Annotated in this window: 54 protein-coding genes, 1 tRNA gene and 2 pseudogenes (2 of these 57 only partly in view); 32 read left to right on the top strand and 25 right to left on the bottom strand. The window is 60.5% G+C overall.

Translation table 11 applies throughout. From position 1 onward, the window contains the following. Window positions 1–631: the 5' portion of an SDR family NAD(P)-dependent oxidoreductase gene (locus LOY54_RS09975; protein WP_195883611.1), read on the bottom strand. Its footprint begins 248 nt before the window's first position; the window shows 631 of its 879 coding nt (coding positions 1–631); the start codon lies at window positions 629–631; the stop codon falls past the left edge of the window. Window positions 632–642: 11 nt separating this feature from the next. Further along, window positions 643–2,379 carry an FAD-dependent oxidoreductase gene (locus LOY54_RS09970; RefSeq protein WP_258610270.1) on the bottom strand — a complete coding sequence of 579 codons (1,737 nt, stop codon included), beginning with the start codon at window positions 2,377–2,379 and terminating at the stop codon, window positions 643–645. A gap of 257 nt (window positions 2,380–2,636) precedes the next feature. Here LOY54_RS09970 and LOY54_RS09965 point away from each other — a divergent pair, with 257 nt between their 5' ends. From LOY54_RS09965 to LOY54_RS09955, 3 genes are all read left to right on the top strand, one after another. Further along, window positions 2,637–4,214, top strand: a complete 1,578-nt coding sequence (locus LOY54_RS09965; RefSeq protein WP_195883609.1) for a DUF1302 domain-containing protein — start codon at window positions 2,637–2,639, stop codon at window positions 4,212–4,214. A gap of 23 nt (window positions 4,215–4,237) precedes the next feature. After that, complete coding sequence (locus LOY54_RS09960) at window positions 4,238–5,617, top strand: DUF1329 domain-containing protein (protein ID WP_258610269.1); 1,380 nt, start codon at window positions 4,238–4,240, stop codon at window positions 5,615–5,617. 130 nt (window positions 5,618–5,747) lie between these two features. Next, window positions 5,748–6,092: a hypothetical protein gene (locus LOY54_RS09955; protein ID WP_045201647.1), complete on the top strand. Its 345-nt coding sequence runs from the start codon at window positions 5,748–5,750 to the stop codon at window positions 6,090–6,092. On the opposite strand, the gene LOY54_RS09950 is transcribed toward LOY54_RS09955, so the two are convergent. From LOY54_RS09950 to LOY54_RS09940, 3 genes are all read right to left on the bottom strand, one after another. Continuing rightward, window positions 6,089–6,421 carry a hypothetical protein gene (locus LOY54_RS09950; RefSeq protein WP_045201648.1) on the bottom strand — a complete coding sequence of 111 codons (333 nt, stop codon included), beginning with the start codon at window positions 6,419–6,421 and terminating at the stop codon, window positions 6,089–6,091. The two genes, LOY54_RS09955 and LOY54_RS09950, sit on opposite strands and share 4 nt — an antisense overlap. Before the next feature lie 80 nt (window positions 6,422–6,501). Continuing rightward, window positions 6,502–6,966, bottom strand: a complete 465-nt coding sequence (locus LOY54_RS09945) for a hypothetical protein (RefSeq protein ID WP_052676574.1) — start codon at window positions 6,964–6,966, stop codon at window positions 6,502–6,504. A 55-nt stretch (window positions 6,967–7,021) separates the two neighbouring features. Then, window positions 7,022–8,020 (bottom strand): hypothetical protein, encoded by a 999-nt coding sequence (locus LOY54_RS09940; protein ID WP_156160248.1) that lies wholly within the window; start codon window positions 8,018–8,020, stop codon window positions 7,022–7,024. A 307-nt stretch (window positions 8,021–8,327) separates the two neighbouring features. Here LOY54_RS09940 and LOY54_RS09935 point away from each other — a divergent pair. Further along, window positions 8,328–10,759, top strand: a pseudogene (locus LOY54_RS09935) (membrane-bound PQQ-dependent dehydrogenase, glucose/quinate/shikimate family). A 95-nt stretch (window positions 10,760–10,854) separates the two neighbouring features. Here the strand turns inward: LOY54_RS09935 and LOY54_RS09930 are convergent. Both LOY54_RS09930 and LOY54_RS09925 read right to left on the bottom strand, forming a co-directional pair. Further along, complete coding sequence (locus tag LOY54_RS09930; protein ID WP_258610268.1) at window positions 10,855–11,535, bottom strand: hypothetical protein; 681 nt, start codon at window positions 11,533–11,535, stop codon at window positions 10,855–10,857. 35 nt (window positions 11,536–11,570) lie between these two features. Next, entirely contained in the window at window positions 11,571–11,753 is a 183-nt protein-coding gene (locus tag LOY54_RS09925; RefSeq protein WP_045201655.1) for a hypothetical protein, read from the bottom strand. Window positions 11,754–11,873: 120 nt separating this feature from the next. Here LOY54_RS09925 and LOY54_RS09920 point away from each other — a divergent pair, with 120 nt between their 5' ends. The 4 genes from LOY54_RS09920 to LOY54_RS09905 all read left to right on the top strand — a co-directional run bounded on the left by LOY54_RS09920 (window position 11,874) and on the right by LOY54_RS09905 (window position 13,742). After that, window positions 11,874–12,530, top strand: a complete 657-nt coding sequence (locus LOY54_RS09920; protein ID WP_258610267.1) for a histidine phosphatase family protein — start codon at window positions 11,874–11,876, stop codon at window positions 12,528–12,530. Window positions 12,531–12,565: 35 nt separating this feature from the next. Continuing rightward, window positions 12,566–12,820: a helix-hairpin-helix domain-containing protein gene (locus LOY54_RS09915; protein ID WP_258610266.1), complete on the top strand. Its 255-nt coding sequence runs from the start codon at window positions 12,566–12,568 to the stop codon at window positions 12,818–12,820. A gap of 58 nt (window positions 12,821–12,878) precedes the next feature. Then, window positions 12,879–13,355 carry a GNAT family N-acetyltransferase gene (locus tag LOY54_RS09910; RefSeq protein ID WP_258610265.1) on the top strand — a complete coding sequence of 159 codons (477 nt, stop codon included), beginning with the start codon at window positions 12,879–12,881 and terminating at the stop codon, window positions 13,353–13,355. Between the two features lie 126 nt (window positions 13,356–13,481). Then, on the top strand, window positions 13,482–13,742 hold the full coding sequence (locus tag LOY54_RS09905) for a DUF6429 family protein (protein WP_045201663.1): 261 nt from the start codon (window positions 13,482–13,484) through the stop codon (window positions 13,740–13,742). A gap of 164 nt (window positions 13,743–13,906) precedes the next feature. On the opposite strand, the gene LOY54_RS09900 is transcribed toward LOY54_RS09905, so the two are convergent. Then, complete coding sequence (locus tag LOY54_RS09900; RefSeq protein ID WP_258610264.1) at window positions 13,907–14,296, bottom strand: SMI1/KNR4 family protein; 390 nt, start codon at window positions 14,294–14,296, stop codon at window positions 13,907–13,909. 194 nt (window positions 14,297–14,490) lie between these two features. On the opposite strand from LOY54_RS09900, the gene LOY54_RS09895 reads away from it, so the two are divergent. Continuing rightward, on the top strand, window positions 14,491–14,742 hold the full coding sequence (locus LOY54_RS09895; protein ID WP_258610263.1) for a hypothetical protein: 252 nt from the start codon (window positions 14,491–14,493) through the stop codon (window positions 14,740–14,742). A gap of 884 nt (window positions 14,743–15,626) precedes the next feature. Here the strand turns inward: LOY54_RS09895 and LOY54_RS09890 are convergent. Genes LOY54_RS09890 through yhhA form a run of 4 tightly spaced genes read right to left on the bottom strand, consistent with a single transcriptional unit; the run spans window position 15,627 to window position 20,147 of the window. Continuing rightward, window positions 15,627–16,817, bottom strand: a complete 1,191-nt coding sequence (locus LOY54_RS09890; protein ID WP_258610262.1) for a hypothetical protein — start codon at window positions 16,815–16,817, stop codon at window positions 15,627–15,629. Continuing rightward, window positions 16,814–17,827, bottom strand: a complete 1,014-nt coding sequence (locus LOY54_RS09885) for a hypothetical protein (RefSeq protein WP_258610261.1) — start codon at window positions 17,825–17,827, stop codon at window positions 16,814–16,816. Before LOY54_RS09885 ends, LOY54_RS09890 begins: the two co-directional genes overlap by 4 nt. After that, window positions 17,784–19,955, bottom strand: coding sequence for a cyclophane-forming radical SAM/SPASM peptide maturase YhhB (yhhB, locus tag LOY54_RS09880; protein ID WP_258610260.1), 2,172 nt, complete (start codon window positions 19,953–19,955; stop codon window positions 17,784–17,786). The genes LOY54_RS09885 and yhhB overlap by 44 nt, the downstream gene beginning before the upstream one ends. 9 nt (window positions 19,956–19,964) lie before the next feature. Continuing rightward, window positions 19,965–20,147: a YhhA family cyclophane-containing RiPP gene (gene yhhA, locus LOY54_RS09875; RefSeq protein WP_258610259.1), complete on the bottom strand. Its 183-nt coding sequence runs from the start codon at window positions 20,145–20,147 to the stop codon at window positions 19,965–19,967. A 273-nt stretch (window positions 20,148–20,420) separates the two neighbouring features. On the opposite strand from yhhA, the gene LOY54_RS09870 reads away from it, so the two are divergent. From LOY54_RS09870 to tnpC, 6 genes are all read left to right on the top strand, one after another. Beyond that, on the top strand, window positions 20,421–20,696 hold the full coding sequence (locus LOY54_RS09870) for a hypothetical protein (protein ID WP_258610258.1): 276 nt from the start codon (window positions 20,421–20,423) through the stop codon (window positions 20,694–20,696). 283 nt (window positions 20,697–20,979) lie between these two features. Beyond that, window positions 20,980–21,255: a GrlR family regulatory protein gene (locus LOY54_RS09865; protein WP_258610257.1), complete on the top strand. Its 276-nt coding sequence runs from the start codon at window positions 20,980–20,982 to the stop codon at window positions 21,253–21,255. A 59-nt stretch (window positions 21,256–21,314) separates the two neighbouring features. After that, window positions 21,315–22,477 (top strand): IS3 family transposase gene (locus LOY54_RS09860; RefSeq protein ID WP_258606965.1). Its coding sequence is split into 2 segments (ribosomal slippage): window positions 21,315–21,567 and window positions 21,567–22,477, totalling 1,164 coding nucleotides; the frame shifts between segments, so codons are not numbered across the junction. Window positions 22,478–22,698: 221 nt separating this feature from the next. Continuing rightward, complete coding sequence (tnpA, locus tag LOY54_RS09855; RefSeq protein WP_258608021.1) at window positions 22,699–23,019, top strand: IS66-like element accessory protein TnpA; 321 nt, start codon at window positions 22,699–22,701, stop codon at window positions 23,017–23,019. Further along, the gene (tnpB, locus tag LOY54_RS09850; protein ID WP_232893846.1) at window positions 23,016–23,351 is read left to right on the top strand and encodes an IS66 family insertion sequence element accessory protein TnpB; all 336 of its coding nucleotides are present in this window, start codon (window positions 23,016–23,018) and stop codon (window positions 23,349–23,351) included. Before tnpA ends, tnpB begins: the two co-directional genes overlap by 4 nt. 63 nt (window positions 23,352–23,414) lie before the next feature. Beyond that, window positions 23,415–24,950 carry an IS66 family transposase gene (tnpC, locus tag LOY54_RS09845; RefSeq protein ID WP_258608024.1) on the top strand — a complete coding sequence of 512 codons (1,536 nt, stop codon included), beginning with the start codon at window positions 23,415–23,417 and terminating at the stop codon, window positions 24,948–24,950. A gap of 668 nt (window positions 24,951–25,618) precedes the next feature. On the opposite strand, the gene qatC is transcribed toward tnpC, so the two are convergent. From qatC to LOY54_RS09825, 4 genes are all read right to left on the bottom strand, one after another. Further along, window positions 25,619–26,887, bottom strand: coding sequence for a Qat anti-phage system QueC-like protein QatC (gene qatC / locus LOY54_RS09840; protein ID WP_309475665.1), 1,269 nt, complete (start codon window positions 26,885–26,887; stop codon window positions 25,619–25,621). Further along, the gene (gene qatB / locus LOY54_RS09835; RefSeq protein WP_258610255.1) at window positions 26,884–27,489 is read right to left on the bottom strand and encodes a Qat anti-phage system associated protein QatB; all 606 of its coding nucleotides are present in this window, start codon (window positions 27,487–27,489) and stop codon (window positions 26,884–26,886) included. Before qatB ends, qatC begins: the two co-directional genes overlap by 4 nt. A 280-nt stretch (window positions 27,490–27,769) precedes the next feature. Continuing rightward, window positions 27,770–29,641 carry a P-loop NTPase fold protein gene (locus tag LOY54_RS09830; protein WP_258610254.1) on the bottom strand — a complete coding sequence of 624 codons (1,872 nt, stop codon included), beginning with the start codon at window positions 29,639–29,641 and terminating at the stop codon, window positions 27,770–27,772. 591 nt (window positions 29,642–30,232) lie between these two features. Next, a tRNA-Ser gene (locus LOY54_RS09825) sits at window positions 30,233–30,320 on the bottom strand. 121 nt (window positions 30,321–30,441) lie between these two features. Here LOY54_RS09825 and LOY54_RS09820 point away from each other — a divergent pair. From LOY54_RS09820 to LOY54_RS09785, 8 genes and pseudogenes are all read left to right on the top strand, one after another. Continuing rightward, a complete protein-coding gene (locus tag LOY54_RS09820) occupies window positions 30,442–31,113 on the top strand; it encodes a Bax inhibitor-1/YccA family protein (RefSeq protein ID WP_045201416.1) in 672 nt (223 codons plus the stop codon). Window positions 31,114–31,283: 170 nt separating this feature from the next. Then, on the top strand, window positions 31,284–32,663 hold the full coding sequence (locus tag LOY54_RS09815; RefSeq protein WP_045201415.1) for a nucleobase:cation symporter-2 family protein: 1,380 nt from the start codon (window positions 31,284–31,286) through the stop codon (window positions 32,661–32,663). Between the two features lie 94 nt (window positions 32,664–32,757). Continuing rightward, window positions 32,758–33,150, top strand: a complete 393-nt coding sequence (tusD, locus tag LOY54_RS09810) for a sulfurtransferase complex subunit TusD (RefSeq protein ID WP_258597239.1) — start codon at window positions 32,758–32,760, stop codon at window positions 33,148–33,150. Window position 33,151: 1 nt separating this feature from the next. Next, a complete protein-coding gene (tusC, locus tag LOY54_RS09805) occupies window positions 33,152–33,511 on the top strand; it encodes a sulfurtransferase complex subunit TusC (protein WP_258610253.1) in 360 nt (119 codons plus the stop codon). Then, window positions 33,511–33,810, top strand: a complete 300-nt coding sequence (gene tusB, locus LOY54_RS09800) for a sulfurtransferase complex subunit TusB (protein ID WP_258610252.1) — start codon at window positions 33,511–33,513, stop codon at window positions 33,808–33,810. Before tusC ends, tusB begins: the two co-directional genes overlap by 1 nt. Next, window positions 33,807–34,142 (top strand): TusE/DsrC/DsvC family sulfur relay protein, encoded by a 336-nt coding sequence (locus LOY54_RS09795; RefSeq protein WP_258610251.1) that lies wholly within the window; start codon window positions 33,807–33,809, stop codon window positions 34,140–34,142. Before tusB ends, LOY54_RS09795 begins: the two co-directional genes overlap by 4 nt. A gap of 14 nt (window positions 34,143–34,156) precedes the next feature. Continuing rightward, on the top strand, window positions 34,157–35,131 hold the full coding sequence (locus tag LOY54_RS09790; protein ID WP_258610707.1) for a glycosyl transferase family protein: 975 nt from the start codon (window positions 34,157–34,159) through the stop codon (window positions 35,129–35,131). Window positions 35,132–35,232: 101 nt separating this feature from the next. Further along, a pseudogene (locus LOY54_RS09785) lies at window positions 35,233–36,193 on the top strand (glutathione S-transferase family protein). Window positions 36,194–36,262: 69 nt separating this feature from the next. Here the strand turns inward: LOY54_RS09785 and cysG are convergent. The 6 genes from cysG to ftsK all read right to left on the bottom strand — a co-directional run bounded on the left by cysG (window position 36,263) and on the right by ftsK (window position 43,763). Further along, window positions 36,263–37,651: a siroheme synthase CysG gene (cysG, locus tag LOY54_RS09780; protein ID WP_093384891.1), complete on the bottom strand. Its 1,389-nt coding sequence runs from the start codon at window positions 37,649–37,651 to the stop codon at window positions 36,263–36,265. Next, the gene (serS, locus tag LOY54_RS09775; protein ID WP_045201407.1) at window positions 37,652–38,932 is read right to left on the bottom strand and encodes a serine--tRNA ligase; all 1,281 of its coding nucleotides are present in this window, start codon (window positions 38,930–38,932) and stop codon (window positions 37,652–37,654) included. Window positions 38,933–38,949: 17 nt separating this feature from the next. After that, window positions 38,950–39,324, bottom strand: coding sequence for a fluoride efflux transporter CrcB (gene crcB, locus LOY54_RS09770; protein WP_045201406.1), 375 nt, complete (start codon window positions 39,322–39,324; stop codon window positions 38,950–38,952). After that, window positions 39,321–40,646 carry a replication-associated recombination protein A gene (locus LOY54_RS09765; RefSeq protein ID WP_045201405.1) on the bottom strand — a complete coding sequence of 442 codons (1,326 nt, stop codon included), beginning with the start codon at window positions 40,644–40,646 and terminating at the stop codon, window positions 39,321–39,323. The genes crcB and LOY54_RS09765 overlap by 4 nt, the downstream gene beginning before the upstream one ends. 18 nt (window positions 40,647–40,664) lie before the next feature. Further along, window positions 40,665–41,288, bottom strand: a complete 624-nt coding sequence (lolA, locus tag LOY54_RS09760) for an outer membrane lipoprotein chaperone LolA (RefSeq protein ID WP_045201404.1) — start codon at window positions 41,286–41,288, stop codon at window positions 40,665–40,667. A 63-nt stretch (window positions 41,289–41,351) separates the two neighbouring features. Further along, complete coding sequence (gene ftsK, locus LOY54_RS09755) at window positions 41,352–43,763, bottom strand: DNA translocase FtsK (protein WP_045201403.1); 2,412 nt, start codon at window positions 43,761–43,763, stop codon at window positions 41,352–41,354. 325 nt (window positions 43,764–44,088) lie between these two features. Here ftsK and aat point away from each other — a divergent pair, with 325 nt between their 5' ends. The 3 genes from aat (at window position 44,089) to infA (ending at window position 45,857) form a co-directional block, all read left to right on the top strand. Then, entirely contained in the window at window positions 44,089–44,769 is a 681-nt protein-coding gene (gene aat, locus LOY54_RS09750) for a leucyl/phenylalanyl-tRNA--protein transferase (protein WP_258610250.1), read from the top strand. Window positions 44,770–44,826: 57 nt separating this feature from the next. Beyond that, complete coding sequence (locus tag LOY54_RS09745) at window positions 44,827–45,534, top strand: arginyltransferase (RefSeq protein ID WP_045201401.1); 708 nt, start codon at window positions 44,827–44,829, stop codon at window positions 45,532–45,534. Between the two features lie 104 nt (window positions 45,535–45,638). Continuing rightward, the gene (gene infA, locus LOY54_RS09740) at window positions 45,639–45,857 is read left to right on the top strand and encodes a translation initiation factor IF-1 (protein ID WP_002553999.1); all 219 of its coding nucleotides are present in this window, start codon (window positions 45,639–45,641) and stop codon (window positions 45,855–45,857) included. Window positions 45,858–45,943: 86 nt separating this feature from the next. On the opposite strand, the gene clpA is transcribed toward infA, so the two are convergent. Both clpA and clpS read right to left on the bottom strand, forming a co-directional pair. Next, window positions 45,944–48,214, bottom strand: a complete 2,271-nt coding sequence (gene clpA, locus LOY54_RS09735) for an ATP-dependent Clp protease ATP-binding subunit ClpA (RefSeq protein ID WP_045201400.1) — start codon at window positions 48,212–48,214, stop codon at window positions 45,944–45,946. A 30-nt stretch (window positions 48,215–48,244) separates the two neighbouring features. Then, entirely contained in the window at window positions 48,245–48,607 is a 363-nt protein-coding gene (clpS, locus tag LOY54_RS09730) for an ATP-dependent Clp protease adapter ClpS (RefSeq protein ID WP_009400967.1), read from the bottom strand. 225 nt (window positions 48,608–48,832) lie between these two features. On the opposite strand from clpS, the gene cspD reads away from it, so the two are divergent. Beyond that, entirely contained in the window at window positions 48,833–49,087 is a 255-nt protein-coding gene (cspD, locus tag LOY54_RS09725; protein ID WP_093384904.1) for a cold shock domain-containing protein CspD, read from the top strand. Between the two features lie 63 nt (window positions 49,088–49,150). Here the strand turns inward: cspD and icd are convergent, their stop codons facing one another. Beyond that, complete coding sequence (gene icd, locus LOY54_RS09720) at window positions 49,151–50,407, bottom strand: NADP-dependent isocitrate dehydrogenase (RefSeq protein WP_045201398.1); 1,257 nt, start codon at window positions 50,405–50,407, stop codon at window positions 49,151–49,153. Window positions 50,408–50,821: 414 nt separating this feature from the next. Here icd and LOY54_RS09715 point away from each other — a divergent pair, with 414 nt between their 5' ends. The 5 genes from LOY54_RS09715 to purB all read left to right on the top strand — a co-directional run. Next, window positions 50,822–53,047, top strand: a complete 2,226-nt coding sequence (locus LOY54_RS09715) for an NADP-dependent isocitrate dehydrogenase (RefSeq protein WP_258610249.1) — start codon at window positions 50,822–50,824, stop codon at window positions 53,045–53,047. A 147-nt stretch (window positions 53,048–53,194) separates the two neighbouring features. Then, window positions 53,195–53,629, top strand: a complete 435-nt coding sequence (locus tag LOY54_RS09710) for an NUDIX hydrolase (protein WP_082075505.1) — start codon at window positions 53,195–53,197, stop codon at window positions 53,627–53,629. 70 nt (window positions 53,630–53,699) lie between these two features. Next, the gene (gene mnmA / locus LOY54_RS09705; RefSeq protein WP_045201396.1) at window positions 53,700–54,824 is read left to right on the top strand and encodes a tRNA 2-thiouridine(34) synthase MnmA; all 1,125 of its coding nucleotides are present in this window, start codon (window positions 53,700–53,702) and stop codon (window positions 54,822–54,824) included. Next, a complete protein-coding gene (gene hflD, locus LOY54_RS09700) occupies window positions 54,821–55,441 on the top strand; it encodes a high frequency lysogenization protein HflD (RefSeq protein ID WP_045201395.1) in 621 nt (206 codons plus the stop codon). Before mnmA ends, hflD begins: the two co-directional genes overlap by 4 nt. 179 nt (window positions 55,442–55,620) lie before the next feature. Next, window positions 55,621–56,791: the 5' portion of an adenylosuccinate lyase gene (gene purB, locus LOY54_RS09695; protein ID WP_010226761.1), read on the top strand. 200 nt of this gene lie beyond the right edge of the window; the window shows 1,171 of its 1,371 coding nt (coding positions 1–1,171); the start codon lies at window positions 55,621–55,623; its stop codon lies off the right edge, out of view.

Genomic DNA, 56,791 nt, shown 5'->3' with positions numbered 1-56,791 from the left:
TCCGCGTGCGCTCGGTCAGTTGCGGGCCTAACCATAGCGACACGGCGGCGACGCCCTGGCCTTCGAAATCGATGGCCATGTCGGCGGCCAGCTTGTCGCAGCCGGCCTTCTGCGCGCCATAAGCCGGCCCATGCATGTAGCAGCCAGCGCCAAACGATGAGGTGAAACACACCAGCCCCTGGCGGCTGCGCAGCAACAGCGGCGCGCCATGGTAGCTGGCGACATAGGCTGAACGCAGGCCGACGTCGAGGATACCCGCCAGCGCCAGCGGTTTGCTCCAGAACGGCCCCGGTTCGATCAACTGGTCATGGATGAACGCCGCGTTGTTGACCAGCAGATCCAGGTGCCCGCATTCGCGCTCGACCCGGGCGAACAGCGCCTGCACCTGGGCATCGTCGGCGTGATCGCAGGTCACCGCGATGCCTTGCCCGCCCACCGCGCTGATCGCCTCGGCGGTGGCCTGCAGGTCGCCGTCCAGGGCATGCCCGTACAAATGTGAACCGCCCTGCCCGCGGGCCCGGCCAGTAACGTAAACGGTCATGCCGGCCGCGCCGAGGGCCAGGGCGATACCCTGGCCGACACCGCGGCTGGCGCCGGTGACCACGGCAACCTGCCTGTGTTGTGTACTCATGGGGTGCATCCTCAAGAAACCAGCGCCGCCTGGGCCTGGTGATTACTGGCTAACGCGCCGATATGGTTGGCGGCCAGGTAGCCGAAGGTCATGGCCGGGCCGAGGGTCGACCCCGCCCCCGGATAGGTACGGCCCATCATCGATGCGGCGCTGTTGCCAATGGCATACAGGCCGAGGATCGGTTGGCCGTCCTCGTGCAGCACCCGCGCATGCACATCGGTGAGCAAGCCGCCCTTGGTGCCGATATCACCGGCATCGACCCGCACCGCATAGAACGGTGCCTGCAGCAACGGCGCCAGGCACGGGTTGGGCTGCACACCGGGGTCGCCGTAATAGCGGTCGAACAACGACTCGCCCTTGGCAAAATCCTCGTCGCGACCCAGGCTGGCCATGGCATTGAAGCGCTGCACGGTACGCGCCAGGCCTGCGCCATCGACCCCGATGCTGGTCGCCAGGGCTTCAAGACTGTTGGCCTTGTGGAAGTAGTCGCGCAGGTGCCGGGGCAACTGCCAGTCGCGCTGGGCATAGCCCGGCAACAGCGCGCCACAGGGGTATTTACGCCGGAAGCTGGCGTCGAAGACCATCCAGCACGGCACGCTGCTGGCGCCTTCGCGGTTGTTGGCATACATGGCGTAGACGATGTCGGTGTACGGCGCTGCTTCGTTGACGAAGCGCTGGCCCGCGGCATTGACCAGCACGCAGCCGGGCAAGGTGCGTTCGACAAACAGCGCGCGCTGCTTCTCTTCGCCCTGCACATGGGTGGTCGGCGCCCACCAGCTGTGTTCCATCAGCGCGGTGCGCGCGCCCACGGCCTGGCCGGCGCGAATGCCGTCGCCGGTGTTGTGCGGCGGCGTCGCGCTCCAGCGCGCTTGCGAGGGCTGCGGGTGATACTGGTCGCGCATCGCCTGGTTACGCTCGAAGCCACCGGCGGCGATGATCACCCCGTGACGCGCCTTGATCCTCACCAGCTTGCCGTCGCGACGCACCTGGGCGCCGCCGATGCGCCCGTCGACGATCAGCAGCTGCTCCAGCGCGCAGTCGAGCCACAGCGGCACCTCACGGTCGAGCAACGAGCAGCGCAAGGCGCCGACCAGGGCGTTGCCCAGGGTCAGGAAGCGATCCCGGCGCGACAGCTTGCGGCCCGTGCGGTCGCGCCAGTAGCGCCACATCACCCGCAGGGTCAGGCGCAGCCAACCCTTGCCGCGACACAGCAGCACCTGGGCTTCTTTCATGGTCATGGCCATGCGACCCATCATCAGCGTGCCCGGTGACGGCGCGCGCATCTTCAGGAACTCGTCGCCCAGTTGCGCCGCGTCGAACGGCAAGGGGTCCATGGAGCGGTAGCCAGGCTTGCCGCCCGGTACTTCGGGGTAGTAGTCGGCATAGTGCGGCTGCGCCTCGAAGCGCACCCGCGAGTGTTGTTCGAGGTATTCGAGCATGCGCCGGCCCTGCTCGACGTAGGTTTCGATGCGCCCGTCGTCGATCTCGCCCTGGGTGACCGTCTTGAGGTAGGCGACGGCCTCCTCGGCCGAGTCGTGCCCGCCCAGGGCACTGATGCGCGGGTTGTTGGGGATCCACACACCACCGCCGGACACCGCCGAGGTACCGCCGTATTCGCTACTTTTTTCGATCACCAGGGCCTTGAGCCCCAGGTCATGGGCGCGCAGGGCGGCGGTCATGCCGCCGGCCCCCGAACCGATCACCAGCACGTCGCAACAGTGGTCCCAGTCGATCCCGGCTTCGTTCATGTGCTCACCTTGTAAAGGGCAATGGACAACAGGCCGCGCCGGCAGTCGGCCGGGGGCATTGGTCATTGATTGTTCGATGCCCGGCGCGGGCCAACATCGTCCGATGGGACTAGCGCCAGCGTCCGGCGCACTTGGCGGCATCGCTTAGTCCGCTTGGACGATGTTGCGCCGCCAAGGGGATTCCATAGTCGCCTCCAGCTTCACCTCCCACCTTGAATACAGCGGTCGGGCAGGTCTGACCGCGGCATGAGGACGACATGATAAAAACAACAATCGCCCCACCTTCACTCAATACCTGCGTGCGCCTGGGGATGCTGATGCTGGCCGGCGGCCTGGGCACCCCGGCCAGCGCCCTGACCTTTCAGGCCAACGATGACCTGAGCATCGACTGGGACACCACCCTCACCTACAGCCTGGCCTGGCGTACCGAGGGCCGCGACCACAAGCTGGTGGCCAACGCCGACGGCAACGATGGCGACAACGCCTTCGACCGCGGCAGCCTGATCAACAACCGCGTTGGCTTTCTCACCGAGGCCAACCTTAAGTGGCAGGACAACTACGGCCTGTTCGTGCGCGCTGCCGGCTTCTACGACAACGTCTACGACCAGGGCAACGACAACAACAGCGGTGCCTCCAACTGCCTGGCCAGCGGCAACTGCCGGCGCGCCGACCGCTTCTCCCAGGACACCATCGACCAGCACCGCGATGACCTGCGCCTGCTCGACGCCTATGCCTACGGCAGCTGGGACGTTAGCGGCCACAACCTCAACCTGCGGGTCGGCGATCAGGTGGTGAGCTGGGGTGAAAGCCTGTTCTACCCGGGCATCTCTGCGGCCCAGAGCCCGGTCGATGCGACCAAGGCCACCACCCCCGGGGTCGAGGTCAAGGAAGTGCTGCTGCCGGTCGGCCAGGTGTTCGGCCAGTTCAGCCTGACCGAGGCCCTGGAGCTGCAAGCCTACTACCAGTACAAGTGGGAGAAGACCGACCTGTTCGGGGTCGGCAGCTATTTTTCCAGCACCGACCTGATCGACCGCGGCGGTTTCAGCGACGCCTCAGGCTTCGTTACCCGCCTCAAGGACGACGAGCCCAGTGACAGCGGCCAGTACGGCGTGGCCCTGCGCTACACCGCCGAGTCGCTGAACAACACCGAGTTCGGCCTCTACTACTCGCGCTACCACGACAAGAACCCGTCGCTGGACTTCCAGACCGACCTGGGCCACTACCGCGTGCGCTACTTCGACAACATCGACCAGTACGGCGCAAGCTTCGGTACCGTGCTCGGCGACACCAGCATCGCCGGTGAGGTCAGCTACCGCGACGGCGCGCCGGTGATGGTCGACAACGGTTTCTCAAGCCCGGTGCGGGCGCAGACCCTGCAGGCCCAAGTGTCGATGATCCACGTGGTCGGCCCGACCGCCTTTGCCGACAACACCACCCTGGTCGGCGAGCTGGTCTACAACACCGTGCTCGACAACGACGCCTCGACCCCGCTGACCCTGGCCCCCGGCCTGACCCTGCCGGGCACCGACAGCCTGGTGCTGGACCGCGACGCCTGGGGCTACACGGTACAGGCGACCTTCGACTACAACGACGTGTTCAGCGGCTGGGACATGTCGGTACCGGTCACCTACAGCAGCGCCGCCCAGCACGACAGCGCCCTGACCGGCTCGATCAATGCCGGGCAAGGCGATGAGCGCGCAAGCATCGGCACCACCTGGCGCTACCTCGGCAACTTCACCGTCGAAGCGCTCTACAACGCCTACCTGGGTAACGCCAACAACTCGCCCCTGGCCGACCGCGACAACGTCGCCCTCAACTTCAAGTACCGCTTCTGAAGCCCCTGATGGAGGAGCACCGCATGTCTACTCTCACGCATCCCTGGTTGCGCACCACCCTGGCGGCCGCCCTGCTCGGCGCAAGCCTGGCCCACGCCAATGTCAGCAATAACGATGCCGCGCGCCTGGGCCAGGACCTGACCCCGGTCGGCGCCGAGCGCGCCGGCAACGCCGATGGCAGTATTCCGGCCTGGACCGGCAAATGGCGCGGGCTGCCGCCGCATCTGAAATTCGCCGGCCCAGGCACGCCCTACCCCGACCCATACGCCGACGAAAAACCGCTGTTCACCATCACCGCGCAGAACGTCGAGCAATACGCCGCCAACCTCACCGACGGCCAGAAGGCGCTGTTCAAGCGCTACCCCAACTCGTTCAAGATCCCGGTCTACCCCAGCCATCGGGACTTCAGGGTCGACCAGGCCAGCGAAGATGCGCTCAAGCGCAACGCACTGAACGCCACGCTCAGCGCCGACGGCAACGATGCCCTCAACGCCTTCGGCGCCTCGCCGTTCCCGATCCCGAAGAACGGCAACGAGCTGATCCTCAACCACAACATGCAGGCACGGGCGGTCACCGAAGAGGCCAACTACCAGCAGGTGGTGGTGTATGCCGACAACAACAAGGCCCTGGAGAAGGTCAACTACAAGATCTACTCGTTGTGGTCCGACCCCAAGCAGAGCGCGCAAAGCGTCAACGGCGTGTTCACCGACTTTTTGCTCACCACCCTTGAGCCGGTGCGCAAGAAAGGCGAGATCATCGTCGGCCACGAATTCATCAACGCCGCCGCCCAACCGCGCCATGCCTGGCAATACACCCCGGGCCAGCGCCGGGTACGCCGGGCGCCGACCGTGGGCTACGATTCGCCCACCGGTGCCGGCGGCTTTCGCGTCTACGATGAAGACCGCCTGTTCAACGGTGCCACCGACCGCTACGACTGGAGCATCGTCGGCAAGAAAGAAATCTACATCCCCTACAACAACTACAAGATCGACAGCCCCGAGGTGAACACCGCGCAGATCCTCTCTACCAGCGGCCATATCAACCCGGAGCTGATGCGCTATGAAAAACACCGGGTGTGGGTGCTGCAGGCAACCCTCAAGCCATCTGCCCGGCACATCTATGCCAAGCGCCTGATCTACATCGATGAAGACAGCTGGGCGGCTACCCTGGCCGACAACTTCGACGCCCGTGGCCAGCTGTGGCGCACCAACATGCAGACCTCGGTGTATGCCTATGAGATCCAGCGCTTCCACGCGCGCCTGGGGATCTATCACGACCTGATCGCCGGTTCCTACCTGGTCGATCGCCTGCTCGACGAGCAAAAGCCGGCCAAGCTCAACGCCAGCAACTTTGCCGCCGACGAGTTCACCCCCGGCAACCTGCGCAAGCTCGGTACCCGCTGAGCCCCAGGCACGCCGCCCTGCTCCCGAGCGCTGCGCTCGGGAGCAGGCGTTTTCGCCGCTGGCGAAGTACAATAGCCGCCGTACTGCCCGCGCCCCCCCGCGCGCGGCCCCGCCTTTGAACGATCAATGGATGATCCTGGTGAAACCCCTGAAGAACCGTTTTCTCGCCATCGCCATGCAGGTGGAGCTCAACCTCAGCATCTGGACCGGCGGCCTCTACATGATCTGGGTGCTGTTCGACCGTGATGCGACGCGATACTTCGAGACCTACGCAGTGTTTGCCATCGTCAGCCTCTGCCTGTTCTTCTTCACCGCGCTGTTCGTGCGCTGCCCGGAATGCAACACCTCCATGCACCACCTGTACAAGCCGGGTGAAGGGCTGTTGATGCACCGCGGCTTCCTGCCCCATGAGGTCTTCACCCAGAAGCTGATCGAGTGCCCCAAGTGCAACCAGGTGGTGAAATTTCGCGATTAGCGCAGGCTGATAACGATTTTGCGCGCAAGCATGCCCACCAACATACCGGCGAGGGTCAGCAGCACATCGGCGCTGAACTTTGCCGAGTAGTCAGGCGCATAAATACGGTCATGGCTGTAGAAGGTCGGGCCAGTGTTGAACAGCGCGTGGTAACCATTGGGAAAGAACGCCACCGCGCACAGCACCACGATCAAGCCCAGGGTCCAGGCGCCGGTGCCGTCGTAGGACTGGCTACGAAACCAGAGCAGAATCCAGGTGAGCACAGCGGCGAGCAGCGGCGTCCAGAACTGCGAAGTGAGGGCGTTGTAGAATTCAATCGGGAAGTACATGGCGTTGCTGAGTCCTTTCAATGACACGGTGGGTAAAGCGCGGCGAATTCTATCACGGCAGTCTGGTTTACTCAGTGCACTCAACTAAACCAGAAAAATGAAACCACTCCCGCTATCAGGCACACCCACACTATCGACGTCACCCTGGACGCAGCTTCGCTGCGACGACTTAGTTGTTGATCCAGAACTGCCCGGTTCGATTTTCTCTCTCCTTTCTCCCCGAGCTGAAGGTAATCACTCAGCGCATAAATGATCCTGGAGAAATTTTTATGGTGCCGATGATTGCCAGGAAGGTTCGCCCCGACCTTCAAGGACGACTCGATTCTTACAACGCAAACGCCCGGCTCCAGATCATCAACTACGATGGTCACTCGTTCGCCCCAGGAAAACGCCGACATGCCCGCCGACACATCGATTCTGCCGATGAACATGTCGACGTGCGTGGCTTGCAGCCCCAGGTTCGGCAGGACTTCGCCTAGCGCTTCGAGCACGACTTCTTTGGGAAACGGAAATTTTTGCTCGGTGGCCTGTGATCCACTGCCCATACGATTGCTCCCGTGCGCCATTCATTTGTGGCTCTGCGTGATACAGGAGGTTAGATCATCGAGCATCGACCTGCGGTGCAAAACTGACCTTTTGCAGTCGGTCCAGCCCTACCCCGTAGTAGAACGAAAACGGCCGCCCGGCCTGATACGCGTAATCGCCACACATCTCGCGCAGGCCCTGGCGCCCGGCGTCGGCCATATCAAAGGGCTGGTAGGGGTGCTCGCCGAGTGATCCGAACTCAATGGTCAGCCAGGTCGAGCGAAACTTGCCGTAGGACATCTGGCTTCCCATGCTGACCTTCAGCCCTCCCGCCTCGAGGCGCTCGCGCAAGTCACGGTCGTCAAAGTACAGGCTGGCAGGCACGCGCAGGGTCATCTTGTCGTGGGTGAGAATGTCCATGCCGCCTTCCAGTTGCGCGCTATCGGCCTTGAAGCCGGTAATGACAAACGGCAAGGCGCTCTGCACGAAACTGTCGAGCTGGCAGCTCACCTCGGCGTTGACCGTGCGGCTACCGGCAAAGGCATGGCGCCGCTCGCTGTCGCTGATGCGAGTATCGAGGCTCGTTTCGTAGGGCAAGTCGAACCACAGCGGTATGACCTTGCGCCCCATCGCGACGACGTTGGCAGGCGCCGGGCCGATTTCCCTCCCTGCTGCATTCAGGCGCTTGGCCTGACTGTAGTCCAGCTGCAATTGCACGCTGGAGACCACCGCCTTGCGCGCCTTCAGGATGGTATCGAACTGGCCGGCCAGGGCCTGGCGTTGCGCGGCGCTCAGGGCAGGCTCAGGGCCGCGCAGCACAAGGGTGTCACTGTGCTGGGGATCGAGCTCGATCTGCAGCCGTTGCGTATCGATGTGCTGGGTGGCCAACAGCTGCTCGACGGCCTGGCGGTAAACCTCGTGCACTTGCCCGGCGTCACCGCGAGGATGGGCACCGCCCTGGAACTGCAACTGTGCCAGCACCACCCTGGGCTCCTTGAACAAGGCCACAGCGAGCAGTGCACACAACCCGATACCCGCACCCACCATCAGCTTCCCTGCCGCACTTCGACTCATTACAAGCCTGCTCCTTGACCAAGACATCCGCAGTACACCTGCGGGCGCGGATGATAACCGCCATTAGCGCTTATTGCTTGTGCGGCAAACGCCATTGTTACTGTTTCACCAATAAAGCTTCTCAGCCCCGGGCGTTTATCCGCAAACACCCTCGGCCTAAACTGAAATCAGTTTCCAGGCCAAGCCCCTGCCCCGCTTCCCAGCTGACCAGCGCTGCCCATCAGGCGTTGATGCTGCCAACTTAATTCCCCCTGAGCCTTGCGCACTGCGTGCGTGCAATGCCTATGACTAACGGAACGTATAAACAATGACGGATGACCCTCGAACGCAAACCCGGAAGTTTGCCACGACCGCGAGCGTGCTGTTTTCCCTGCTGGTTCTAGTGATATCGCTGGCGTTGCTATATGGCGGCCTCAAACTGGTGATACTGGGAGGATCAACTTATTACTTGATCGCCGGCCTTGCCTACTTACTGCTGGCGGCACTGTTTTTCTGGCGCAAACGCAGCGGCATTACCCTTTCCGTGGTTATCGCCCTTGCAACCTGTGCCTGGGCATTTTACGAAGTGGGCCAGTTTAGTTACTGGCAACTGCTGCCGCGCCTGGTGGTTCCGGCGATTATCCTGACCCTGAGCCTGTGGGTCGGTGCTGCGTTCCCAGGTACCTCTGCGAACACTAGGCGCCTGGCCAACGGCAGCGGTTTTGTCGTGTTTGCGGCGCTGATCGCAACCTTCGTTGCTGCGTTCTATCCGCACGGCGCGATCTCCAACCCGGTCGCTAGCACCGGTGCGCCCGCGCCCAAAGCGCCCGCCTCCGCACCTGAAAACTGGGAGTTCTTTGGCCGCAGTGCATCCGGCACGCGCTTTGCGCCGTTCAGCCAGATCACCGCAGACAACGTCAAGGACCTGCAAGTGGCGTGGATCTACCGCACCGGCCGCAGGACTACCGGCAATGGCGCCGGTGTCGACGAAAACACCCCGCTGCAGATCGGCAACGTGCTGTATTCGTGCACCCCGGAAAACCTGATCACCGCCCTCGACGGCGACAGCGGCAAGCCGATCTGGAAATTCGACCCGCACGCCAGCAGTGCCGAGCACGTCACCTGCCGCGGCGTGGGCTATTACGACATCGACAAGGACGACAGCCTGAGCACTGAGGTCAAAGCCTCCTACAACGATCAGCAACAATGCCGTCAGCGCATTCTGGTGTCGTCTGTCGATGCGCGCTTGTTTGCCCTCGATGCGCACACCGGCAGCCTGTGCCCGAACTTTGGCGACAACGGCTTCGTCGACCTGAAAAAAGGCATGGGCCCGACCGAGAACAGCAAGCGCTATCACCCGACCTCCCTGCCGGTGGTCATGGGCCACCTCACTGTGGTCGGTGGCTGGGTCCGCGACATCGTCGGCAAAGAACCTTCCGGCGCGGTGCGGGCCTTTGACGTACTCACCGGTGCGCTGGTGTGGGCCTGGGATATCGGCGCGCCTGAGGATGCGGATACCACCGCCGCCGATCACGCCTTCACGCTGGAAACCCCCAACGTCTGGACCGTTCCGACTTTCGACAAGGAACTGAACCTGGTCTACCTGCCAACCGGCAACGGCCCGCCCGACTATTGGGGTGGCGACCGCAACCAGGCCAAGGAAAAGTATGGCTCGGCCGTGGTTGCCGTCGATGCCTCGACCGGCAAAGCGAAATGGGTTTACCAGACCGTTCACCACGACGTGTGGGACTACGACCTGCCATCGCAGCCGGTGCTGTACGACATCAAGAATGCCCAGGGCGAAAAACCCCGGTGCTGATCCAGACCAGTAAAACCGGCAACATCTTCGTACTGGACCGCCGCACCGGCCAGCCGGTTACCGAAGTGCAGGAGCGCCCGGTGCCGACTGCACCGGCTGCAGAAGGCGAACACCTGGCGCCCACCCAACCGCACTCGGTGGGCATGCCGGTGATTGGTGCCGAGCCACTGACTGAAAAGTCCATGTGGGGCGTGAGCACCTTCGACCAACTGTACTGCCGCATCATGTTCAAGGACTCCGTCTACGTCGGCCCCTTTACCCCGCCAACCGAAAAACCCTACATCGAATGGCCGGGCCTGTTGGGCGGCATGAACTGGGGTGGTATCTCCATCGACGAAAACACCGGCATGATGTTCGTCAACGACATGCGCGTGCCACTGCGCATGGCCCTGGTCACCAAGGAAAACACCAAGAAGTTCAAAGTCTCGACCGATGAAGTGCCTGGCTTCATGGGCACCATTCGCCCACAAGTTGCCGGCATCTATGGCGGGGTGAAAATCGATATTCTGCAATCCCCCCTGGGCGTACCGTGCAACAGCCCGCCGTTCGGCAGCATGAGCGCCATCGACCTGAATACCCAGAAACTGGTCTGGCAAGTGCCGCTGGGCACTGTCCAGGACACCGGCCCACTGAGGATCAAAACCCACCTGCCGATCCCGCTGGGCATGCCGACCCTTGGCGGCCCGACCTCAACGGCGTCCGGCCTGGTGTTCTTTGCCGGCACCCAGGATTACTACCTGCGCGCGCTCGACTCGGCCACCGGTAAAGAAGTGTGGAAAGCCCGCCTGCCGGTCGGTGCTGTAGCCGCGCCGTTGATCTACCAGTCGCCGGCTACCGGCAAGCAATATGTGGTGATCTCGGCGGGCGGCATGAGCCATTCGCCGGATGTGGGCGACTACATCATTGCTTATGCGTTGCCGGAGGGAACGGGGAAGCAATAAGTTGCTTAGCGCCACGTAAAAATAATCCCCGGTATTCGGGGATTGTTTTTTTGAGGGGTTCATTTGAGCGGCTGTTTGAACCGCCCCGCTGCAGATCACGCAAACTCCCAATCCCGCTCCAGATACTCAACCTCGGCAGGTAACAGCTCACGCATCAGCGCCAGGCACTGTTCGAACATCGCTATGTCGGGCAGGCGCAGTTCGAAGCCGATGGACAGGTTACTGATATGCGGGACCAGGATCCGGCGCTTGCGGTCGATGGTCAGGTAGCGATATTGCTCCCACCCGGGGCCGTACTCATGTTTAGCGCAGGCTTCGGGCGAAGGCGGCACCATCTTGCGAGTGAACAGGATGTAAGCGATAAACAGCGGCGTCAGCAGCAACCACCAGGTGCCGGTTGCGACCGCCAGCCAGAGCATCAACAGCGCCTCGATTACCACAACCACGACGATGGTGGTCCTGGCGGCGCGATCGGAGCGCACGTACTTGCTGATGGTTATGCCGTCGCGGGTGAGCTGGAATGAGAGGTGGGTTCTGACCGTTAATAACAGCAGCATCAGGACGTACATCACCGCGCATAGCCCGTAGACCCACTTGTCGGCGCCCAGCCAACCGAGCATACCGGCCACCCCGAGCACCGCGATGGTCATCGCCAGGATGCCATTGCGCAGGTCCCTGGGCGCAATCAGGCGCGCCTTGATCGACCAGTTCATCAATGTATCGGGCGGGTTTGCTGCAGGGCGTTCAGCGGGGTCGGTCGGTTGTGGGTTTTGCACGGATATCCTTATCTTCGAATGCTGTCGCGGCTCACTCAAGCCCGTCGACGTCTCGAATAGAATTCGATCGCAACCAGTACGATGCCGGGTATTAACAAGCCCAGACCGGTGTAAGCAAATGCAGGTTGCCCGGATAACCCCACGGCAATGAAGCCCGAGCCCATGGCAATCAGTGGCGCGCCGGCCAGGATGAAAGGCTTTTTGCTTGGGTTGCTCATGTCAAACCTCCTTGTTTTATGGCTGCATGGCAGTCAGCCATGATGCACCATCTTAAACCAGATTGCCGTTATGCTGCGCAACAGGACAATCAACACTCACGTTGAAAAGACAGGTCGTCAATGAAGCACATCAAGCTGATTCGCCACGGCGAAAGCGCTGCCAACGCAGGCCAAGCCAGTCGCGATCATGCGAGCATTGCCCTTACTCAAAAGGGAATCGAACAAGCGCAGCGGGTGGCCCATTCGTTCACCCAGGCGCCGCAATTAATTGTTGCCTCGCCATTCTTTCGAGCCCAGTCAACCGCCAGGGCGACGGCCACCGCCTTCCCTGCCGTGCCGCTCGAAACCTGGGCTGTGCAAGAGTTCACCTACCTAGAACCTGCGCGCTGTGCCGACACGACAGTGGCCCAACGTCGCAACTGGGTTGAAGCGTACTGGGCCAGATCGGACCCGGCATTCAGGGATGGCGCCGGAGCGGAGTCGTTTTTGGACTTCGTGGCTCGGGCGAAGGCATTCCTGGAACAACTTGCCGCGCATCCTGCCCAGGACATTGCAGTGTTCTCCCATGGGCAGTTCATCAATGCTGTTGCCTGGTTACTTGAGTACACGCCAGAGACAATTGATGGCCAGGCAATGACGCAATGGCGGGCGTATGAGATTGCCAACCACGTGCCCAATTGTTATGGCTACGCGTTGTGCTGGAATTCGGACGATGCGAAGTTTCAGGCACAGGTCTGTGCATCGACCCAAGCCAAGTTGCGGTGTTTCTATACTTGAACATTCCCCAAGCTACCCAGAAAAGGATTTCGCAAATGCCGTTTTCACCGACCGAACGAGCTGCATTGCTCACCCTCAAGGGCGTCGGCCCAACCGTCATTACCCGGCTCGAACAGATGGGGATTGAATCACTGGCAGAACTGGGCAAGGCGGATGTCAGTGACATACTGGCTCAGGCCTCAGCGGCACTGGGCTCGACCTGCTGGAAGAACAGCCCGCAAGCGCGATCAGCGATTACTGCTGCGGTTGAGCTTGCGAAAGGGGCTGCTAGTTTCAAGCCCGCCGGCTAGATTGGTTGGCCTGCGCGAGTGCGAACCCGCGCATCAAAAATTGCGGAAAAGGCAAAGCATGGACCTGCAATTCAAGCGACTCAGTGAAATCAGCAGCGCCGACATCATCGAGCTCAACAACAACTCGCGGGTCTTGCGCCACATGCCTTTGGGCCGCCCCGACTTTGACGAAGCCAAATGCGCAGCGTGGGTCGCCGAGAAAGAGTCGCAGTGGCAGGTTAATGGCTATGGCCCGTGGGCTTTTTTGGTGAATCAGAAGTTTGCCGGCTGGGGTGGTCTGCAGTTAACCGAGGGTGATGCGGACCTGGCGCTGGTTTTACATCCAGATTACTGGGGCCATGGCAGAGCGATTTTTGCTGAAATCCTTCGGCGAGCCTTTGAGGAGATTGGGCTGGAATCGGTTACCGTTTTGCTTGCGCCTAGCAGAACGCGGGTCAAGGGGATGCTTCGGTTAGGGTTTCAGCCGGACGGGGAAGTTTGTTTGGATGGCGTGCGCTTTGTTCGCTATCGGCTTCGGGCATCTGCTGGTGATTGAGGCTGGTGGCTGAAACGGCGGAGATTCTGATGGTACATTGTTATTGGCTCTGCGTACCGCCGCGCAGGGCTGCCAATTGCTACTGGATTTCATGCGCGATACTTAAATACGAGCGGAGCAACGATCATGGAATACGACGACAAACTGATTGAAGATGCCGTGCTTGCCCTGTTGGTAGCCTTTAGTTCCGACGATGGCAATGCCTGGAAAGGGTTCGATTTCGAGATCATGAATCGACTGCATGAGCAGGGCTTCATTAATGATCCGATAAACAAGAGTAAATCGATCTGGCTGACGGCGGAGGGGCTGGAGCGAGGTCGGCGGATAGCTGACCGGTTATTTGGGGTGAAAGCTCAAGCAGTGCATGCAACCAACGCTGATATCTGAGTGGATGCACGCGTGGATGAATCGACACGCCCCCTGGCACAACGCCTGGTGCTCTGCGATCGAGCAAAAGGCTTCGCCCTCCACTACAGTTCGCTGTCGGCTTCTCGCAAACGCGAGCGCTTGAATACAACTACGGTAACTGCGGAGGGAATAGAGCCTCGCCGCTAATTCAACAGATCGCGCAGGTACTCCTGAAAACTGGCGGCAACTACATGAGCCTGCCCATCGAGCGGATCAATCTCGACTACCTGCCAGGCGGTATCAAAGCCTGCGCAGTAGCCCTGCATGTCATCACCGAACAACAGAATTCCCTCCAGCGCGGTGGCACTGTCAGCATCGTAAATTTCATTCGGCGCTAGCAGACCGTCATACAGAATGAACAGCGGCTGCTCCGCACCTACTGCTCCGCTTCCGAATTCCTTCAGGAAGGAGCTGTAATCCTCGGGAAGAGACGGATAGCATTCGTTCAGGTGTGCAAGCATTGATGAGGCAACAGGCTGGAGTTTGCTTAGCATGCTCCCGTGCGGGGAATTGTTTTTTAAGTCCTGGAACATCCACTCATCGCCTGGCAAAAATACGAATTCAGCCCATCCTAGCGAGTCCGGGGTGATGCTGCGAGGCAAATCGTTCCCTTCTAGCGATGATCGGCCAGTTGCCTTCAGTGGTAGCGTTAGGCGATTCACGCCGCTTTCAAGAAAAGACTTGGAACTGTTCAGCGATCGCTCCGCCCGGACGAGACAAGCGTTGAATGCTGGGTCAATTCAACTACCTCACAGGCGATAATCTTGTACAGGCCTTGCTGTTGATCAACGCCGTGTTTCAGCAGTGGCGCACACAGTATCCACAACAGACATTGATCGCAGTAGCGTCGACCGACGAATCGGGCGCAGCCGTTAAGTTTTACTTATCAAGAACAGAACAATCGTGGCTGGCTGGTGACATCGAAGGCTTTATTCAGCCCGTTCTGGTGACAGACTCGAGGCAGCTGCCATTCCGGTAAACTCACATTCCAAGGTACCGCCAAAACCATCTGCCGGATGCCCGCCAGCGCCTTATCATTTTCCGTTCGTAGCGGGCATAAAGGCACCCACGAAGAAAACGCTCGCAGGCCCGATAAGCCAACTGACGGTGGTTCCTGGACTGACAATTGGCACAGCGATAGTGACTGTAATCAGAGCTATGCCCATCCATAGCCGCCTACGCGGTGTGAGCCACTCTCGAAGCTGCTGCAGCCTTTGGCGCATGACCGCTCTCCCGCCTAGAAGGAAGCGAAGCATATTACCCACTTCAACGAAGCGCGCCACCCCGGCTAGGTTGGTCTAAACGAAACGGACATGATTTCGGAGAAGGGGGCGCGCGCACAGAAGGCAAAATAGTGAACGTCTTCGAAGCGATTCCAAGCCGAATTGGAAGTGATATTCCCAAGCGTGTTCCCAAGGCCCTATTTTTCGACCCCCAGAAACGCAAAAAGCCCTGAATAATCAGGGCTTTGGAAGTGGCGGAAGCGTAGAGATTCGAACCCTTATCCAAGGCACCCCTCCTCACAGGAAAAATAAATACCTGACACACACCTATGCCGAACCCGGCAACCCCAGCAATTCCAGGGTCTCCCAGTCTTCCCAGGCTTTTGGGCTCAGTATGCATCCGACTGCACACTTAAAATCTCAAGAAAAATCATATGCTTGCTGTTGTCCGACACTGCCCACCATTTTTGTTCGTGACAGATGCCGAACTCGTAGCTGCAGCAGTTTAGACCTATGGCAGTGAATCGACACTTTGAGCTGACTTTCTTAGCCCTGAGATAGTCGGTTGTTACTGGCTGGTTCCTCGACACATCAGCCTTACCCCTGCGCACGAGCTTTCATGCTGCAAAGCTGCCAGCCGTTACGCTTTAGGTTTGTGATAGACAATCGCCACATCATCGCACAGCGTCTCGTCCGCCATCCGAATGGGCGACACTTTTATCCGATCGACAATAACGGTGGAGAAGCCAGGAAGCTCCGGCACATCTCCGTCGCCGAAATGGGGATGACACAGGACACCGCCAGGATTCAGCAGCGCTCGCATTTTTTGAGCCCTGGAAGCCCGCCTTGCCAGCTGAGACTCCTCTCCGACAGCACTTTCTCCTCCCTTCTCGTCCGAGTGATAGTCAAACGGGTCGAAGAAAATGAAGTCGTAGTGCTCTTCAATATGGCATTGGTTCCAATCGCCGCAGAACGGTCGCACCGACGGATGATGCTGTGAGAAGGTCAACAGATCCTGATAGATGCTGGTTTCTATTTCAAAAATGTCGTGCCGATCAGGCTTGAAATATTGCTGAATCAACGCAGCGGAGATGCCCAGGCCGAAACCGATTTCGAGAACAGTGCGAGGCTGAAGGTGCGCGAGCCTGGAAAAGAGTGCTTTGAAATATTCCTCTTCGGTACGCGACATGACAACTTGGCCATTCCAAATGAGGACATCGTTACTTTTTTGGTCAAACTGCAGGTCTATTGAGCTCATCGGTTTCTCATTGGGGATGCTGACTCCTGTTGAAGTCTGTGCCTGTAAGCCGCGCTCGGACGGGCTCTCAGAGTGTGTGGCAGAAGCAGAAACTGTAGGGCTCGCGGGTCTGACAGCTTGGTCAGCATTTCGATGCCAGACAAGGACGAGCTGGGTATCGCCAGCCACCGTAGCCTCCTCAAAGCCGGCGTGTTCGGCCGCCTTGCGAGACGCCAGGTTGGACTTGCGCATGTGCGCGTAGATGACATCGTATTGGCTGTTCAGGCAGCAGTACTGATAAGCAGCGCGTCCAATCTGCCGTCCTTGACTCGGTCGATTCAAAAAGACATGAAATGAGGCATAGCGACCACGAACTGCGTCCTCGACCAAATTTATATAGGCGATTCCCGCACGCTTCCCCTCGGCTGAGATGATCCATGCCTCGCCACCTGGGCCACCGCCTCGCTCACGGCTTCCTGGGGTGCGAACGAACTCCAGCTTCTCAAATGGCACAGGCCCGAGCTTCGATTTGGCCTTGACCGCTGGAGGCTTCGGGGTTTTACGCGCAGTAGCCTTAGCTCTTGGAGTGCTCACTGTTCGCGCCACGGCAGCTCTCCCAGACCGACAAGAAGTCGATCACAGCTTTCAGCCCAGAATTCAGCCGGGAAGAATCCAGGGGAGAATGCGATCACGATGTCTGCGAGACGATCAATCAAACCGTGCCGGTGCAACGCACTGGTCAGTGCGTCGATCCTACTGAGAACTTGCGGCAATGAATCGTTCAATGGGCCTGGGTGCTCAACATGATCACTGTCACCATCGTACCGGTTGCAGAAGTAATCCATGTCCACATGGAGGAGGATGGGTGCGTTATCCTCCGACAGACTTTCAAGCCACGCATCAAGATCATTAGTAAACCGATACCGCCCTCGTCCAGGCCCCTCCTCATCTGATACCAGTGAAATAGCAGGACGGTAGGCCGAAGGGTCGAGCAAGGTATCGGCCATCGACTCCAGAATGATCCGCGAATCGATGGTTCGAACACATTTTGGGGCCTGACAGAGATGGCGTACATCGGCGTCCGGATACTGATGCAAAAAAGGCGTGAGGAAGCTCCCCATGCCCAGAGCGCCACTCATGATTGCACTGGCTACTGAATTCGGCTCATGCAGGTCAACGGGTTGTTTGACGATGGGATCAAGCCAACCACCTGGCCGGTTAAAAATACGGGGCGCACCCAGATCTTTATGATCATCGACATGAAGCACGGTGATGCTTTGGGGCTGCGGCGTTCTCGCCAGCCACTCGCTCCAACTTTCTAGTGTCCACGTGTCATTGAGCGCTAACAATACCCTCCCTCTGCGCTTACGAGCCAAGGCCATGTCCTGGTACTTGATGTCACAGCCCCACCAAGCCAACCCTTCATCAAGCCGAGGATCGACATAGCGGTATGGATCATCCGACCAATTCAGAGCCAAGACCCACTGCTCATCAACGCAGGTAGCTAACGCGTCCTTGTCACAGAAGTAGTCTCGAAGCTGCGCATGTCTCTGATGTAAATCAGCCGACAAGCTGGACAACGGAACGGTTAGCGGCGAACTCATCTGGCGTTATCCCTTCTCTGGATGCACTGCGCAACACGTCGACCAAGCGTTGCCCAATATCCGTCAGCGGGCATTCCTTGAGCGTTTCAAGTGCCTGCCGAAGGTGCAGGTCGGTATCAGCGATCTGGTTAATGGCTCGCGAATTTAACTCGGCTGGGCCGTGCTCACTGACGTAAAGCCAGAAGCGCCTGAGTTCCACAAATACGAATACCGCATGAAGCAGACCTGAGGGTGGACGCAGATCCTCACGCCATGGAGAGACAACCTGTGCAGTAGTGCGCTCAACCGTAGGGGCATATCGCTCCAAGAGGTAGAGCTTCTGATGGCGGTGTTCATGAATCAGGGAGTCCGCCAGGTCGTAAGGGTCGATTAGTCGATCACCTTGCGAAATCGAGACGTACAAAGCCCCTGGAACAGAGTTATCGCTGAAGGAAACGATCTTTCGCGGGTCTGCGCTGGGGTCACGGATGAACTGGATAGCACTGCAGGCAGACTCCATTTCCGAGGCAAGCGCAGGGCGCCATGCCTTAACGATCTCCATTGCCTGCTGAACCAAAGCCCGACCGACCGCTGCGAGCTCATCCCCTTCAAAATAGATGGCGGTGCCAAATGGCGCCCTTAGCCACAGATCATCCTCTGCGACTGCGAACCCAGCACAATCGTGCTGCTCCGCGTCAATGAGCAGCCTGTCCAGGTAGTCAGAACTTACTGTGATGGCCTGCCCATCTACAGCTAGCAACGCATGCCCCCGGCTTTGAGCCATGGCAGCACCTGCCCAGGCGATAGCACCTGGCTGCTGTGCCTTGCGCTCAAACGCCACATCGTCCAGCAAACGCAGCTGAATCGCACGAGGATCATCAAGGTAAAGATCCAGAGCCTCCTGCAGGCTCTGCACTGCGTCGGCATCGGCGCCAGCACACAACCATCCAAGGTGGGCCTCTGAAGTCTCAGCCAACTCAAATTGGACAAGATCGAACGTGCCAGGAAGCGGTATCTGCTCTTCGACCTGCCAATCCTCATTCAGGTGCTCGTTTAGGCGCTCGGTGATGTGTGCCACCAACCGCTTCATTTCATTGCAATACACCGTGGGATTGGTGAATCCGTCCTGACCGAAACGGTGAGGAAGTGAGCCGCCACCGCAGATGTCGACGATCGCACACGACTGACACACCTGCGACAATCCTTCTTTGCGCAAGTAGCGTCGGTGCTGCTCAATCGCCAACGATTGAGCCACTTCTGAAATAGAGGTATCCAGGACGGTGCCAACCAATCGGGTGGCGCCATCCTGAGTGACCTTCAATACATCAAGATCGTGATAGCTGCCGTCCGTTTCGATAGACAGCAAACTCACATCGCCAAAGCCAAACGCATCAGTTCCAGAAGGCAGCCCTGCACACAGATCGAGCAAGGCCTCAAAGGTGCGAAGCGGGATGTGTGGATACTCGTCGAACCAAACATCGAACGCATTCACCAGCCACTGCTCATACAGACCCGGATCCTGATTACGCCCGGGAGGTGGGCGAAGCCAGTGTGCGTCGGGCAAGAGGAAATCCAGCCGTGGAATTTTGAATTGGTTGAAGTATTCAAAGAGTTCAGCTGCACTGGTCGAGGTGTCAACGACAGCAATGACTCCCGCGAAAACAGAGGGGTAGTTCTGAAGACGAATGAGCGCTTGTTCTGTCTGATCGAAGCTTGAGCGCCCCTTGCGCGTCAAGCGATGCCTGTCATTGGCGATTTTGGGCCCGTCCAAGCTCAGCGAGACACCTATATCCGCCGCTGCCAGAATCTGAAGTGCCTCGTCAGTCAGCAGCAACCCATTGGTTTGCAAACTGACGTCAACAGGGATCGAGCAGCTCTGGCGCAGAAGCGCCGCAAAGTCTGCCAGTGTTTGAGCGCCTGCAAGCAGCGGCTCTCCGCCATGCAGAATTACCGCACAATGCTTCAGATCACTTTGGATCACGTATTCCGCGAGCTGCCTGGCAAATGCCCTGCGGTGTTCGGCGGAAAGGAATTTGGGCATGGAGCGCCAACTCTGATCCGCGTGATGGTAGACATAGCAGTAATCGCAATCGAGGTTACACCGCGATGCCACTTTTACCAGAAACGACGAGAACTTAGCGGCGTCCATGCAGGTGACTCACGAACGGTTGTGACGGTGGTGCATACGGTCATAGCTGGTGATGACCTGGCCGACATCCGACTCAGTCAGCACGCGCGACCGCAGGCGCTGGATGGCCGGGTTGGTGCTTTGGCCTTTCGACAGGCGTTGGCGAATGGCCGAAGGGGCCCGTTGTTCGATTTTGACAGCTGCAGACGACATCACGTACTCCTTAAATATTGAAGTGCCATCATCGCCGAAGAAAAGTGACGAATTCAAGCACCGGATCCAATTTATAACAAACTGACACTCAGGTGCGCCAAAGACTGCTTTTAGACGCAGAAAAGCCGAATTTACCGTATTTTATGCGCACAACCTCTTTAAAGTAGGATTTAGCCTGCCATAGCAAGCTCTAGGAGTTTACGGACGACGCTATTCGTCCGACAAAAGACCATCCATCTGGAAGCAGAATTTGGCCTGGTTAAAGACGAAGCGTTGGACAACCTTGTCTATGCCAAGAGTGCCAGTGAAAAATCTCAGAAGACGATTTTTTACTCAGCGTGCCGGAACGTAACCGTGCTGTTTAACGACGGCCCTCTAGCAGGGCAGAAATTCAGCGCCACCGTCGCCGACCCTCGCTATATCGAGACCGTCAAATTCCCCGAGAAGGGCTCCATAGAATTCCACTCAGCGTGTGGAGCAAACACCGCCAGCTCGGCTTCCGGCGCCTGCAGCACACTGGATGTAGTGAATGCGGTCATTGCGCAGTAGAAGTCGGTACGAGAGGCCTGGAAGACTTTGAAATCGACAGAGCAGGATTCTAAGAACGCAGCGGCTGAACTCCTTAAATCGAACAATGCGAAAGCAAAAGCTGCCGGAGGTAATTAGGACAAAACATTGCTCGCTAGACGCCCTCAGAGTACTCGTCAGCGATCGTGCGCAGCCCCCAATAACTTAGGTACTTGGAAATATCTGGCAACAAAACAGCTTTAGGCCACCCCGCAATGGATCCCATTATGCTGAACGCTCAATTTCAGCCTCCATGGAGACTCCCATGTCGCAAGGTGTGTTTGAGGTTCACTTCCGCTCCAACATCCAGGATTTCGGATCTGGACTCGTGTTCGTCAAGGATGGCAGCGTGAATGGCAGCGATGCCAATTTCCTGTATCAAGGAAAACTTCCCGCTCAATCTGGCGAATTCAAAACCCAGATCAACGTGCAGCAATGGCAAGCCGGTAACACCCATGTTTTCGGCGGTACTGGCGGGTTCGTGCTTGAAGCTCATGGCACTGTCGATTACGAGAAAGGCGTCTTCTCCCTGCAGGTGTAGTGGTCTAATGATTCCGGACACCCATTTAGGCGAAAATGCTCGCCATAGAGAGGTGTCTGATGACCAAGCAACGTCGTACCTTTACCCCAGAATTCAAGCGCGAAGCTGCCAGCCTGGTGCTCGACCAGGGCTACAGCCATATCGATGCCGCCCGTTCACTTGGGCTGGTGGAGTCGGCCCTGCGTCGATGGGTTAACCAGCTTCAGGAAGAGCGAAATGGTGTAACCCCGACCAGTAAAGCGCTGACGCCCGAACAGCAAAAAATCCAAGAGCTGGAAGCTCGAATCAATCGGCTGGAACGGGAAAAATCGATCTTAAAAAAGGCCACCGCGCTCTTGATGGCCGAGGAACACGAGCGTTCGCGTTAATTGATCAACTCCGCGCTGAAGAGCCTGTTGATCTGTTGTGCTCGGTATTTGAAGTCACCCGATCTTGCTATTACGCGCACTGCCGCAAGCGCCGATCTCCGGACGTTGAGCGATTGGTTTTACGCAGCCGAGTGAACGAGCTGTTCACTCAAAGCCGCAGCGCGGCGGGCAGCCGAAGCATCATGCTCATGATGCGCGCGGACGGCATAGAGATTGGGCGATTCAAGGTGCGCAAGCTGATGAACGAAATGAAATTGATCAGCAAGCAACCTGGCTCACATGCCTATAAAAAGGCGACGGTGGAGCGGCCGGATATCCCGAACGTGTTGGATCGAGAGTTCACCGTGTCGGCGCCGAATGAGGTCTGGTGCGGTGACATCACGTATGTCTGGGCTCAAGGTCGCTGGCACTATTTGGCGGCTGTGATCGATCTGTTCGCCCGTCGCGTGGTGGGCTGGGCGTTTTCATCGAAGCCTGACGCTGACCTGGTTATCAAGGCTTTGGATATGGCCTATGAGCAGCGTGGTCGGCCTCAGAACGTTCTGTTTCACAGCGACCAAGGAAGCCAGTACGGCAGCCGAGGCTTCCGTCAGCGACTGTGGCGCTATCGCTTCAAACAGAGCATGAGTCGACGTGGAAACTGCCACGACAATGCACCGATGGAACGGTTGTTTCGCAGCCTGAAAACGGAATGGATACCGACCGTGGGCTACATGAGCGCTTCGTTAGCACAGCAGGATATCGGCCGGTTTTTGATGCAGCGCTACAACTGGCAACGGCCACATCAATTTAACAGCGGGCTGGCGCCCGCTGTGGCCGAGGAAAAAGTTAACGCAGTGTCCGGGATTAGTTGACCACTACAAGACCTGTACATCGACACCAACCCGAGTGATGACCAAGAGCTGAAGGCAGAGGCCCATAAAAAACTCAACTCACTGAAGTACGAGGCTTTCCGTGCGTACAGAAAGATCCAGAGTAAGCGTCCGGCGAACTCACCTTCCGAACTCCAGCTTTAAGGGCGATGGTGTCCGCGTATTTTTAAGCGGACGCGATCACCCTTATCGCCAGGATTTCCATGCGCCAACGAAGCTCTTATCCGAAACCGTTCAAAGCCCAGGTCGTTCAGGAATGCCTGCAACCTGGCGCATCCATTTCCAGTGTCGCCATCAGCCATGGCATCAATGCCAACGTTATCCGCAAATGGATGCCGCTCTATCGAGATCAGCCCGCAGCGGCTTCACTACCGGCATTCGTCCCGCTTAAAGCCGCACCTAAACGGCCAGCCGAAGCGCCAGTGATCATCGAGTTGCCCATGGCCGGGCAAGTGATCACGGTGAAATGGCCAACCTCAGACCCTGAAGGCTGCGCGCAGTTTATTCGGGCTGTCACTCGATGATCCGTATCGATGCCATCTGGCTGGCCACCGAGCCGATGGACATGCGCGCCGGTACCGAAACCGCATTAGCCCGAGTGATCGCGGTGTTCGGTGCGGCGAAGCCGCACTGCGCTTACCTGTTCGCCAATCGCCGGGCTAACCGGATGAAAGTGCTGGTGCACGATGGCGTCGGCGTCTGGCTTGCAGCGCGTCGACTGAACCAAGGCAAGTTCCACTGGCCCGGCATTCGCCATGGCTGCGAGGTCGAACTCGACAGCGAGCAACTCCAGGCGTTGGTACTGGGTTTGCCGTGGCAGCGAGTCGGCACGGGTGGCGTGATCAGCATGCTGTAATCGCCGGCCATTTGACCGGTCTGCTTGTCGTCGTTTCGGGCCTGCTCTGGCACAATCGGCGGCATGACTTTCTCGCCCAACCTCGACCAGATGACCCCGGAACAGCTCCGTGCCTTGGCGGCACAGGCGCTGCAGTTGCAGTCCCAAGTCGAGGCGATGAGCAGGAAGATCCAGAACGATGAAATCCTCATCGAACAGTTCAAGTTCGAAATCGCCCTGCTCAAGCGCCACAAGTTTGCTAAGCGCAGCGAGCAAATCAGCCCGGCGCAAGGCAGCTTGCTGGATGACCTGCTCGACACAGACCTTGAAGCTATCGAAGCAGAGCTGAAACAGCTCCTCCCAGCTTCGCCACAGGTCGAGCCACGGCAATCCCCGAAACGTGCGCCATTGCCGCCGCAGTTTCCACGCACGGTGATCCGCCACGAACCGGAAAACACTCAGTGCACCTGTGGCTGCCAACTTCAACGCATCGGCGAAGACGTTAGCGAGAAGCTGGATTACACGCCGGGCGTGTTCACTGTCGAGCAACATGTGCGTGGCAAATGGGCCTGCCGTCAGTGCGAGACACTGATGCAGGCGCCGGTGCCGGCGCAGGTTATCGACAAAGGTCTCCCGACCGCAGGGTTGTTGGCCCACGTGATGGTGGCGAAGTTTGCCGACCACTTGCCGCTGTACCGGCAGGAGAAAATCTTTGGCCGCGCGGGGCTGGCAATCGCTCGCTCGACCCTGGCCCAGTGGGTCGGACAAACCGGTGTGCGGCTCCAGCCGCTGGTCGATGCACTGCGTGAAGCCGTTCTGAACCAGGGCGTGATTCACGCTGATGAAACACCGGTGCAAATGCTTGCGCCGGGCGAGAAGAAAACCCACCGAGCCTATGTCTGGGCCTACAGCACGACGCCGTTTTCGGCGCTCAAGGCGGTGGTCTACGACTTCAGCCCAAGCCGTGCTGGCGAACACGCGCGTAACTTCCTGGGCGACTGGAACGGCAAGCTGGTTTGCGATGACTTCGCTGGCTATAAAGCTGGTTTTGAGCAAGGCATCACTGAGATCGGCTGCATGGCCCACGCCCGTCGCAAGTTTTTCGATCTGCATGTGGCGAACAAAAGTCAGCTAGCCGAACAGGCGTTGCACTCGATCAGCGGCCTGTACGAGGTCGAACGCCAGGCGCGGGACATGAGTGATGAAGATCGCTGGCGAATACGTCAGGAAATGGCGGTACCGATCAGTAAAAAACTGCATGACTGGATGTTGGCCCAGCGCGACCTGGTGCCCAACGGATCAGCCACGGCCAAAGCCTTCGATTACAGCCTGAAACGCTGGGTAGCGCTGACGCGCTACCTGGACGATGGAGCTGTGCCCATCGACAACAACCAAGTTGAAAACCAGATACGGCCGTGGGCACTCGGGCGCTCGAACTGGCTGTTTGCCGGATCGCTGCGCAGCGGTAAACGGGCGGCTGCGATCATGAGCTTGATCCAGTCAGCGCGTATGAATGGGCATGATCCATATGCCTATCTCAAAGATGTACTGACGCGGTTGCCGACGCAACGGGCCAGTGAGATCGGGCGACTGTTACCGCATCAGTGGGTGTCTGCCTAACTTACGCAAGGTGAGTTGGGCGGACGCTTACGATCCAGATGCGCTTCAAGCCGACCGACGAGGAAGCGAACAAGCTCCTGGCATCACTACAGAACCTACTCGATCCCAGCAAGCTATACGTAGACCCCCAAGAGGCAAGAGGGAGGGGAAAATACAACGTTTGGCGGGAGCTCGCAGATTTGACAATCCTGCAAGCACGACACCTGCTCAAAGAGGAATGGGAAACCACGAAAAACCCTCTAACTCGCGTTGCACGCAAAGTGCCCGTCTGGCTGGATTCGGTTTCCGCTGCTGTTAGGAAATAAAGCGTTCCGCGCCAGATCAGCTCTGAGGTCGGGCGGTGAGATGGTTTAAAGTTATGAGCCCTTGTGCTTGGAAAGGTCAGCCCTCTCTTCTACACGAGGAGACGCTGTCTAATCCATGAAGGCCGTTTGGCTCACCAGACGGTGAGTAGGCGGGAGCAGATTCCTTCTCCCGCTCGACCGCTAGTCACCCTTTGACCGAGCAATGGCTCCCTCATTCAGACCGTTCTCACCTCCATCCATTCCTCGGCTGATCTTGCCTATGTGTGTAAAGAACCGCAATCGGCTCATACGTACAGTCACACGTCGATTTATGGCTATGCATCAAGTCACTCCACATAGCCATTCGACGCTAGCGTCACTCAGCTAGATCAGCCGATAGTCACGGTGCAAAACGCCAAGCTCTTCCAGCCCTCGCGCGAGCATCTGACTATACCCTTGGCGATCATGGATGAAGGGAGAAAAGAGGCTGTGGCCTAGCCACTCTTCGAAGCCATTTTGAGCAACGTTTGCCAACGCCATGCCCACCGAGCGTACGTCTTCGAATCGCCCATGCTGCAGGTCATCTTTGTTCAGGTTATCGTGGACGTATTCGGTTTGATCACGGAGCGACGACCACCGTTTAAACGAAGCGCGCCTAACTTGGCATGGCACGCAGCGGCCACAGTGCTTGTAACCGAACCGCTGGAAGCGCCCACAACTGGTTGATGCCACGGCATGCTGCTTGAGCAAATCCTGATTTCTGCAGCCCACCATCATTTCCCCTTTCGTAACCAGGGCGTAAGGGTTGCGAATCTGAACGTTGATGCCGGCAGCATCAAAGACCTGCTGAAGCCGTCCCAGGTACTCAGGATGCGCAGTGCGAGTGCTCAGGCTGCCAACTCGGGACATGGTCAGCGGCGGATTGATGGCGATGAACCCGTTCTCGCAGATGTACAGCGGCACGGTCTCGCCACGGTGGTAGCGATCGAGCGAGGTCGCTACGGCCAGTCCAAATGCCAAAAATACGATCGAGCGAGCACGCTGGGACGGCTCCTGCTGCCCAGGCGATCTGGCCACATGATTGAGACCGATCCGGTTCAAACCAAGGCTCTGAGCAAATAGATCCTGCTTCTCACCATCACCTCTGACAATCTGGCTCACCGCATAGGGCTTTAACCCCTGCTCCACCAGGTCAATTGCACCAATCAAGCTGTCTAGACCGCCAGAAAGCAGCACCACCGAATCTTCCAAAGGATGCAGCGCCTGCATCTGTGCCGGCGGCCCAAACCCACCGGGATGGAAAGCCAGCGTCCACTGATCCGTTGTAAGAAACCGCAGCGCCGCCTCCAAGGCACGCGCCTGGGTGTTCCAAAACACCGGATCTTGCACCGCAATCTCAAGGCTGATCTGCCGAGTCCAGGCGTCAGCACTCTTTGATCTCAAATCAGTGAAATCAGCAGCCACCACTGAAAGCGCGATACTCAGAAAGTCCCAGGCTTGGGGGCTGATTTCCAAATGGGCCTTGTCCAGCAGTTCACGGGCATAGCCACCGACGCTGACCTGTCCATCTTCAGCTTTGCCGTAGATCACCACTTGCATGGCGCCGTCCATACCCGGAACCGTGAATCCAGCTGGGCCGCACACAAACCTCATTCTACGTACCCCTCAAACACTTCAAAGGTGTCCTGCAGCGCCTGGGTGACCACCTGAGAAATCCTTGCGGTAGTCAAGGGCGTTCTAGCGGTTGCGATCTTGCGGAACGAGGCGCTCACGCACTCTTTGATGTAGTCCTTGATCTCCTTCAAGCGACGCATTGCGACCGATGCTGAAGGCGCCTTTTCCTGGATGGTCTTGCACATATCGAGCTCGTACCGATGGAACACGTCCATCGCTGTGAAACGCTCAATCGCAAAAGCCCGCTGCTCAGCTGACAGGTTGAGCAGGTCAGCATCTGGATAGCGCACCAAAACATCCGACAGCGACCCACGTATCGAAGCACGCTCGGCTTCTGCATCCTGGGTACCATCTACGGGGCGCACGGCCTCAACCAGCGCATCCATCACTTCGGAGGCAGAGCGACCTTGCAGAAGAGCACGGTCAAGTACACCGGGGCCAGCTTGCTGGCTGCCATCCGCGACCGACTCAAGCGCGCTGCCGAAGACCCCGGCGATCGACGCGGTGCCTCCAAAGCGTGCCGTGGTGGTTTTTGATCCACCATACCCATGGCGCACATATTCCCGCAGGCTCTTGCGCAAGCTATTGCGATTACCGCTGTTTGCGAAGTCACCTAGCCCCCGCCGGGCTCCCTTGAATCGTGCGGGAGGCGCTAAGGGTGAAGGTGCCTGGGGTACCTGCCTTGGGTCATCGGATTGGTCATTACCATCCTCGATCTCGTCCTTGTCTGGCTCAGATGGCCCGTCATCTTGTGGATCTGGCTCCGGTGGCTCGGGCGGCTTTGGCGGCACAGGGGGCGGCAGCGGCGGCAGCGGAGGAGTCCAAGGTGGTACGTACGGTAGGCCCTTGCCAGGCGGATCGTTATTTTGTGAGGTTCCCATCGAACTTCCTTATCGCAGCCTTCACCGGCCCACTGACTTCAGCCGTCATCCAGAATTCGTAGACTGACTTCACCCAAGCCTCGTCCGTCAGTTTTGGCACAATGCCCGCTTGGATTTGCGCAGGCGGACGTGCCTTCAGGAACGCCGCCAGTCGGAGTCCCTGCTGTGCATCTAGGCGCCCGACCACGAGCAACGCCTCCAAGATGTCCGGTACGCCCCACTCTTGCTCAGCACCCGCTTTATCAAGCAAACGATCCATCACGACGTTGATATCTACAGGCGCTATGAGAGCCAGCCGATCCTTCAGCTGCTCAGCCATGTCAGGGGTAGCAAGCAGTGCCATGAGCAACTCGGCAGCTTCTGAAGACAGTCGGTCTTCGTCTGTGATGATCGGAGCGTGCTCACGACTGACGTAGATAGCACCCCGCAAATCTTTGTCTGCCAATGCTGGAGGCAGGGCGAGCCACTCTTTGACGAAAGGAAGATCCCAGGGCTGCTGGAGCGTCAGGGCCTTACCCAACTTCACATCAGCTTCCCATTCGCCAAGCAGCACGGGCTTGCCGTCCTTGTGGGAGGCCACAGCCTTCATCAGCTCTTCGTACGCTTTGGGGTTGCCGCTACGCTCGAACAGCATCAGCTTAACCAGTACGGCTTCGTCGACACCCACCCCTTGGGCACGAGAGATGCTCATGCGGATAGACAGCGCATTCAAGAATCGCTTGATGAGTCGCGGGTTTCCCTGGATACCAGAAGCTGACGTCATGACTGCAACCAGCCGCTCAGCGGTATCAAACTTACCGATCAGATCTGTGGGGTAGTCGTCGTACAAGGTCTGCATGAACGCGCGATCCACCCGGTTGCCCTGCCAGGTTGTCCGAAGCTGTCCGCGCACCTTGACTCGAATGTCTTCGACGACTTTTTTGGGCAGCTTACTGTTCTCCAGGAACAGCATCATCATGTAGGCCCGGACTTCCTGGGTACCCAAGGGAGGGACACGAATCGGCACCTGAATCAGTTTGTCGAAATAGCTTGTCACCAAGACATCATCGGGCACGCCGCTAAAGTGCTTGCGCACCGCGTGCTTGATCATCTCGTTGTCCGCAGCGATCACGAACGCCGTGTTGCGCAGGAACAGGAAGAGACGAATGGCTTCCAGGGTTGAGATCGTGGTCTCCGGCAGGCAGCGATCCAGGTCGTCGATCAACACGACCAGGGTGACCCCCAGCTCTTCCAGGATGGCCTCGAAGTTATCCCTGAGTGCCTGGATTTCCTTCGGCGGAGACTTTTTGGCAGGCGCGCTACTCCATAGCTTACCGGCCTCATCCTTGGCTTTTTCGGCGGTGTCGTGCAATGCCTCGATGGCATCCTGATCAACCTGCCCAGATCGAACTCGGTCAACAAGGCCGATGATCTCGCCTAGCAGGCCCGGCGCGGGTACTCCCGTAGCAAAAGACAAGGCTGTGCTGCCGGCGAGCTTCGCAGCCCGGAGCCAATTCACCCGTGAAAGCAGCTCAGATGCCTTATCTAGCCCTTTCGCACGCTTCTTGGCCTCGGCCTCCAGACGCGTGGCGATCACGTCCATCAAGGCTGCGCGGGCGTCATCGTAGCCCTGATAGAGCCAAGCGTTGAACTCAACGAATACAAATTCTTTCGCTGGCTTCTCCTCGCCTTGGGGCGGATCTTTGAGGGACGTCTGGATCAACTTGATCATGGACGACTTGCCCGCGCCCCACGCCCCGGACACTCCGATTGAAATCGGACGCCCTTCCGCCTGGTAAACGATCTCGGCGACCGTGTCAGCGACCCCAGAAAAGTTGAGGAAGTCTGTTTCTGTCTCGTTATCTACCCACATGACAACCCTCCCTGGACGTCTTCAGCGTGAAAGCTTTCCGAGTGAAAGTTGTCAGCGTGAAGCAATGGCAACGACGCGCCATAGTAGCCTTTGCACTGGGCCAGTGGCCACCACCTACGGGTGTAATGAGATGAGGAAATATTTCGTTACGTAGAGATCAGTCAGCAAGAGGACACATATGCCTGTTGCCTGCATGTCAGAATCTCTGCGTGCTGGCTCAAGTACTATCTGATGTGCTTGCCGCAGCAGCGGTGTTGGAGCACACGTGTCGCCTCTCAGTCAGAACGGTTCTCTCTAGACTCTGTACTAAATCTATTCAAGCGAACGCCAGGCAGGCGGCAACAGTCGGAGGCCAAGCAGTACAACGACAGGGGAAGGCCATCCGGCATGGATGGCGTCTTGAGTACGACTAACCCAACGGCAGCCTGCATATCGCATCAAGGCTCCGCAGCTTAAAAGTGAGAGACCGTTCGGCAGAAAATTCCAACGAGGCGCACTCAAAGCCAGCGCCCAAAGTATGGGCTAGCGTATGGGCTGAAACCGACCAGACACAAAAAAGCCCTGGATAATCAGGGCTTTAATGAGAATTAGTGGCGGAAGCGTAGAGATTCGAACTCTAGGATAGTTGCCCATCGACGGTTTTCAAGACCGTTGCCTTAAACCACTCGGCCACGCTTCCTCGTATTGCGGGCGCCATAATACCGAAATGAAACAAGCTGTCAAACTCTCTATGTGGCTGCTTTGCGCGGCTCTGTTATGATCTTTGCATCTGAACGTTTCAAACCCACAGGAGTGTCGCCATGCGCGAACAGGATTACGCCGTCAATCACGGCCAGCAGGTCGAGCAGCAGGAGGTCAGCCGCGTCCTGCGTAACACATACGGGTTGCTGGCTATCACCCTCGCCTTCAGTGGCGTCATGGCCTACGTGGCGCAGCAGATGCGCGTCGGCTACCCGAACATTTTCGTGGTGCTGATCGGCTTCTACGGCCTGTTCTTCCTCACCAACAAGCTGCGTGATTCGGTCTGGGGCCTGGTGTCTACCTTCGCCCTCACCGGTTTCATGGGCTTTTTGCTCGGCCCTATCCTCAACCGTTACCTGGGTATGGCCGGTGGCGCCGAGGTGGTCAGCTCGGCATTTGCCATGACCGCCCTGGTGTTCGGTGGTCTGTCGGCCTATGTGCTGATCTCCCGCAAGGACATGAGCTTCCTCAGCGGTTTCATCACCGCAGGCTTCTTCGTCCTGCTGGGCGCCGTGGTTGCCAGCTTCTTCTTCCAGATCAGCGGCCTGCAACTGGCGATCAGCGCCGGTTTCGTGCTGTTCTCGTCGGTATGCATCCTGTTCCAGACCAGCGCGATCATCCACGGTGGCGAGCGTAACTACATCATGGCGACCATCAGCCTGTATGTATCGATCTACAACCTGTTCGTCAGCCTGCTGCAGCTGTTCGGCCTGATGGGTCGTGATGACTGATTGGTTGTTGGTGTGACGTGTTGAGAGAAAGCCCGCTTCGGCGGGCTTTTTTGTGGCCGGGGTTTGCCAAGGCTTTGCCTTGCATCGCCGGCAAAGCCAGCTCCCGCACTACCGTAAACGAGTGCGGCCCCGTAGAATGCGCTCCTTTTTTCTTCCGGGGCAGCACTCCCATGAGTTCAATCGAGCAAGGACCCGGCGCACCCGCGCAGGCCAATGAACTGGTCCTCGGCCTTGAAGACCGGCCGCGGCCGCTGATTGCGATGCTGGCGGCGTTGCAGCATCTGCTGGCGATCATTGTGCCGATCGTCACCCCCGGCCTGCTGATCTGCCAGGCACTGGGGGTTTCGGCCCGTGATACCAACCTGATTGTGTCGATGTCGCTGGTGATCTCGGGGATCGCTACCTTCGTGCAGTGCCGCCGCTTCGGGCCGTTCGGCGCCGGGCTGTTGATTGTGCAGGGCACCAGTTTCAACTTTGTCGGGCCGTTGATCGCCGGTGGCGCGTTGATGGTCAAGCAAGGCACGCCGGTTGAAGGTGTGATGGCGGCGATTTTTGGTGTGGTGATCGCCGGTTCGTTCGTGGAGATGGGCATTTCGCGCATTCTGCCGTTCGTCAAACGCCTGATCACTCCGCTGGTGACCGGGATCGTCGTGCTGATGATCGGCCTGACCCTGATCAAGGTCGGCCTGATCAGCATGGGTGGCGGCTTTGCGGCGATGAGCAACGGTACCTTTGCCAATGGCGAGAACCTGCTGCTGTCGGGTGTGGTGCTGGCGATCATCGTCATTCTCAACCGTATTCCGGTGGTGTGGATGCGCAGCTGCGCCATCGTTATCGCCCTGGCCGTGGGCTATGCCCTGGCCGGCTACCTGGGCCGCCTGAATTTCACCGGCATGCACGAAGCCGCGCTGTTCCAGGTGCCGGTACCCCTGCATTTCGGCCTGGGCTTCTCCTGGGCGTTGTTTATTCCGATGCTGGTGATTTACCTGGTTACATCGCTGGAAGCCATTGGTGATGTGACCGCGACCAGCAAGGTTTCGCGCCAGCCAGTGGAAGGCCCGCTGTGGATGCAGCGGATCAAGGGCGGGGTGCTGGTCAACGGCGCCAACTCGCTGCTGGCCGGGGTGTTCAATACCTTCCCGAGCTCGATCTTTGCCCAGAACAATGGCGTGATTCAGCTGACCGGCATTGCCAGCCGCCATATTGGCGTATGGATTGCGGCGATGCTGGTGATTCTTGGCCTGTTCCCGAGCGTGGCCGGGGTGATCCAGGCGGTGCCGGAGCCGGTGCTCGGGGGGGCGGCGATGGTGATGTTCGGCGCGGTGGCGGCTTCGGGGATCAATATCCTTGCCAGCATCAGCCTGGATCGTCGCGCGCTGCTGATCATCGCCGTGTCGCTGGCGCTGGGCCTGGGCGTGGCGCAGGTGCCGGAGTTCCTCGCGCACATGCCGTCGGCGCTGCGTAATGTGCTGGAGTCGGGGGTGGCCACCGGGGGGATTTGTGCCCTGGTACTGAACTGGTTCTTGCCGGAGCATAAAGACAAGGCCTGAGGTTGAGGTTGCCGCCCATCGTGGGTCAAGCCCGCTCCAACAGGAGCGGGCTTTTTGCTTTATCATTCCCGCAGATTTGCTGAAAGAGCCTTCCATGAAGTTCGCCATTGCGGTTTTTTCTCCGGCCCATGCGCCCTCCTCGCGCCGCGCCCTGCGTTTTGCCCAGGCGGCGGTTGCTGGCGGGCATGAGATTGTCCGGTTGTTTTTCTATCAGGACGGTGTGCACAGCGCCTCGGGCAATGTCGTGGCGCCCCAGGATGAACTGGACCTGCCCGCCGAGTGGCGCGCGTTCGTCAGCGCCCAGCAGCTCGATGCCGTGGTGTGCATCGCCGCCGCCCTGCGCCGTGGCGTGCTCAACGCCGAGGAAGCCCAGCGCTACCAGCGCCCGGCGGTCAACCTGCCGGCGCCGTGGGAGTTGTCGGGGCTGGGCCAGTTGCATGAAGCGGCGCAAGGCGCCGATCGGTTGATGTGCTTTGGAGGCGACTGAAATGGCCAAGTCCTTGCTGATTATCAGCCGCCAGGCACCCTGGGCCGGGCCGTCCGCCCGCGAGGCGCTGGATATCGCCCTGGCAGGCGGTGCCTTCGATTTGCCGCTGGGCATGCTGTTTCTCGATGATGGCGTGTTCCAGCTCGCCCCCGGCCAGCAACCGGCCCAGTTGCAGCAGAAGAACCTCGCGGCCAACCTGCAGGCCCTGCCGATGTTTGGCGTCGAGGAACTGTTTGCCGCCGCTAGCTGCCTGCAAGAGCGCGGCCTTGCTGCCGACACCCTGAGCCTGCCAGTGCAGGTGCTGGATGACGCCGCGCTTGCGGCGTTGATCGACCGTTTCGACCAGGTGGTGACCCTCTGATGAGCACCTTGCACGTGATTTCCCACTCGCCATTTGGCGATAACCGCCTGAGCAGCTGCCTGCGCCTGCTCGGCAGCGCCGACGGCCTGTTGCTGTGCGGTGATGCGGTGTATGCCCTGCAGCCCGGCAGTGCGCCGCTGCGCAGCCTGCAGGCGAGCCAGCTGGACGGGCGCCTGTTCGCCCTGGACGAAGACCTGCAAGCCCGCGCCATCGTCCTCAGTGAGCTGGGCAAGGCCATCGACTACCCGGCCTTCGTCGAGCTGTCGCTGCACTATGACAAGGTCAACAGCTGGCTATGAGTACCCTGACTGTCGGCGAGCGCAGCATCGCCCTGGATAAAGACGGCTACCTGCTCGAGCTGGATGATTGGTCCGAAGAGGTCGCCAGCGCCCTCGCCGCCCATGAAGAGCTTGAGCTGACCGCCGAACACTGGGAGGTGCTGAACCTGTTGCGCGACTTCTACCGGGAGTTCGAGCTGTCGCCGGCCACCCGCCCGCTGATCAAGTACACCGCGCTCAAGCTGGGCGCGGACAAAGGCAACAGCCTGCACCTGAACCGCCTGTTCAAGGGCACCCCCGCCAAACTCGCCGCGAAACTTGCGGGCCTGCCGAAGCCGACCAATTGCATATGACCGAACACAGCCCGTTGATCACCGAAACCCCGGCCGAACACCCGTTTGCCCAGTTCGTGCGCATTCTTGGCAAGGGTAAGCGCGGCGCCCGTGGCCTGAGCCGCGAGGAAGCCCGCGAGGCCATGGGCATGCTGCTCGATGGCAAGGTCGAGGAAACCCAGCTCGGCGCCTTTCTGATGCTGCTGCGCCACAAGGAAGAAAGCCCTGAGGAGCTGGCCGGCTTCACCGAGGCCCTGCGCCAGCGTTTGCAGGTACCGCCGATTGAGGTTGATCTCGACTGGCCAAGCTACGCCGGCAAAAAACGCCACCTGCCCTGGTACCTGCTGGCCGCCAAGTGCCTGGCCGCCAACGGCGTGCGCATTCTTCTGCACGGCGGCGGCGCGCACACGGCCGGGCGGCTGTACACCGAGCAAGTGCTGGCGCTGCTGAAGATTCCGCTGTGCCGGGACTGGAATGCAGTGTCTGAAGCGCTGGAAAGCCACATGCTGGCGTTCATCCCGCTGCAAGATTGGGCCCCGCGCCTGCAACGGATGATCGACCTGCGCAACACCCTGGGCCTGCGCTCGCCAATTCACTCCCTGGCCCGGGTGCTCAATCCGCTCAATGCCCGCTGCGGCCTGCAGAGCATCTTCCACCCCGGCTACCAGGCAGTGCACCGCGAAGCCAGCCGCTTGCTCGGCGATACGGCAATCGTGGTCAAGGGCGATGGCGGCGAGATCGAGATCAACCCGGACACCAGTAGCCACCTGTACGGCACCGCCAATGGCATCGACTGGGATGAAGAATGGCCGGCCCTGGCCGCCCAGCGTCATGTCAAACCGGCGAGCCTGGAGCCCGAGCAGTTGCTGGCCGTGTGGCGCGGTGATGAGCAGAACAGCTACGGCGAACTGGCCGTGGTCGCAACCATGGCCCTGGCCTTGCGCGGCCTCGGTCAGAGCCGCGAGGAAGCCTTCGCCCAGGCCCAACGCTATTGGGATCAGCGCAACTGATCGACTGAGCCGATCAAACAGGCCCGGACTTTGCGCTATTCGTTCGAACCCAGCTCCGTACACTGGGTTCTATATCAGAACAAATCGCCAAGGAGCTCAGCATGGGCCTGTTGATCGACGGACGCTGGCACGACCAGTGGTATGAAAGCAGCAAAGACGGCGCCTTCCAGCGCGCAGCGGCGCAACGCCCTGCCCGGCGCCGAAGCAGGCCGTTATCACCTGTACGTGTCGCTGGCCTGCCCCTGGGCCCACCGCACCCTGATCTTTCGCAAGCTCAAGGGCCTTGAGAGCCTGATCGATGTATCGGTGGTCAGTTGGTTGATGGCCGAGCATGGCTGGACTTTTGACCAGAACAAGGGCTCGACCGGCGACAAGCTTGAGCACCTGGATTTCCTGCACCAGCGCTACACCCGCGACGACCCACACTACAGCGGCCGGGTCACGGTGCCGGTGCTGTGGGACAAACACGAGCAGCGCATCGTCAACAACGAATCGGCAGAGATCATTCGCATCTTCAACTCGGCGTTCGACGAGCTGACCGGCAATCGCCTGGACCTGTATCCCGAACCCTTGCGCGAGCAGATCGACGCACTCAACGAGCGGATTTACCCGGCGGTCAACAATGGCGTGTACCGGGCGGGCTTTGCCACGTCGCAGGCGGCCTACGAGCAGGCCTTTGACGAGGTGTTTGCCGAGCTGGATCATCTGGAGCGGCTGCTGGGCACCCAGCGCTATCTGGCCGGGGAATACCTGACCGAGGCCGACTGGCGGCTGTTCACCACGCTGATCCGCTTTGACGCGGTGTACCACGGGCACTTCAAGTGCAACCTGCGGCGTATTGCCGATTACCCGAACCTGTCGAACTGGCTACGGGAGCTGTACCAGTGGCCGGGAATCGCCGAGACGGTGAATTTCGAGCATATCCAGAAGCATTACTACATGAGCCACAAGACCATCAATCCGAACGGGATTGTGCCCAAGGGGCCATTGCAGGATTTTGAGCTGGAGCATGACCGGCAGCGGTTGGTGGGGCGAGGGATTTGGCGCAAGGCTGGGGAATAGGGGTGGATTCATCGCGGGTCAAGCCCGCTCCCACAGGTTTTGTGGGAGCGGGCTTGACCCGCGATGATTTCAAGGCTGGGCGCCTTCGAACCAGGCCAGTTTCTCGCGCAGCTGTACGACTTCGCCGACAATCACCAGGGTCGGTGCATGCACTTCATGCTCGGCCACAAGCTTGGGCAAGTCGGCCAGGGTGCCGGTGAACACCCGCTGGTTCGGCGTGGTGCCCTGCTGCACCAGGGCCGCCGGGGTATCGGCCGCACGCCCGTGACGAATCAACTCGGCACAGATGGTCGGCAGGCCCACCAGGCCCATGTAGAACACCAAGGTCTGCGCCGGTGCCACCAGGTCGTGCCAGGGCAGGTCGCTGGTACCGTCCTTGAGGTGACCGGTGACGAAACGCACCGACTGCGCATAATCGCGGTGGGTCAGCGGGATGCCGGCATAGGCCGAGCAGCCGCTGGCCGCGGTAATCCCCGGCACCACCTGAAACGGAATGCCCTGGGCCGCCAGCTCCTCGATCTCTTCGCCGCCACGGCCGAAGATGAACGGATCGCCGCCCTTCAGACGCAGCACCCGCTTGCCCTGACGCGCCAGGTCGACCAGTTGCTGGTTGATCTGCGCTTGCGGCACGGCGTGGTCGGCGCGGCGCTTGCCGACGTAGATGCGCTCGGCATCACGGCGGCACAGCTCGATGATCGCCGGGGCGACCAGGCGATCGTAGAGCACCACGTCGGCTTGCTGCATCAGGCGTAAGGCGCGGAAGGTCAGCAGGTCCGGGTCACCGGGACCGGCGCCGACCAGATACACCTCGCCCGGCGCCTGGTAAGTGGCACCGTCGATCTTGGCTTGCAGCAGGCGCTCGGCTTCAGCGCCCTGCCCGGCCAGTTGCCGCTCGGCGATCGGCCCCTGGAAGACATCTTCCCAGAAACCGCGACGCTGATTGACGTCCGGGTACAGCGCCTTGACCTTGTGCCGAAAGCGCGCGCCAAGGCCGGCCAGCTCGCCATAGGCGGCGGGAATCCAGGTTTCCAGCTTGGCCCGGATCAGCCGCGCCAGCACCGGCGCGTCGCCGCCGCTGGACACCGCCACTACCAATGGCGAGCGGTCGACAATGGCCGGGAAGATCACCGAACACAGCGCCGGCGCATCGACCACATTGACCGGCACGCAGCGCTGCTGGGCATCGGCCGAGACCTGGGCGTTGAGCGCCTGGTCGTCGGTGGCGGCAATGATCAGCTGGCAACCGTCGAGGTCGCCAGGCTGGTAACCACGGCTGAGGATTTCACCACCGCTGTGCCGGGCAAGCTCGGCCAGTTGCGCTTCGATCTCGGGCGCCACGACCCGCAGCACAGCCCCGGCGTCGGCCAGCAGACGCGATTTGCGCAGGGCAATCTCGCCTGCGCCGACGATCAGCACACGGCTGCCGCGCAGTTTGTGGAACAGCGGCAGGAATTCCATTTAACCGATGACCTCCAGGCCACCCATGTACGGCTTGAGCACTTCTGGCACGCGGATCGAACCGTCGGCCTGCTGGTAGTTCTCGAGCACCGCCACCAGGGTCCGGCCAACTGCCAGGCCCGAACCGTTGAGGGTGTGCACCAGTTCCGGCTTGCCGGTTTCCGGGTTGCGCCAGCGCGCCTGCATGCGCCGGGCCTGGAAATCGCCACAGTTGGAGCACGAGGAGATTTCGCGGTACTTGTCCTGGCTTGGCACCCAGACTTCCAGGTCGTAGGTTTTCACCGCGCTGAAGCCCATGTCGCCAGTGCACAGCGCCAGAACCCGGTATGGCAGCTCCAGGGCCTGCAGGACGCGTTCGGCGTTGGCGGTCAGGCCTTCGAGGGCTTCCATGGATTTGCCCGGCTCGACGATCTGTACCATTTCGACCTTGTCGAACTGGTGCTGGCGGATCATGCCGCGGGTGTCGCGGCCCGAAGCACCGGCTTCGCTACGGAAGCACGGGGTATGGGCGACGAACTTGATCGGCAGTTGCTTGGCGTCGAGGATCTCGCCGGCCACGATGTTGGTCAGCGACACTTCGGCAGTCGGGATCAGGTAGAAGTCGGCTTCGCCGTCGCGGCTGATCTTGAACAGGTCTTCCTCGAACTTGGGCAACTGGCCGGTGCCTTGCAGCGCCGGGGCCTGGACCAGGTACGGGGTGTAGGCTTCTTCGTAGCCGTGCTCGCTGGTGTGCAGGTTGATCATGAACTGCGCCAGGGCGCGGTGCAGGCGCGCGATCGGGCCGCGCAGCAGGGCAAAACGGGCACCCGACAGCTTGGCCGCGGTTTCAAAGTCCAGGCCGCCGGTCAGCTCGCCGAGCGCCACGTGGTCCTTGATCTCGAAGTCGAAGGCGCGCGGGGTGCCCCAACGACGCACTTCGACGTTGTGGTCTTCATCGGCGCCGACCGGCACGCTGTCATCCGGCAGGTTGGGAATACCCAGCAGGATGCCATCCAGTTCGGCCTGGATGCCGTCCAGCTCGACCTTGCCGCTGGCAAGTTCACCCGCCATGCGCTCGACGTCCGCCATCAGCGGGGCGATGTCTTCGCCCTTGGCCTTGGCCTGGCCGATGGATTTGGAACGGGCGTTACGCTCGGCTTGCAGTTGTTCGGTACGGGTCTGCACCACCTTGCGGCGTTCTTCCAGGGCCTCGATGCGCGCGACATCCAGGCTGAAGCCACGGGAGGCCAGGCGGTCCGCCACTTCCTGAAGTTGGCCGCGTAACAGTTTGGAATCGAGCATATCGTTCTCTCGTTGGTTCAGAATTTGGTCAAAGACAGGCCGGCCCAGGTAGCGAGCAGCCCGCCCAATACGCTGGCTCCGGCATACCCGAAGGCCAGCGGCGCCTGCCCGCTTTCGAGCAGGCGCACGGTGTCCAGTGAAAAGGATGAAAAGGTTGTCAGACCGCCGAGAAAGCCGACGATCAGGCCCGCGCGCAGCTCGACCGGCACCAGCGGGCGATGCAAAAACAGCCCGTAGAGCAAGCCGATCAGCAGGCAGCCGAGCAGATTGACCGCCAGCGTACCGAGATAGAAGTGGCGTGGCCAGTGTGCGTTGACCCAATTGGCCGTGGCAAAGCGCAGCAAGGTACCGGCGATGCCGCCGGCGCTGACCGCGGCGATCAGCGCAATCATGGTTTTCTCCGCTGCCGCGGGCTGTTGCGGTCGAGTTCGGCCAGGTGCCTGAGCTTCTCGCCGATCTTCAGTTCCAGGCCGCGCGGCACCGGTTGGTAATAGTGGCGCGGCGCGAGGTTGTCGGGGAAGTAGTCCTCACCGGCAGCGTAGGCATCCGGCTCGTCGTGGGCGTAGCGGTATTCATCGCCATAGCCCAGTTGCTTCATCAGTTTTGTGGGCGCGTTGCGCAGGTGCAGCGGCACTTCCAGCGAGCCGTGCTCGCCGGCTTCGCGCAGGGCGGTCTTGAAGCCCATGTACACCGCGTTGCTCTTCGGTGCGCAGGCAAGGTAGGTAATGGCCTGGGCCACCGCCAGCTCGCCTTCGGGGCTGCCCAGGCGCTCCTGCACGTCCCAGGCCGCCAGGCACAGGCTCAGGGCGCGGGGGTCGGCGTTGCCGATGTCTTCGCTGGCCATGCGCACCACGCGGCGGGCGATGTACAGCGGGTCGCAGCCGCCATCGAGCATGCGCGCGAACCAGTACAGGGCGCCGTCGGGGTTGGAGCCGCGCACTGATTTGTGCAGCGCCGAGATCTGGTCATAGAAGGCTTCGCCGCCCTTGTCGAAACGCCGGCGGCTGTCGCCGAGCAGGCTCTGCAGCAGCTCGACGCCGATTTCGCCGCCGTCTTCGGCCAGGTCCGAGGCGTTTTCAAGAAAGTTGAGCATGCGCCGGCCATCGCCATCGGCGGCGGCCATGAGCATCTGGAAGGCTTCGTCGCCGACCCGCAACTGGCGCTTGCCCAGGCCGCGCTCTTCAGTCAGGGCGCGGTTGACCAGCTTGCGCAGCGCCGCTTCATCGAGGCTTTTGAGCACATACACCCGCGCCCGCGACAGCAGCGCGTTGTTGAGCTCGAACGAGGGGTTCTCGGTGGTGGCGCCGATGAAGATCAGCGTGCCGTCTTCCACATAGGGCAGAAAGGCATCTTGCTGGGACTTGTTGAAGCGGTGCACTTCATCGACGAACAGAATCGTCCGGCGCCCGTACTGCCCCGCCTGCTGCTTGGCGATGTCCACCGCGTGGCGGATTTCCTTGACCCCGGCCAACACCGCCGAAACGGTCTCGAAGTGGGCGTCGCAGAACTGCGCCAGCAGCCGCGCCAGGGTAGTCTTGCCGACCCCGGGCGGGCCCCAGAAGATCATCGAGTGCAGCGCGCCCGCTTCCAGTGCCTCGCGCAGCGGCTTGCCGCGGGCCAGCAGGTGCTCCTGGCCAACGTACTCGTCCAGGTTGGCCGGGCGCAGGCGCGCGGCCAGGGGCTGGGCTACGGGGTCGCTACGAAACAGGTCCATGAACGGCGGCTTGACCTCTTACTCTTTGATCACATCAGCGCCCTTGGGCACGTCGAACTTGAACTTGCTGGCCGGGATCTGCTCGTTGGCCTTCACCCCGGTGAACAGGATGTTGGTGCGCTGGCCGACGCTGTCGATCAGTTGCATGTCATTGACCAGGCCACGACGGAACGACAGGCGCAGCGAGTCGAACAGGGTGTCCTTGGTTTTCGGCTTGAGTACGAAATCCATGACCTCGCCCTGCTCCTTGGAGGTGATGTCGAAGCTCTGGCTGATCTTCGAGACGTCACCGGATAGCAGCAGTGCCGGGGTTTCGGTCAAACGCTGGTCAAGTTTCTTGATGGTAGCCTGTTCCAGGTCAGGGTCCCACAATGTGACGTTCTTGCCGTCCGAGACTACCACCTGCTCCTGTGGCGCGTCGGTGTGCCAGTAGAACAGGCCCGGGCGCTGCACGGCCATCTGCCCGGTGGTTTCCTGCAGCTGGGTGCCGGTGCCATCGAGGGTCAGCTGGGAGAAATTGGCGCTAATGGTTTTGGACTTGTCCAGCAACTGGGTCAGGCGCGCCGCATCGGCCTCGGCGGCAATTGCCGAAGCGCTGGACAGGGCCATAGCGGAAACCAACAGCATGCGAATCAGGCGCATGGAAATCCTCGTTGCAGTATGAAGGGGCCGACGGCCGTCACTGGCCGCCAGCAGGTTGGATCATCAGTCGCGGGACGGCCCGGGGGCAATCACTTCGCGCGAACCGTTGGTGTTCATGGCGGTGACCACACCGGCCATCTCCATCGCCTCGATCATCCGCGCGGCGCGGTTGTAGCCGATCTTCAGCTTGCGCTGTACGGCGGAGATGGAGGCCCGGCGGCTTTCCAGCACGAACTGCACGGCTTCATCGTACAGCGCGTCGGTTTCGGCATCGTCGCCGTCACCACCGCCACTGCCGCCGTCGAAGCCGCTGCCGGCCTCTTCGACGCCGCTGAGGATGTCGTCGTTGTAGTCCGGGGCGCCTCGCAGCTTCCAGGCCTCGACCACGCGATGCACCTCGTCATCGGAGACGAAGGCGCCATGCACACGAATCGGCAGGCTGGTGCCCGGCGGCATGTAGAGCATGTCACCGTGGCCCAGCAACTGCTCGGCGCCGCCCTGGTCGATGATGGTCCGCGAGTCGATCTTGCTCGATACCTGGAAGGCCATCCGCGTCGGGATGTTGGCCTTGATCAGGCCAGTAATCACGTCCACCGATGGCCGCTGGGTGGCGAGAATCAGGTGGATACCGGCGGCACGGGCCTTCTGGGCGATACGTGCGATCAGCTCTTCAACCTTCTTGCCGACGATCATCATCATGTCGGCAAACTCGTCGACCACTACAACGATGGTCGGCAGGGTTTTCAGCAGCGGCGGCACGTCGTCCATGCTTTCGCGCTTGAACATCGGGTCGTAGATCGGCTCGCCGGCCTCTTCGGCATCCTTGACCTTGCGGTTGAAGCCGGCCAGGTTACGCACGCCCATGGCCGCCATCAGCTTGTAGCGCCGTTCCATCTCGGCGACGCTCCAGCGCAGGGCGTTGGCGGCGTCCTTCATGTCGGTGACCACCGGGCAGAGCAGGTGCGGAATGCCTTCGTAGATCGACAGCTCGAGCATTTTCGGGTCGATCATGATCAGTTTGGCGTCTTCCGGGCCCGACTTGAACAGGATCGACAGGATCATGGCGTTGACGCCCACCGACTTACCGGAACCGGTGGTACCGGCCACCAGCAGGTGCGGCATCTTCGCAAGGTCGGTGATCACCGGCTTGCCGCCGATGTCGTGGCCCAGGGCCATGGTCACCGGCGACTTGGCTTCGTCGTATTGCGGCGACGACAGCACTTCGGAGAAGCGTACGATCTGCCGGTCTTCGTTGGGAATCTCGATACCGACGGTGGTCTTGCCAGGGATCACTTCAACCACGCGCACGCTGGTCACGGCCAGGGAACGGGCCAGGTCCTTGGCCAGGTTGGCGATGCGGCTGACCTTGACGCCAGCGGCCGGCTGGATTTCGTACCGGGTAATCACCGGGCCTGGGTGGATCGAGTCTACCGAGACTTCGACGCCGAATTCCTTGAGTTTGATTTCCAGCAGGTGGCCAACCCCGGCCAGGGACTCTGGCGAGTAGTTGACCTGCTTCTTCTCGGCAGGATCGAGGATCGAGATCGGCGGCAAGGTGCCTTCGATGGCGCTGTCGACGAACAGCGGCGCCTGTTTTTCTTTCTGCACGCGCTTGCTCGGCTCCGGCGCCTTGGCCGGGGCCGGCATGATCACCGGCGCCGGTTGCTGCACGCGCTCGGCAACATGCTTGCTCAGGGCCTGGTCGCGCTCGATGATGCGCTCCTTGGCCTTGGCCTGCTCGCGGCGGTCAGGGGCTACCGGGGCGACCACATCGTGGACCTGGTCGTCGACCTCACGCAGCTGCGCCACCAGGCGCTTGCGCTCGTTGCGCGCTTCCCACCAGCGGTTGGCGGCGCCCTGGAACAGCTCGAACAGGTCGAGGGTGATCTTGCCGGTGATGTCCATGACCTTGAACCACGACAGGTCGGTGAACACGGTCAGGCCGAACAGGAACAAGGCGATGAACATCAGCGTGCTGCCCTGCACGTTCAGGGCGTTCTTGGCCAGGTCGCCAAGGCTTTCGCCCAGCGCGCCACCGGCCGATGCCGGCAGGCTGGCGGCGGAATGGAAATGGATATGCGCCAGCGCCGCACCCGAAAGCACCAGGAACACCAGGCCGATCAAGCGCCAGGAGAACAGCCAGCCGCTCCACTGCCATGGCTGGTGGCGTTCGCGGAAGATCTGCCAGGTCTTGATCGCCAGCAGCAAGGGGAAGATGTAGGCGAAATAGCCCAGGACCATGAACAGGATGTCGGCGAAGTAGGCACCGGCACGGCCGGCGGCGTTCTGCACCTGCTCGACGTTGCTGGTGTGGCTGAAGCCCGGGTCGGCCTGGTCGTAGGTCAGCAAGGCCATCCACAGGTACAGGCACAGCGCGCCCACGGCGATCAGCGCACCTTCCTTGAGCCGATAGTGCAGCTGCTGGCGCCAGAGCGGCACGGGCAAGGGACTGGGTGTTGCGGTGGATTTCTTCAAAACGCGTCTATTCCTGCGCTCATTGCGCGTCCAACAGTGATTGACCCAACAGAACAGTCAACAAACCACTACTTTTAACATTACTGCCCGCCTACCGCCATGGCGGCACGCCAGAACACGCGTAAACGGGGGCCAATTTCCTATACAGCAATTTGAGCACGCATTTTCTTTTGTGACAAAGGCTTATGCGGTGTTTTTGTGCAAGTGTGACAACAAACGCCCAAGCAAGTTGCCAGACGGCACCACCGCTGCAGGAGCAGGCTTGTCCCGGGAGGCTTTTTCAGGCCATGCTGGGCGCCCTCCCCTCCTCCATCATTGGACCACGATGCTGACCTGGCTGAGCCGCGACACCCTGACCTTCCCGCCGCTGGACAAAGCCCTGCGCGACCCTAACGGCCTGCTCGCCGCCGGCGGCGACCTCAGCGCCGAGCGCCTGGTGCAGGCCTATCGCCATGGTTGCTTCCCCTGGTACCAGGACGGCCAGCCGATCCTCTGGTGGTCGCCCGACCCGCGCACCGTGCTGTTCCCCGACGAGCTGCACGTGTCGCGCTCGCTGCGCAAGCTCATCCGTCAGGGCCACTACCAGGTCAGCTTCGACCAGGACTTTGCCGCGGTAATCGACGCCTGCGCCGCACCGCGCGCCTACGCCGACGGCACCTGGATCACCGACAGCATGCAGGCGGCCTACCTGCAGTTGCACCGGCAGGGCTTTGCCCATTCGGTCGAGGTACGCCGCAAGGGCGAGCTGGTGGGCGGCCTGTACGGCCTGGCCATGGGCCGGCTGTTTTTCGGCGAATCGATGTTCAGCCGCGCCGACAACGCCTCCAAAGTCGGCTTCGTGGCGCTGGTCGAGCACCTGCAACAGGCAGGATTCATCCTGATTGACTGTCAGATGCCTACCGACCACCTGCACAGCCTCGGCGCCCGCGCCATCGCCCGGGCCACGTTTGCCGACTACCTGCAGCGCTATCTCGACCAGCCCAACAGCGCCAGCTGGGTTTGCTAGGCGAGTTTTTCCAGCTGGCTTACACTTAAAACAAAAGCACCTCCCGAGGGGTTGATCATGACAGAGCTGGCGCGGTTGAAGTTTTATGCCACTCAACCCCATTCCTGCAGCTACCTGCCAGACGAGCAAGCCACCACGCTGTTCCTCGACCCGAGCCAGCCGATGGATGTCAACGTCTACGCAGACCTGTCGGAAATGGGCTTCCGGCGCAGCGGCGACCACCTGTATCGCCCGCATTGCCAGAACTGCAACGCCTGCGTGCCGGCGCGGATCCCGGCTGCGCGCTTTTTGCCCAACCGCCAGCAAAAACGCATCCTCAAGCGCAACGCCGACATCACCGTGACGCCCGCCCGTCCGGCGTTCAAGGAGGAATACTTCGAGCTGTACCGGCGCTACATCGAGCAGCGCCACGCCGATGGCGACATGTACCCGCCAAGCCGCGACCAGTTTTCCACCTTCCTGGTCCGCGATCTGCCGTTTTCACGCTTTTACGAGTTTCGCCTGGACGGCCGCCTGCTGGCCGTGGCGGTCACCGACCTGCTGCCCAACGGCCTGTCGGCGGTATACACCTTCTACGAGCCGGACGAAGAGCGGCGCAGCCTGGGGCGCTTTGCCATCCTCTGGCAGATCACCGAAGCCCTGCGCCTGGGCCTGGACGCGGTCTACCTCGGTTACTGGATCAAGAACTGCAAAAAGATGAACTACAAGACCCAGTACCGCCCCATCGAGCTGCTGATCAATCAACGTTGGGTGACGCTGAACTGAAATCATTGGCTTGAAGGCCATTTTTCGGGCACAATGCACGCCACTTTTTTTGCCTGGCGCAGCTGTGCACCGGGCCATTAACTGGACACCGAGGGCTTTACTGCATGTCGAAAGAAGACAGCTTCGAAATGGAAGGCACTGTCGTCGACACCCTGCCCAACACCATGTTCCGTGTGGAGTTGGAAAATGGGCACGTCGTTACCGCGCACATCTCCGGAAAGATGCGCAAGAACTACATTCGTATTCTGACCGGTGACAAGGTCCGCGTCGAACTGACGCCTTACGACCTGAGCAAGGGGCGCATCACCTACCGCGCCCGCTAAGCGACACCAACAAAAACGCCCGGCTAAATGCCGGGCGTTTTCGTTGGCCTTTGAAAAGCATCGCGGGGCAAGCCCGCGATCAACCGTTACGCCATCTCAGCGGTGGTCTCGAAGTCGAACACCAGTTCGCCATCGCGGATGTCGATGTGCACCACACCGCCATGCTCGGCCAGTTCGCCAAACAGGATCTCTTCGGCCAGCGGCCGTTTGATCTTGTCCTGGATCAGCCGCGCCATTGGCCGCGCGCCCATCTGCGCATCGTAGCCACCGGCCGCCAGCCAGCCGCGCGCCGCATCGCTCACCTCGAGCAACACGCGCTTGTCTTCCAGTTGCGCCTGCAGCTCGATGAGGAACTTGTCCACCACGCTCTTGATCGTCTCATGGCTGAGGCGGCCAAACTGGATGATGGTGTCCAGGCGATTGCGGAACTCCGGCGTGAAGCTCTTCTTGATCACTTCCATGGCGTCGGATGAGTGATCTTGATGAGTGAAGCCGATCGAGGCTCGCGCAGCAGTTTCAGCACCGGCGTTGGTGGTCATGATGACGATGACGTTACGGAAGTCCGCCTTGCGCCCGTTGTTGTCGGTCAGGGTACCGTGGTCCATCACCTGCAGCAGCAGGTTGAAGACTTCCGGGTGGGCCTTCTCGATCTCATCGAGCAGCAGCACGCAGTGCGGCTGCTTGGTGATGGCTTCGGTGAGCAGGCCGCCCTGGTCGAAACCGACGTAGCCCGGAGGCGCACCGATCAGACGCGAGACGGTATGACGCTCCATGTACTCGGACATGTCGAAGCGTACCAGCTCGACACCCAGGGCCTTGGCCAACTGGCGCGCCGCTTCGGTTTTACCGACACCGGTAGGGCCGGCAAACAGGAACGAACCGACCGGCTTGTCTGGCGCCTTGAGACCGGCGCGGGACAGCTTGATGGCGGTGGCCAGCGAATCGATCGCCGCATCCTGGCCAAACACGGTCAGCTTGAGGTCGCGCTCCAGGTTACGCAGCAGCTCCTTGTCGGAACTGGTGACGTGCTTTGGCGGAATCCGCGCAATCTTGGCGACGATGTCTTCGACTTGCGGCACGTCGATACGCTTGACGCGCATCTCCACCGGCTGCAGGCGCTGGTAGGCGCCAGCCTCGTCGATCACATCGATGGCCTTGTCGGGCATGTGCCGGTCGTTGATGTAGCGTGCTGCAAGCTCGGCAGCGGCGCGCAGGGCCTCATCGCTGTACTCGATGTTGTGGTGGCTCTCGAACCGCCCCTTGAGCCCGCGCAGGATGCCCACGGTGTCTTCCACCGATGGCTCGCTGACATCAACCTTCTGGAAGCGCCGCGCCAGGGCCCGGTCTTTTTCGAAGATGCCGCGAAATTCCTGGAAGGTGGTCGAGCCAATGCAACGGATATCACCCGAAGACAGCAGCGGCTTGAGCAGGTTGGAGGCGTCCATTACCCCACCGGAGGCCGCACCGGCACCGATGATGGTGTGGATCTCGTCGATGAACAGGATCGCCTGCGGGCGTTTACGCAGCTCATTGAGCAGCGCCTTGAAGCGCTTCTCGAAGTCGCCACGGTACTTGGTCCCGGCCAGCAAGGCGCCCAGGTCCAGGGAGTAGACCACGCTTTGTGCCAGCAGGTCCGGCACCTGGCCGTCGACGATGCGCTTGGCCAGGCCTTCGGCGATGGCGGTTTTACCGACACCGGCCTCGCCAACCAGCAGCGGGTTGTTCTTGCGCCGACGGGCGAGGATCTGCGCCACGCGCTCGACTTCGAGCTCACGGCCGACCAGCGGGTCGATGCGCCCTTGGCGGGCCTGTTCGTTGAGGTTGCTGGCATAGGCATCCAGGGGATTGCCCGACGATGAAGTTTCGCCGCCGTCCTCGTCCTGCATTTCTTGTTCGCCCTCGGAGTGTTCACCATGGCCCGGCACCTTGGAGATGCCGTGGGCGATGTAGTTGACCACGTCGATACGGGCCACGCTCTGCTGTTTAAGCAGGAACACGGCCTGGCTTTCCTGTTCGCTGAAAATTGCCACCAGCACGTTGGCACCGGTGACTTCACGCTTGCCCGAGCTCTGGACATGGAAGACTGCGCGCTGCAATACACGCTGGAAGCCCAGGGTTGGCTGGGTCTCGCGGTCCTCGTCGTGCACGGGGATCAACGGCGTGGTGGAGTCAATGAACTCCTGCAGGTCGTGTTTGAGTTTGTCGAGGTTTGCGCCGCAGGCGCGCAGAACGGTCGCGGCGGCCTCATTATCCAATAGTGCCAGCAGCAGGTGCTCGACGGTCATGAACTCATGACGTTTCGAGCGTGCCTCCTTGAAGGCCAGATTGAGGGTGACTTCGAGCTCGCGGTTTAACATAGCTTCACCTCATACCCAAGTGGCCGGCGATTAACCGTCCTTCTCGATTTCACAGAGTAGCGGATGCTGGCTTTCCCTTGCGTATTGGTTGACCTGCATGGCCTTGGTCTCGGCGATGTCACGGGTAAACAATCCGCACACTGCCCGTCCTTCTGTGTGGACGGCCAGCATGACCTTGGTCGCCAGCTCGCGATTCAGGTTAAAAAACACCTCGAGCACTTCGACGACGAAATCCATCGGTGTGTAGTCATCGTTAAACAAAACCACCTTGTACATGGGTGGCGCCTGCAGGGCCGGTTTGGCCTCCTGTACCGCCAGGCCAGAACCATCGTCCTCATGCGATTGCGGGCGATCCTGATTGAATGTTAGTCGAATCTGGCTATGTGCATGCATGGAAAGAATTTCATCATTTCGACAGGTTGGTTTATGGGTTGACCGCACAGGCGACGCGGGACAGCCGTCACCTCACCTTGACTATCGGCAAAACGGTGTTACAACCAATAAGAACCCACCGTGGTCGATAAAGATCCGCGCAGTCAACCAGAATTTTCGCAGGTTCATATGCGGATGGAGTGGATGATACTCCAGTGATGGAGTCCTTTGCAGAGGGATATGAGGATGGCAAGCGGTAAAGTCAAGTGGTTCAACAACGCCAAGGGCTATGGCTTCATCAATGAAGACGGGAAAACAGAGGATCTGTTTGCACATTACTCGGCTATCCAGATGGAAGGTTATAAAACCCTGAAAGCCGGACAATCCGTCAGCTTCGAGATCACCCAGGGCCCCAAAGGCTTGCATGCGGTCAAAATCGAGAGTGCGACCGCACCAACCACTGCCTCCCCCACCCCCAGCCCGCAAACGACTGAAGCCTGAGCCGGCGATCAGACAAAAGAAAACCGGCCAGCCCGCAAGGACTGGCCGGTTTTCTTGTGCCGCTTACATGTGCTTGATCAAGGCCTCACCGAAACCGGAGCTGCTGACCAGGGTTGCGCCGTCCATCAGGCGCTCGAAATCGTAGGTCACGGTCTTGGCGGCGATGGCGCCGTTGGTACCCTTGATGATCAGGTCGGCCGCCTCGGTCCAGCCCAGGTGGCGCAGCATCATCTCGGCCGAGAGAATCACCGAACCAGGGTTGACCTGGTCCTTGCCGGCGTATTTCGGCGCAGTGCCGTGGGTAGCCTCGAACATTGCCACGGTGTCGGACAGGTTGGCACCCGGAGCGATACCGATGCCGCCGACTTCCGCCGCCAGGGCGTCGGACAGGTAGTCACCGTTGAGGTTGAGGGTGGCGATCACGTCGTATTCGGCCGGGCGCAGCAGGATCTGCTGGAGCATGGCGTCGGCGATGGCGTCCTTGACGATGACTTCACGGCCGGTTTTCGGGTTTTTGAACTTCATCCACGGGCCGCCATCGAGCAGCTCGGCGCCGAATTCGTTCTTGGCCACTTCGTAGCCCCAGTCCTTGAAGGCACCTTCGGTGAACTTCATGATGTTGCCCTTGTGCACAATGGTCAGCGACTTGCGGTCGTTGTCCACCACGTATTGCAGGGCCTTGCGCACCAGGCGCTGGGTGCCTTCTTTAGAGACCGGCTTGATGCCGATGCCGCAATCCTGGTCGAAACGGATCTTGGTGACGCCCATTTCTTCTTTGAGGAACTTGATGACCTTGGTCGCCTCGGGCGAACCGGCCTTCCATTCGATACCGGCATAGATGTCTTCGGAGTTTTCGCGAAAGATCACCATGTCGACGTCACCCGGCTTTTTCACCGGGCTGGGCACGCCCTGGAACCACACCACCGGGCGCAGGCAGACATACAGGTCCAGTTGTTGGCGCAGGGCCACGTTGAGGGAGCGGATACCGCCACCGACCGGGGTGGTCAGCGGGCCCTTGATGGAGACGACGTAGTCCTTGACCGCATCGAGGGTTTCCTGGGGCAGCCAGGTGTCCTGGTCGTATACCTGGGTGGCTTTTTCACCGGCGTAGACTTCCATCCAGGAAATCTTGCGCTTGCCCCCATAGGCTTTCTCTACAGCAGCATCAACCACTTTGATCATGACGGGGCTTACATCTACGCCAATGCCGTCGCCTTCGATGAACGGGATGATCGGATTATCAGGAACATTGAGAGAATGGTCCGCATTGACGGTGATTTTGTCGCCGACTGCCGGAACCTTGATTTTCTGGTATCCCATGCTGCACTCCGTTTTTTTTGGTGTGGTTCGTCATCTGGATCCCCTGAGCGTACCCCAGTTGAACGGCAACGGGAACCTCGTGCGCAAATGCCCTGCGATGGGGCAGCAACGCCTACATCTTTGGTCTAAAAAAGCCCCTGCGACGGGTTGATCTTGATCAATACGACCAAGGCTTTGGTATACTCGCCCGGTGACCAAAGGGTCACTGGGGGCGAACCGTCTGAAACGAGACCCGCGGCCCCGACAAGACTGGGCTGTTACCGCAGTTCAGCCGTTTGACACTCGACTGATGCAATCCACCATCACCGCCCAGAATCTTCGACCTTCTGCTCATGGATGTGTCTGAGCGAAGCGCCTACCCTGCGCACCTCGAGATTCTGCGCACGCTCAGCAAAACAGAGAGTTAACCCGAATATGCCCACCCGATCCAAGATCATCTACACCTTCACCGACGAAGCCCCCGCCCTCGCCACCTATTCACTGCTCCCCGTCATCGAAGCCTTCACCGCTTCTGCCGACATCGCCGTAGAAACCCGGGACATCTCTCTGGCCGGCCGCATCCTTTCTGCCTTCCCTGAACAGCTCGGCGCCGACAAGCAAGTGGCCGACCACCTGGCAGAACTGGGCCAACTGGCAACCACGCCAGAAGCCAACATCATCAAGCTGCCGAACATCAGCGCCTCGGTTCCGCAACTGAAGGCCGCGATCAAGGAACTGCAAGCCAAGGGCTTCAACATTCCTGATTACCCTGAAGCCGCCGCCAGCGATGCCGAGAAAGAAGCCAAGGCTCGCTACGACCGCATCAAAGGCAGTGCCGTCAACCCGGTCCTGCGTGAAGGCAACTCCGACCGCCGCGCACCGCTGTCGGTCAAGAACTACGCACGCAAGCACCCACACAAGATGGGCGCCTGGGCAGCCGATTCCAAGTCCCACGTGGCGCACATGAGCCAGGGCGACTTCTACGGCAGCGAGAAAGCCGCGCTGATCGAAGCCGATGACAGCCTGCGCATCGAACTGCTGGACAAGAATGGCAACACCACCGTTCTGAAAGAAAAAACCGCGGTCAAGGCCGGCGAAATCGTCGACTGCGCGGTCATGAGCACCAAGGCGCTGCGTAAATTCATCGCCGCCGAGATCGAAGACGCCAAAGCCAAGGGCGTCCTGCTGTCGGTGCACCTGAAAGCGACCATGATGAAGGTCTCCGACCCGATCATGTTCGGCCAGATCGTTGCCGAGTACTACCAGGACGCGCTGAACAAGCACGCTGACGTACTGGCGCAGATCGGCTTCAACCTGAACAACGGTATCGGCGACCTGTACGCCCGTATCAAGGCCCTGCCAGCCGAGCAACAGGCGCAGATCGAAGCTGACGTCAAAGCCGTCTACGACGTTCGCCCGGCCCTGGCCATGGTCAACTCCGACAAGGGCATCACCAACCTGCACGTGCCGAGCGACGTTATCGTCGACGCCTCGATGCCGGCGATGATCCGTGACTCGGGCAAGATGTGGAACACCGAAGGCCAGCTGCAAGACACCAAGGCGGTGATTCCGGACCGTTGCTACGCCACCATCTACCAGGCCGTTATCGAAGACTGCAAGCAACACGGCGCCTTCGATCCGACCACCATGGGCAGCGTGCCGAACGTTGGCCTGATGGCGCAGAAAGCCGAAGAGTACGGCTCCCACGACAAGACCTTCCAGGCCAAGGCCGACGGCGTGATCCGCGTGGTTGACGGCAAGGGCAACCTGCTGCTGTCCCAGGACGTCGAAGCCGGCGACATCTTCCGCATGTGCCAGACCAAAGACGCACCGATCCAGGACTGGGTCAAGCTGGCCGTCAACCGTGCCCGCGCCAGCAATACCCCGGCGCTGTTCTGGCTCGACCCGCAGCGTGCCCACGACGGCGTGCTGATCGAGAAGGTCCAGCAGTACCTGAAAGACCACGACACCGCAGGCCTGGACATCCGCGTCCTGTCGCCTGTCGAGGCCATGAAGGTTTCCCTGCAGCGCATCCGTGCTGGCCAGGACACCATCTCGGTCACCGGCAACGTGCTGCGCGACTACCTGACCGACCTGTTCCCGATCATGGAGCTGGGCACCAGCGCCAAGATGCTGTCGATCGTACCGCTGATGAACAACGGCGGCCTGTTCGAAACCGGCGCCGGCGGTTCGGCTCCCAAGCACGTACAGCAACTGGTTGAAGAAAACTTCCTGCGCTGGGATTCGCTGGGTGAGTTCCTGGCCCTGGCCGCCTCCCTGGAGCACCTGGGCAACGCCTACGCCAACCCGAAAGCCAAGGTACTGGCGGCGACCCTGGACCAGGCCACCGGCCAGTTCCTGGACACCAACAAGTCCCCGGCGCGCAAGGTTGGTGGTATCGACAACCGCGGCAGCCACTTCTACCTGACCCTGTACTGGGCCCAGGCCCTGGCCGCCCAGAGCGACGACGCCGCCCTGCAAGCGCGCTTTGCCCCACTGGCAAAAGCCCTGGCCGAGAACGAAGCGACCATCGTCGCCGAGCTCAACGCCGTCCAGGGCAAGCCGGCTGACATCGGTGGTTACTACTACCCGGATGCCGAGCTGACCAGCAAGGTGATGCGCCCGAGCCAGACCTTCAACAGCGCGATCTCCGCGCTGTAAGCTTGAAGGAATGAAAAAACCCCGGCCACGCACCGGGGTTTTTTAGCTTTAAGTATCAAGCTACAAGCTACAAGAAAGAGCCTTGCGCGCTCGGCTTTTACTTGTAGCTTGCAGCTTGAAACTTCCAACTTAGGGAGAGAATCGACCGTGCGCCCCCACATCACCGTCGCCACCATTATCGAAGACCAGGGCCGCTTCCTCATGGTCGAGGAATTCAAGGCCGGCAAGCACGTCTTCAACCAGCCCGCCGGCCACCTGGAGGCCAACGAGAGCCTGCTCGACGCCGCCCGCCGCGAAACCCTCGAAGAAACCGCCTGGGAGGTCGAGCTGACCGGCGTGGTCGGCATCTACCTGTACACCGCCCCCAGCAACGGCGTGACCTACCAGCGCATCTGCTTTGCCGCCCGGGCGCTCAAGCACCACCCCGAGCGGGCCCTGGACAGCGACATCGTGCGCGCCGTGTGGCTGAGCCGCGAGGAGCTGCTGGCCGACCCCGAGCGCTGGCGCAGCGAACTGGTGCCCCGTTGCATCGACGATTACCTGGCCGGCCCGCTGCACAGCCTGGCGTTGATTCGCGACTGACAGCAACGATGCCTTGAAGGCCGCAGCCTGATAGAATCGTTGTCTTTTTCCAGATACACAGCCGGTACCTATGACCAGTCCAGCACTTTACGAACCCGAAAAGACACGCGTTATCGTCGGCATGTCCGGCGGCGTGGACTCTTCCGTCTCCGCCCTCCTGCTGATGGAGCAGGGCTACCAGGTGGAAGGCCTGTTCATGAAGAACTGGGAAGAGGACGACGGCACCGAATACTGCACCGCCCGCGAAGACCTGGCCGATGCCCAGGCCGTGTGCGACCGCATCGGCATCAAGCTGCATACCGCCAACTTCGCCGCCGAATACTGGGATAACGTCTTCGAGCACTTCCTGGCCGAATACAAGGCCGGACGCACGCCAAACCCGGACATCCTCTGCAACCGCGAAATCAAGTTCAAGGCCTTCCTCGACTACGCGCTGATGCTCGGTGCCGACCTGATCGCCACCGGTCACTACGTGCGCCGCCGCGACACCGATGGCCGTACCGAACTGCTCAAGGGCCTGGACCCGAACAAGGACCAGAGCTACTTCCTGCACGCCGTCGGCGGCAAGGAAATCGCCCGCACGCTGTTCCCGGTCGGCGAGCTGGAAAAACCCGAAGTGCGTGCCATCGCCGAGAAACACGGCCTGGCCACGGCCAAGAAGAAAGACTCCACCGGCATCTGCTTTATCGGCGAGCGGCGCTTCAGCGACTTCCTCAAGCAGTACCTGCCCGCGCAGCCGGGCGAGATCCAGACCACCGACGGCGAAGTCATCGGTCGTCACCATGGCCTGATGTACCACACCATTGGCCAGCGCCAGGGCCTGGGCATCGGCGGCCTGAAAGACGCCGGCGACGAGCCGTGGTACGTGCTGGAAAAAGACCTGACCCGCAACGTGCTGGTGGTCGGCCAGGGCAACGAACACCCCTGGCTGTTCTCCCGCGCCCTGCTCGCTTCAGAAATTTTCTGGGTCAACCCGATTGACCTTTCCAGCCCACGGCGCCTGACCGCCAAGGTGCGCTACCGCCAGAGCGACCAGCACTGCACCCTGGAGCAAACCCCGGGCGGCTACCGCGCGGTGTTCGACGAGCCGCAGCGGGCCGTGACCCCAGGCCAGTCGGTGGTGTTCTATGACGGCGAAATCTGCCTCGGCGGCGGCGTGATCGAAACCGCCGAGCCGTGGAGCGCTCGCGCATGAATGCCATGCAAGAGCAGTTGATCGCCCTGGGCGGCGTGTTCCAGGCTGCGGTGCTGGTCGACCGTATCGCCCGCACCGGCCAGGCCAGCGAGGCCAACCTTGGCTGCATGCTCGGCAGCCTGCTGGTACGCGACCCCAAGGACACCCTGGAGGTGTTCGGCGGTGACGACCTGAACCTGCGCGACGGCTACCGCGCCCTGGCCAGCGCCCTGGAGCGCGACCCCGGCAGCCTGCAGCGCGAGCCGCTGCGCTATGCCCTGTCGATGCTGGGCCTTGAGCGCCAGCTGGCCAAGCGCGGCGACATGCTTGACGTGATTGGCAACCGCCTGCCGCAAATCCAGTCCCAGGCCGAGCATTTCGGCCTGGTGCATGAAAATGTCATCGCTTCCAGCGGCGCCCTGTACCAGGACACCCTGAGCACCCTGCGCCAGCGCATCCAGGTGCACGGCGACATGCGCCACCTGCAGCAGCCCAGCAACGCCTCGAAGATTCGCGCCCTGCTGCTTGCCGGCATCCGCGCCGCGCGCCTGTGGCGGCAGCTCGGCGGGCATCGCTGGCAGCTGGTGATCAGCCGGCGCAAACTGCTCAAAGAGCTGTATCCGATGTTGCGTGGCTGATAAAGCCATCGCGGGTCAAGCCCGCTCCCACAGAGGCTTCCTTCAACCTGTGGGAGCGGGCTTGACCCGCAAAAAAGCCAAAGAATTACCGGCAGACCATTTGTCAGCCACCCGACCCGGGCGCGTTTTTCATGTATGATATGCGCCCTTTTCAAAGCCTGACTGTCCGAGAACACCCCATGCAGCTTTCCTCGCTCACTGCGGTTTCCCCTGTTGACGGCCGCTACGCCGGCAAAACCCAGGCCCTGCGCCCTATTTTCAGCGAATACGGCCTGATCCGTTTCCGCGCCCTGGTCGAGGTTCGCTGGCTCCAGCGCCTGGCCGCCCACCCGCAAATCGCCGAGGTTCCGGCTTTTTCCGCCGAAGCCAACGCCCTGCTCAACGGCCTGGCCGATGAGTTCGCCCTCGAGCACGCCGAGCGCGTCAAAGAGATCGAGCGCACCACCAACCACGACGTCAAGGCCATCGAGTACCTGCTCAAGGAGCAGGCTGCCAAGCTGCCGGAGCTGGCCAAGGTCAGTGAATTCATCCACTTCGCCTGCACCAGCGAGGACATCAACAACCTGTCCCACGCCCTGATGCTGCGCGAAGGCCGCGACAGCGTGCTGCTGCCGCTGATGCGCCAGATCGCCCAGGCCATCCGCGAGCTGGCCCACCGCTTCGCCGACGTGCCGATGCTGTCGCGCACCCACGGCCAACCGGCTTCGCCGACCACCCTGGGTAAAGAGCTGGCCAACGTCGTCTACCGTCTGGAGCGCCAGATCGCTCAGGTTGCCGCCGTGCCGCTGCTGGGCAAGATCAACGGCGCCGTGGGCAACTACAACGCCCACCTGTCGGCCTACCCGCAAATCGACTGGGAAGCCAACGCCCGCGCTTTCATCGAAGACGAGCTGGGCCTGGTGTTCAACCCCTACACCACGCAGATCGAGCCGCACGACTACATCGCCGAGCTGTTCGACGCGATCGCCCGCTTCAACACCATCCTGATCGACTTCGACCGCGACGTCTGGGGCTACATCTCCCTGGGCTACTTCAAGCAGCGCACCATCGCTGGCGAAATCGGCTCCTCGACCATGCCGCACAAGGTCAACCCGATCGACTTCGAAAACTCCGAAGGCAACCTGGGTATCGCCAACGCCCTGTTCCAGCACCTGGCCAGCAAGCTGCCGGTGTCGCGCTGGCAGCGTGACCTGACCGACTCCACCGTGCTGCGCAACCTGGGCGTCGGTTTCGCCCACAGCGTGATCGCCTACGAGGCCAGCCTCAAAGGCATCAGCAAGCTGGAAATCAACCAAGCGCGTATCGCCGAAGACCTCGACGCCTGCTGGGAAGTGCTCGCCGAGCCGATCC

It is taken from the genome of Pseudomonas sp. B21-032 (assembly GCF_024748965.1).
Classification (GTDB): Bacteria; Pseudomonadota; Gammaproteobacteria; order Pseudomonadales; family Pseudomonadaceae; genus Aquipseudomonas.
The sequence above is the reverse complement of the archived record's forward strand: the minus strand, read 5'-3'. Positions and strand labels throughout refer to the sequence as shown.

Bases quoted from the DNA above. Each gene is read 5' to 3' on its own strand.
- LOY54_RS09970 (WP_258610270.1), bottom strand. From the start codon at position 2,379: ATGAACGAAGCCGGGATCGACTGGGACCACTGTTGCGACGTGCTGGTG.
- LOY54_RS09925 (WP_045201655.1), bottom strand. From the start codon at position 11,753: ATGAGCAACCCAAGCAAAAAGCCTTTCATCCTGGCCGGCGCGCCACTG.
- LOY54_RS09900 (WP_258610264.1), bottom strand. From the start codon at position 14,296: ATGTTCCAGGACTTAAAAAACAATTCCCCGCACGGGAGCATGCTAAGC.
- LOY54_RS09960 (WP_258610269.1), top strand. From the start codon at position 4,238: ATGTCTACTCTCACGCATCCCTGGTTGCGCACCACCCTGGCGGCCGCC.
- icd (WP_045201398.1), bottom strand. From the start codon at position 50,407: ATGGGATACCAGAAAATCAAGGTTCCGGCAGTCGGCGACAAAATCACC.
- crcB (WP_045201406.1), bottom strand. From the start codon at position 39,324: ATGATTGCGCTGATCGCCGCGGTCAGCGCCGGCGGCATCGCCGGTACC.
- LOY54_RS09940 (WP_156160248.1), bottom strand. From the start codon at position 8,020: ATGAGTCGAAGTGCGGCAGGGAAGCTGATGGTGGGTGCGGGTATCGGG.
- tnpB (WP_232893846.1), top strand. From the start codon at position 23,016: ATGATCCGTATCGATGCCATCTGGCTGGCCACCGAGCCGATGGACATG.
- aat (WP_258610250.1), top strand. From the start codon at position 44,089: ATGCTGACCTGGCTGAGCCGCGACACCCTGACCTTCCCGCCGCTGGAC.
- tusC (WP_258610253.1), top strand. From the start codon at position 33,152: ATGGCCAAGTCCTTGCTGATTATCAGCCGCCAGGCACCCTGGGCCGGG.
- LOY54_RS09745 (WP_045201401.1), top strand. From the start codon at position 44,827: ATGACAGAGCTGGCGCGGTTGAAGTTTTATGCCACTCAACCCCATTCC.
- mnmA (WP_045201396.1), top strand. From the start codon at position 53,700: ATGACCAGTCCAGCACTTTACGAACCCGAAAAGACACGCGTTATCGTC.
- clpA (WP_045201400.1), bottom strand. From the start codon at position 48,214: ATGTTAAACCGCGAGCTCGAAGTCACCCTCAATCTGGCCTTCAAGGAG.
- LOY54_RS09905 (WP_045201663.1), top strand. From the start codon at position 13,482: ATGGAATACGACGACAAACTGATTGAAGATGCCGTGCTTGCCCTGTTG.
- infA (WP_002553999.1), top strand. From the start codon at position 45,639: ATGTCGAAAGAAGACAGCTTCGAAATGGAAGGCACTGTCGTCGACACC.
- tusD (WP_258597239.1), top strand. From the start codon at position 32,758: ATGAAGTTCGCCATTGCGGTTTTTTCTCCGGCCCATGCGCCCTCCTCG.
- yhhA (WP_258610259.1), bottom strand. From the start codon at position 20,147: ATGTCGTCTGCAGCTGTCAAAATCGAACAACGGGCCCCTTCGGCCATT.
- cspD (WP_093384904.1), top strand. From the start codon at position 48,833: ATGGCAAGCGGTAAAGTCAAGTGGTTCAACAACGCCAAGGGCTATGGC.
- LOY54_RS09795 (WP_258610251.1), top strand. From the start codon at position 33,807: ATGAGTACCCTGACTGTCGGCGAGCGCAGCATCGCCCTGGATAAAGAC.
- LOY54_RS09820 (WP_045201416.1), top strand. From the start codon at position 30,442: ATGCGCGAACAGGATTACGCCGTCAATCACGGCCAGCAGGTCGAGCAG.
- yhhB (WP_258610260.1), bottom strand. From the start codon at position 19,955: ATGGACGCCGCTAAGTTCTCGTCGTTTCTGGTAAAAGTGGCATCGCGG.
- hflD (WP_045201395.1), top strand. From the start codon at position 54,821: ATGAATGCCATGCAAGAGCAGTTGATCGCCCTGGGCGGCGTGTTCCAG.
- LOY54_RS09885 (WP_258610261.1), bottom strand. From the start codon at position 17,827: ATGAGTTCGCCGCTAACCGTTCCGTTGTCCAGCTTGTCGGCTGATTTA.
- lolA (WP_045201404.1), bottom strand. From the start codon at position 41,288: ATGCGCCTGATTCGCATGCTGTTGGTTTCCGCTATGGCCCTGTCCAGC.
- LOY54_RS09920 (WP_258610267.1), top strand. From the start codon at position 11,874: ATGAAGCACATCAAGCTGATTCGCCACGGCGAAAGCGCTGCCAACGCA.
- serS (WP_045201407.1), bottom strand. From the start codon at position 38,932: ATGCTCGATTCCAAACTGTTACGCGGCCAACTTCAGGAAGTGGCGGAC.
- LOY54_RS09915 (WP_258610266.1), top strand. From the start codon at position 12,566: ATGCCGTTTTCACCGACCGAACGAGCTGCATTGCTCACCCTCAAGGGC.
- LOY54_RS09965 (WP_195883609.1), top strand. From the start codon at position 2,637: ATGATAAAAACAACAATCGCCCCACCTTCACTCAATACCTGCGTGCGC.
- LOY54_RS09955 (WP_045201647.1), top strand. From the start codon at position 5,748: ATGATCCTGGTGAAACCCCTGAAGAACCGTTTTCTCGCCATCGCCATG.
- LOY54_RS09910 (WP_258610265.1), top strand. From the start codon at position 12,879: ATGGACCTGCAATTCAAGCGACTCAGTGAAATCAGCAGCGCCGACATC.
- cysG (WP_093384891.1), bottom strand. From the start codon at position 37,651: ATGGAATTCCTGCCGCTGTTCCACAAACTGCGCGGCAGCCGTGTGCTG.
- qatC (WP_309475665.1), bottom strand. From the start codon at position 26,887: ATGAGGTTTGTGTGCGGCCCAGCTGGATTCACGGTTCCGGGTATGGAC.
- LOY54_RS09830 (WP_258610254.1), bottom strand. From the start codon at position 29,641: ATGTGGGTAGATAACGAGACAGAAACAGACTTCCTCAACTTTTCTGGG.
- LOY54_RS09815 (WP_045201415.1), top strand. From the start codon at position 31,284: ATGAGTTCAATCGAGCAAGGACCCGGCGCACCCGCGCAGGCCAATGAA.
- LOY54_RS09865 (WP_258610257.1), top strand. From the start codon at position 20,980: ATGTCGCAAGGTGTGTTTGAGGTTCACTTCCGCTCCAACATCCAGGAT.
- tnpA (WP_258608021.1), top strand. From the start codon at position 22,699: ATGCGCCAACGAAGCTCTTATCCGAAACCGTTCAAAGCCCAGGTCGTT.
- LOY54_RS09895 (WP_258610263.1), top strand. From the start codon at position 14,491: ATGCTGGGTCAATTCAACTACCTCACAGGCGATAATCTTGTACAGGCC.
- tnpC (WP_258608024.1), top strand. From the start codon at position 23,415: ATGACTTTCTCGCCCAACCTCGACCAGATGACCCCGGAACAGCTCCGT.
- LOY54_RS09765 (WP_045201405.1), bottom strand. From the start codon at position 40,646: ATGGACCTGTTTCGTAGCGACCCCGTAGCCCAGCCCCTGGCCGCGCGC.
- tusB (WP_258610252.1), top strand. From the start codon at position 33,511: ATGAGCACCTTGCACGTGATTTCCCACTCGCCATTTGGCGATAACCGC.
- clpS (WP_009400967.1), bottom strand. From the start codon at position 48,607: ATGCATGCACATAGCCAGATTCGACTAACATTCAATCAGGATCGCCCG.
- LOY54_RS09715 (WP_258610249.1), top strand. From the start codon at position 50,822: ATGCCCACCCGATCCAAGATCATCTACACCTTCACCGACGAAGCCCCC.
- LOY54_RS09950 (WP_045201648.1), bottom strand. From the start codon at position 6,421: ATGTACTTCCCGATTGAATTCTACAACGCCCTCACTTCGCAGTTCTGG.
- LOY54_RS09945 (WP_052676574.1), bottom strand. From the start codon at position 6,966: ATGGGCAGTGGATCACAGGCCACCGAGCAAAAATTTCCGTTTCCCAAA.